The sequence below is a fragment of the Bradyrhizobium sp. KZN70725 genome, assembly GCF_055264925.1.
In genome coordinates, this window is the sequence record NZ_JBUYWT010000003.1 from 115,343 (window position 1) to 169,951 (window position 54,609).

Here is a 54,609-nt window from a genome sequence, read left to right on the forward strand (position 1 = left end):
TATCTCGAATAGAGACCATTAGTTCGCTGTCCGATTGGACATCATGGCGGAATTCGTTCGGGAACTCGATCACCATCGTTGATGTGACGGCGGACGACTCAAAAGCTCAAGTTTGGATTGCGCCTGCCAAGCCAGACGCTGACATTGCTCCTCGCCGCAGTCTCGGAAGGATGGACTGCGGAAGTGTTGGACGTCGCGCTGCCCGTTGAGCAGCAGCGAACGTTCGAATAACTTAAGCTCGAACCCTGCGACGTTTACAAAGTGGCTGAGTAGCGAGCGCGGCTTGTTTCCGGAGGGCCACTCTGGATAGCGAAGGCTTTCCTCGCCAAGTTGTAGGTTGCCTAGGCAGGCTTACGCCGCTCGTTCTCAGCCCTATTCGCAGCCTTGAGCCGGCCTTCGATGTAGTCGCAAATGTCGCCGATCTCAGCCCGCAACTCGGCTTCCGAAATACCCTGCCCTTCGGCAGCCTCGACAAGGCGCCGGGTGAGTTCGGCCACGTCCTGCGACGTGCCAACCGTGCGATACTGCTCGACAGCGTGAACGCTGTTCTCGATCCAGAAATCGATAAACTCGCGAGCGTTGCTCACCGTGCCCCCTACGCCGACAGAAGGGCCAGCGTTAGCGCCAGCGAGTAAATGGAGCAAGGCCGCATCAGTTAGCGGAGCCTTACGTCCGACCCTATGGGCGCTTTCGGAAGCAGAAGGACGTTGGTGTTAGCGCGCGCTTTGAAGACTTCCACGCGCTCCGCAAGACCTTTGTGGAGTTAATGGAGGGACTGGAGGTCCCGGAGAGCACCGTCAAGCTCATCATCGGCCACGACCGGGGAGAAGATATCACATACGGGGTGTATTCGACGGGCCAGCGCCTGGACCTCCGCAAGGTCATCAACAAGGTGGACTACGGCCCTGAAGTGATGAAAGCGATAGCCGCGTCTCCAGGCTCTAGCGACGATTGAAGGGGCATTCCGGATGGACGCACATGCTCCGGGGTGCGGTCACGTCCAAAACCATCCTCAGCCGGGCCGAACGCGGCCAACGGATCGAAACCTTTCGCGAGATCAATCAACCGTACTGCGTCCGGCCATAGCGATACGCCTCGTTTGCTTCCTCGCTCCCAAGCGGCAATAACGCCAGCGATACGGATGCGAGAGCCACCCCGGATGACAAGACCCGGCTTAAGTGCATTGCCCTTGGCGTCGATTAGTTCCGGCTTCTTCTTCGGAGACTTGAACATGAAGGCAATCTCGCCTTCCTTCGTCTTCATCCACGGCGCATGGACGTTCTTCTTGCGTGGAAAATTGTCGTCAGCGACCTTCTGGCCTTCTGGATTTCCGCTCGGAAGCGCTCTGTATAGTCCTCGTCAGTCGTCGCTTCGGTCTTATACTTGCCACCAGCGTACTCGCCCTTGGTGTCCGGCTCCGTCAGCTTGGGATAGCGCGCCGTCATCACTTCGGTCACGAATGGGACGTACTTGAACTTCTTGTCAGCCATGGCGCGAATCCTCCTTGCGTCAAGACTGGCACGTTCACGCCCTCAGACCTAATGTGTGTTTTTACATTATTATTGTAGGCATGTTCACTGCCACCGCTAAGTTGAATTGGGGCTTCAGCAATGGACGATTTGCTCGGCACGACCCTGTCCGGGGAGTTCTGGACGACACACGACCAAGCATCAAGATTTCCTGGCTCGCTCATTATTGATGAGAGCGGATCAGCGACTTTGAACATCGAGGGCGACTATTCCGTCTTAATGGCGCTCGATACGCGCCAACGCTTCCAAATGCACGGCGAAGCTGACGGCAACGAAATCACGCTGTTCGACTGCTTCACCAGTAGAGTCCCATTACTGCACCCGGATAAGAAAGCGAGCATCGCCGTCAACATCGTCGCAGTGGGAGCGCACATTGACAATGCCGAAGCCGCATTCGCGTCAGGACTGTCGTTCACCACACCTGAAGTCATACGCTAGAGCGGCCTACGAGGGATAACCTCTAAAAGCTCAAACAACGAGGAGACTTTCACCTATCGACGCAAGCACATCAAGGAAGTTGCGATCGACGGAGCGACTTTTCAGATTGCTCCCGGCATGCGGTACGAAGCGCACTCTATGGGGCAACTGCACCTGACTGAACGCAACGGTATTCGCGTTGTCTTCACTGACCCTCAGTCATTGTTATCAGCAGATCGGTGGGTCACGAAAGCCTGCCGTCTCATATCTTTGGCCTTGCGATGTTCCGTTACATGCCGCACCTTTACGCTTGAGCGGGGAACAAGCGGATCATTCGTCAGAGTGGTAGTGCCGTGGTCGGCCAACAAGACGGTCGAGGCCAAGCTGAAGCCTCCGCTCTTCACTAGACCGAAACAGCGCAAGGTCTATGAGAAGGTGCTTCGGTCTTGGTTTTCGCATTATGACAAGTTAGAGCCAGTAATTTCGCTTCGCGTTGCTCTGCTGTCGCAGCCCCAGAGATACTTAGAGCTTGAATTTCTCACTTACGTGCAGGCGCTAGAGGCACTTCATCGAAGAATGCATCCCGCGCGCAAACTGGTGAAAGAGGAGCAGTTCGCGGCTTTGCTTATCGACCTTGCTGACGCCATCCCTGCGCGCTGGAAGGCAAAGCCGGACCTCGAAAGAAAATTAGCATACCTGAATGAAATCTCGCTAGCCGATCGGCTCCGTGACGTGTTTGCGCATCATAAGAAGCTAGTGAGCAAGCTATTTAAGGATGGAGAGAAAGACATCGCTCTTATAAGAGACATACGCAACTATCTGACGCACTACGAGGGGAAGCGAAAAGAGAAGAAAATCAATGCCTACACGTCCACCGCACAATTCTGGTACTTCACGTCGAAAGTACTTCTGTTGCTCGAGATAGAGATACTTCACGCTATAGGCTTCAGATCAGGCGAGATCAGCCGGCTTATGCATGATGACCCCACGTACCGCGATCTTTGCGCGGCGGATCATTCACGCTAGATCGGACGAATTGACTGACATGAGACGCCCTAGCGCATAAAGGATTCCAGCCCGTCCGGCTCCCTTGGGGTTGGCTGATTGATTGGGAGCGCACATTGCCGATGCAACACATGAAACAGCAGCCGTAGCGCCGTATGCGTCGCCTCCCACTCGTATTGGGTCATCGAAACGTCTCGGCTCCCGAACGTGCCCAGCAGCGGCTCTACCTGCTCCAATAACGGATGCGGTTGATTCGCCTTGGTGTAAGTGCAGGCCTTCTCCAAGCGCAGCTTTGCGTTGTCGAGATAATAGCCAACGCTCCACGCGCTATTCGCTCTATCGTCTCCGAAGGTTATAGTGTTCGTGACGACTACGCGCTGGAGAAAATCGGTCGCGCTTTCATGGACCGCCCCAAAATCACGAGACTGGTCGGCCAAGAATACGGCACGCCACAACGAAAACGCCGCACCGACGAGATCGTCAAACATAGTTAGCTTAAATGGACTGGAACCTGCTGGAGTAAACACTGCTCCGTACTCATAGAGCGCCAATAGCGTGCGCTGTATCTCCGCCCGCTGCTCAATCGCCCAGGCAACATGTTTCACATCAATTGTTGACTTGTCTGAATTCATAGGATGTTCCGCGATTATGTGTGCAGTTAAATAAAGCCCAGCTTACCCCTGCCAACGGCCGTTGCGGCCTTTACAGGATTCTCAAGCACTAGCCGAATGTACTCGTGGATAGCCGCGCACACTTTCTCTACGTCTTCTTCTGTGTGAGGAAGCGGCACGCCCCGTATTGTCGCAGGGCCATCACCAACAGACACCGCAATCGCGTCGCCTATCATTTCGAACTCCACGACAACGCGAGGCCAGAACTTTCCGAGATCGACCGCGTGAGGAATTCCAACAGCGACACCCATCTGAATCGCAGCGAGCGTTAAGATTCCAGCGCTGTATGTGCTGAATTTTGCATCGAAATAGTCGCCACCATCCGTCCTGTAGTCACCTACTGGAGGCACACCGATTACCTCCGCTCCCTCTCCTAAGAAGGCGGGCAACCGCTCTATCACGGCATCTCCAAACGCATGGACGACCCGGAAGTTCTTGATGGTCAGCTCATTGTACCGAACCATTGCATCCTGCAATTCTTGCATGCGCGCGCTCAAGGCCATTCAACCCTATCCCTTCTAGTATTCACCACGCGCGCGCGCTGAAACGACGTGCGCGCTATTGACCTCACCGGTCACCGATATTTGGCAACCATCAGCGCTTGTCCTCGACAATTTCGACGCCATAGTCCTTCTCAGCCCGCTCAAGCAATTTAGAGAGCCTGGGGCTAAATGCTTTGGTCGCATCGGAAGCCTTCCAGTTGGCGCTCTCCGTCGCCGCACCACCCTCTGTCTTTGTCAATCTTATTGCTGCGGGTTGATGCCCAGCCGCGCTCGGTTTCGCATATAATGTAAGGGCGGATTTACCCATGAACTGACCAAGCACGAGATGGCGCAAATACTCCTGCTCCTGATCTTCAGTTAAGGGTAAATCTTCGATCTGAAAAACTGCCTGACCGATCTCGCGACCGCGCAATGTGAGTGACATATGCGCACGAAGTTCCTTCAGGAACTGGCCGTCATCTCTACCTACCTCGAAGTCCCCAAGGTCATAGCTCCCTTCATGAACAGTTTCGTGGATCAAGCCCAAGTCGGCTAGTACAGCCCTGTTAATTCCTTGAGGGTCGGTTTCACCACCGGGCAAATGAGGTACGAAACCGAACCTAATGTAGACGGCTATGAACTTCTTGAAGCTATCGCCTATGGTCCTGTCGAACAGAGCAAGCGTTTGCAGGGCAGCAGCGGAGAGTTGCCCCTGCATGGCAGCGGACGCCATGGCCCTCGCCCACAATGCCTGCACATCTTTGTCTGAAATCTTCTGCGCAAGGTCGGCAAATCTAAAAAGCCAATCCTCGTCAATCTCGCGCGCGTTGACGTTACCAGGGTCACGCTCGGTGTACTCCAGAGCGCGCGCCTCGATAGCCTCCAAGTTCAACTGCTCCCGCGCGAACTCTACACGTATGCGCTCCGCACGTCGCTGTAGCGCGGCCTCGTGCTCAAGGTTAGCTACCTGCTCTTCACGACGCGCGGCGGATACAGCCGATGCAGCTTTGATCTTTGCGTCAGTTTCAATCGCAAGGCGCGCGGCTTCTTTCTTGGCCACCCACCCGCTAACTGCCGCGCTCCCAAGCACGCCGAAGCCTCGCAGAAGCGCCCTCCCGGCTTCGCTACCAACCTCAGCGACGGCCTCTTCAGTCGCCTGTCCTGGCAGAGCCAGCCCACGACCAGCCTTCTCAGATGTACTCACGTATTTGCCCTCCCTCTCGCTAACGCAAATAGTGTCCCACACGAATCATACAACTCCCTTGACGTGTGCACATATTCAGCGGCAAATTCATCAGCTACCTCCGTGTTTCTACGGACAAGCAAGGTCGCTCTGGGCTTGGCATCGAAGCACAGCGTGAGGCCGTGACCAGCTACCTCAACGGCGGCCGGTGGACCCTGGTGGCCGAGTACGTGGAGACCGAAAGCGGAAGGAAGTCCGACAGGCCCAAGCTCGCCGCTGCGCTCTCCCACGCCAAGGCCATCGGAGCCAAGATGGTCTTCGCCAAGCTGGACCGCCTGACGCGCAACGTGGAGACGTCTGCAGAAATCATCGATTTATTCTTGAAGCTCGCTCCCGCCGCTTCGATTGTCGGCGGCATTTTAGCCGCGCGGGTGCAGCTTAGGAACAACCGTCAGATCAGCGCGGAGACCATAGCCAAGAACCACTATCGAGAGATGTTGGAAGCCTTTCTCAAGAACACGGACATTCTTACGCTGGGCTCGAATCCAACATCATTCGCCGAATTGAAAACAAATGTTCCCCTCTATCGACGCTATCGGATGCTCTTCACCGTGATGAGCTTTGCAATGCAAGAGCTTTATCTTGCCGTGGATCTAAAGCACGAAAAGAATTGGGAACAAATGATCCGCGTATTCGTCTCGCTGTTCAAATGCTTCATTCTATCGCCAGCAGACTTCTCGCCCTACCTACAACAGACGCTCAATCCGACGTTTCTCGCCTTCATGATGGATACGGCTCAGAACTACGAGCACCCCGTCGCAAAGATGAACGTCTCGCAATTCGTCAAGGATGCATCCCAATCGGCGTGAGTGCTTGCGTGCAAACCATGCCCTGAGGCATTGGCGCGCCGGAGTTCACGGCCCCGTATTGGTACGGATACGCTCAGCAACAAACTGAGAGCAGTCTATCTGACGATGTTGGAACTGATCCTAAAAGACAGAGGCAGACGTGGCTGGGATTGGCAGGTCTGCGACCAATCCGACAGGACCTTGCTCGCAGGACGAGAGAAGACCCGGCAGGCCGCGAAATACATGGGCGACCGAGCCCTGTTTCAACTGCTTGCTACCAATCCAAAGGACATTGATCTCCACAAGCCGACTTAGGGCGATGCCCAGGGCCGCTCTCAGCTTCAGCAACGCCCAGGACCGTACATGCACGTCACGGTAACGTTCACGTTCTGCGGCTGATTGGCGCTGATGCTCTGCATTGACCGGCTCATGCCCTCAAGAGCCTCAGAGACCCTAGCCCTCTTCTGCTGCTCTTCGATGTTGGCCTGCTGGCGATAGTAGAGGAGGTTTTTGCGGCACTGTGTGTAGGCGTCAGCGCCCTTGCCATTCGATAGCTCCTTACAGGATGCGTCGTCTTGCGCTTCCATCTTGGCCGCCCTGACACCAGCGTCTTCTTGCGTCATGCAGCCAGCCAGCATCAGAGCCAGCACGATATCCGCGCGCAGTGCGCTGCCTCTTTGCGGTCCTGGGCTTGGGAGCCTCTTGCCGTTCCTGAGCATAGGCTTGGTGGACCTCGAAGAACGGCACCCCGAAGCGCTCAGCCAGCTTCTCCAAGGAACCTCCCACCTGGGTAGCTAGAACCTCTAAATCCTGGCTCAGTTTCCCAGCAGACTGCATCAGCCCCAGGAGAGCAGCTAGGTCCGCCAGCTTCTGAGCGTCCTGGGTGTGGGTATGGTTGGTGGGTATGGTTTGAGATTCCTTGCTCATCGCGAAGTCCCTGATATGGTTGAATATCTTGGGCTTCAGTAGCAGTGGCGGAGAGAGTGGGATTCGCACCCACGATAAGTCGTTTCAATCGTAGAAGGAATCGACTAGGTATTCAGCGACTGGCTCTGTTGCTACTGCTTGCTAGCGGCAATCCCAGGAGCCGTTAAATGAAGGGAATAGCGACTGTTTCCAGTGACGGGTCTTTCCCTACATCAACCGAACCTACGGCTTGTCATTCATTCCTCAGCTCGCGAGCCATCAGCAAGCGCCTTTAACCTTGACAAGAGGTGTTGAACGGTTGTGAACCGCAGATCCTGCGGAAGCAGGATGATGGGGTGGAATGGAAGATGGGGCGTTTTGGGAGCTGCCATCGTCCCGAAGGCCGAAGGTCCGGGATAGACGCAATAAATACTGCCGGGCGCTTCCAGAGCCTCCATCAAAAGCGGTTCGTCCCATTTATACGCCACAGCCACCCAACCGTCATTCCCCGCGCTTTGATTCCTTTCTTGCTGGATCGTCCATGATTTCAATGCTCAGACCGGTCATGGGTCGGGGTGCAACATGCGCTACAAGGACGATACCGAGCGCAGCGAGTCGTCCGGTCACCAGAAGCGCCCTCGCAAGAACCGTGGCGTGCCGCCGCCCGCGACTTTCGATATCGATGCGCTGCCGGGTAGCTCAAATTTGACGGCATTGGAGGCGGCCGCGGTCATCCGGCGCACGCCCGGCGCTCTTGAGCAGTGGCGACGCAATCCAAACCACCCGCTGAAATGGCGCTACGTCGACGGCCGCCCGCTCTATCGAGTCGACGAGGTGCGCAACTATTTGGCCGGAAGCGACAAAACCGCTAAGTCATCTCAGCCGCATAGTGTTCCCGGAGACGGCCGAGCAACTCGGCCTTGATCGGATCGAGTGGGTTCGTTCTCTGCAGGCGCACGACCTTGCCACTCCGTATCGCGCCGACCAACTCCGCGATGTAATCATGAGCCGCTTCGAATGCCATCTTACGGATGATCCACTGTTCGTCGTGATTGTAGACCTGATCGATTCCGCCAGGCCTTTGCCCGACACACAGCCGCTGGATCTCATTATCGTAGCCGCAGCGGGACATGATGGTGCGCAGACTGCGCCTCAAATCATGCATGGTAAACTTTGCGACACCCGCTTCCTTGACCAGCCGATTGACCATCTTGGTGAAGCCCGACATCTGGCCACCCGTCTTCGGTGACGGGAAGACATAATCGGACGTCGCGCGCTGGAAATGTTTCGCAGCAGCGAGCACCTCATCAACGAGATGAGTACGCGGTACATCGTGGTATAGGCCCATCTTGGTCCATGCCGCATCGAAGGTGATGCGGTCCTCCATGACGTGCTTCGACCACTCGATCATGGTTGGCTCGCTCCGGCGCGGACCACCGAGCAAGCACGTCCTTGCGAGAAGCCCGAAGGTCCCTAGCTTGGCGGATGCCTGCCAGACCTTGATGATTTCTTCGTCAGTCAAGGCGCGGCCCTTCGTTCGGCGTCCGACCCTTTGCGCACGGGTTTCCTTGGGCTCGCGATAACCGGCAAGCACATTGTGGTCGACATAACCCTCGCTAACGCACCATTCGAGGAACGTGTGGGTGTGCTTGCGCAGGTCCTTGGCTGCGCCACGCTTCCCGGCCTTGGTAACCTTGTCGACCGCTGCCATGATTTGCCGTCGCGTCAGGTCTCCGACGCCACTATCGGCGTGCTCCTTGAGCCCGCGCCGCAACGCCGACATTGCCGGCTTCCAGTTGACGACCTGGCGTCCGGTCAACGACGTCTCGTAGGGACCATCTTCAACGATGAGGTCAGCCAGCATGGTGCGCAGCTTTTCGGCGGCTTGTTGCCGCCTCGCCTCGCGTTTCGCATCGTTCGGGTCCACGCCCTTGAACACCTCACCAGCGGCGATAGTGGCGGCCTTGCGAGCGGCCTTCTCATTATACTTGGGCCAGGGGCCGAGGGTCTTGCGCTGGGTTCCTCTCACTCCCGGCTTGGAGAAGAGATAAACCCACGTCCGACCGCCAGTGCCACGCATGCGCAAAGCGAGGCCGGGCAGCTTGTCGTCGTGGAGATAATGCTGCGCCTTGCCGGGCGGCAACGTGGCGTTGCGGATCACTGCGTCGGTGAGTGTCAGTTGGTTGGTCGACTCCGGCATGCTCCTGCGCTCCCTGTCGCGGTGTGCCCCACAGACGCCCGGATCATCCAAGCGACGGGAAAGTGGTCATTGACTTTCCTTCGCTTTTCCCATCTCGGGGCACACCCAGCGTGGAAGGACGGCCCCTTAAAGAACACGAGGGCACAGACCTTCCCCGATTTGTGTGCCCCAAGGGAAAATCTGCGGCGGGCACAACGGGGGCACACAAAATGCAGTATGGCCGCCTATGGCCCATTGGGGTCAAAACGAACATAAGCTGATGTAATAGAATGAATTATTTCGACAACACTATGGCTGCGTGCGGTCTGCCTGGATCTATGGATTGTGGTTCACACGGGAGAGGTCCAAGGTTCGATCCCTTGTGCGTCCACCATCCTGCCTCCTGAACTCTGCCAGATGCGAACGATTGTCGACATTCTGCTGTCCTCCGGGACCGCCTCACAAAAATGTCGAAAACAACCCCATGCAAAGTAGCCGAGGCGAGCCGGATCAACGGGTTACGCCATTTCCGAATTTTGATTAACTCGTCGCGCAAAACACCGGCAGGCCAGCGGCGCCGATCTCGGCGATGCGGCCCGGCATTCCGGCTCACTGCCGGCGGCGCTGCGGTGCGGATGACGGCTTGGCGTTGCGCCGGCTGAGCTCGCCGAGCAGGTCGCGAACGGCGCCGTCGAGTTCGTCGGGTGGTGGGATGGCGTGATCGGCGTGCTGCGTGCCGGCCCGCCGATACCAGCCGGAGGCGGAGCTGTCGTCATTCGCGGCGCGAACCTGCGGCGCACGAACGTGAGCGCGCGAGGCGGATCCCCGCCGCCGGCGCGAGATCAGCTCGCGTGCGCCGTACCCCGAGATGAAACCGATCCCGGCGACGAGAGCGACAATCAGAAGCTCAAGCATCGTGTTGCCCCCAATCACCGTGCCGCAATGCAATATGCGCGACAATGCGGCGGCGGCTTGACCGGGCCGGTTCCTTTTCACTGTATCGAGCACAACCCTGCCCCTCGGAATCGTACGGGTTTTGTTTGCAGGCCTCCTCGGCTACCTTCCCGGAACTCGCGGGGGCCGGAGTCTGGATGCGCAAGGGCAACGACTACATTTTGAAGCTGCGGCCTTGGTCGTTGTCGACATTCGTCGTCGCCCTGCTTGCGGTGGTGCTGGCCACCGCGACCCAGGAGATGTTCTCGAGCTTCGGCATGCAGTTCTATTTCGCGGGCTTCGTGCCGGCGATCCTGATCGCCGGCCTGATGGGCGGCGCGCCCGCCGGCGCGTTTGCGACCATCATCACGGTACCGATCGTCTGGTGGGCGTTCATGCCGCCCTATTTCGAGTTCGGCTGGCCGACGGCCGGCGACTATGACAGCCTGGCGATGTTCCTGCTGTCGAGCGCGCTCTTGGTCTGTTTCTCGCAGCTCTATCGGGAAGCGCTGGCAATTCTGCGGAAATAGCGGACGACCCAGGCCGTGGCCCGGCCGCCGGCGATAGCGCACCGGTTGCCTTGTCGTCGATCGTTCGCTCTCAGATCCCGAACATCCAGATCGCGACGATGGTGGCCAGCGTTGCCACGCCGCTGATGGTCCAGCCCGCCGCGTAGAAGGTGTCCTCGGGGGCGGTGTCGAGCACCGTATTGGTGGTTTCCGTCATTGACCGCCAGCGCATGGCGTCTCTCCTCGGAACTCCTGCCGGGCCAGATAACGCGGCGCCCGGTTCCCGGTTCCGCGGCGGCCATACCGTTCACGCAGAGCTCACGGATTGCTGATCGGTGCCGCGGAACCCTGCGACATTCTGTCCCGTTGAGGCTCGCCGGAAACCAACTTGGGAGAACATCCGATGCGAACACTGATCCTCGCCGCCACCGCCCTTGCCTTCGTCTCGTCCACCGCGCTCGCGCAGGACAAGGCGGGCGGGAGCCCGGCCCCCGCTGCGCAAAGCGGCGACACCGCGACCAAGGGCGAGGCGGCCAAGGCGCCGAAGAAAGCGAAGAAGACCGCCAAGAAATCGAGCGCCAAGACCGGTGCCAAGACCGGCGCCGCCACGACCGGCAGCGATGCCACCAAGCAATAAACAGAAACAATCGCGCTCGGTGATCTACTTGGCGATCACGTACTTGGCGATCGCGGACTTGGCGATCACGGAAAAGGCCGCCCGAAGGCGGCCTTTTTTACTGTGTCGGTGCGGGTGCTGCTTCGGCCCGTCGCGTCGCAATCAAGTGCGCCGACCACCTCGGGTAGTGGAAGTTGGCGCGTTGGAAGCTGGGGCAGTGGAAGTTTGATCAGGGCAAGCTGGACCAGCGAAAGTCGGACCAACGAATTCAAGTGCGGGAGGGGGAGCGAAAGAGTTGCGGAGCTGATAATCCGCACCGCCATCGGATCGTTCTGAAAATTGACCACCAGCTCCAGGAATTGCTCCACCTCCCGCACCTTCTGTTGTGCCGCGCGTGCAGGGGCGACGCATGATCCAAACGGGCTATCACTGCAAACGCGAGGAAAGATTCACCGATAGACTTAATGCGGAGCGCCATCGTCGCCCCTGTTCGCGAGCCCGCTCTCGCGTAGCCGCTCGGCAAACCAGAGCGAAGTCGCGCTATCGATGGCTCCGCCGGCATAGACCTCGGTAAAGCTCACCCCGCCTTGTCCGACGATCACCAGCACGCCCATCGCATAGGCAAACCAGACATTCGGATCGGTCAGCGCCTGCAGCTTGCGCTGATCGTGCTCGATCGGCTGGTGATTGCTGTCCTTGCGCAGTTCGATGGCCAGGAGATTGTTCGGGATGTCGCGCTGATGCACGACGATATCGGGATAGATCGACTTGCCAAGATGGTCGTCGGTCGAGCTCCCCGAGCCGCGCGGCAGCCGCAGCGTGCGCTCGCCGAGCCGGTCGTAGTTGCAATCGACCTGCCAGCCGGAAAATTGCCGCTCGACATAGACCGCCAGCCGGTGAGTGAGCGTTCGCTCGCCAAGATCGCGCTCCAGCAGGAACATCTCCTGCGCATAGAATTCCTCCACGGCGGCGATCACCTTGTTCAGCTCGGTCTGCATCGACGCCTCCGACTGGACTGGGCCGCCGCCGCGGCCCTTCAGCTACGCCCCTACATCTGCACTTCGATCAGCCGCGGTCCCGGTTCGGCGACGGCTTCCGCGAGCGCCTTGTTGAACTCGTCGGCCGTCGTCACCGCCCTGCCCGGTACCCCCATGCCCCTGGCGAGCGCGACGAAGTCGAGCGTCGGCCGGTCGATCTTCAGCATGTCCTGAGCCCGCTTGCCCGGCTCGCCGGCGCCGACGCCGTCGAACTCGCCGCGCAGGATCTGATAGATGCGGTTGGCGAACACAATGGTCACGACGTTGAGCCCTTCGCGCGCCTGGGTCCACAGCGACTGGATCGTGTACATCGCGCTGCCGTCGCCGACCATGCAGATCACCTTGCGGTCCGGACAGGCGACCGCCGCGCCGGTTGCCACCGGCGTCGAGAAGCCGATCGAGCCGCCCATGTTCTGCAGCCAGTCATGCGGCGCGGCCGCCGCGGTCGGCGGGAAGAAGCCGCGGCCCGTGGTGACGGATTCATCGACCATGATGGCGTGCTCGGGGATCGCGCACGCAATCGCCTGCGCGATCGTGGCGTGGTCGAGCGCACCGGTCGGCTTGACCAGTTCCTGCAATTGCTGCGGCTTGACGTCCTGCGCGGTCGCATGCAGCGCGCCCGCGAGCGCCTCGAGCGCCGCGACCGAATTCTCGCCCCAGGCGGTCATGCGATGCACCTCGCAGCCTTCCGCCTTCAGCATGCTCGGCTTGTTCGGATAGGCGAAGAACGCCACGGGATCGTTGGCCTCGACCAGCACGATGTGACGGAATTTCTTCAGGATCGGCAACGCCTGCTCGATCACATAGGGAATGCGGTTGATCGAGAAGCGGCCGCGGCCGCGCGCCATGCGCGGGTGATAGGTCTGGCCCATCACCGTGCAGCCGGTCTTGCCGGCGATGCGCTCGGCGAGCGCCAGCCCGTGCTCGGTCAGCGCGCTGCCGGTGACGAGCAGCAGCGTATGCGCGGCATCGCCATGCAGGATCTTCGCCGCGGCATCGACCGCCTGCGGCGAATAGCTCGGGCGCTGCGTGTCCACGGGCACCTCGGCGATGCCGTCGGCTTCGTTCCAGGCGGTGTCGGCCGGCAGGATCAGGGTTGCGATCTGCGGCGGCGCGCTCCTGGCGGCGGCGATCGCGGCCGCGCCGTCGGCCGCAACCGACTTGGCATCCGGCGAGGTGCGCACCCAGGACGACATCGGCCGCGCCAGGCCCTCGATGTCGGACGTCAGCGGCGCATTGTAACCGATGTGGTAGGTGGCATGCTGACCGACGATGTTGACGATCCCGGAATGCGCCTTCTTGGCGTTGTGCAGATTGGCAAGGCCGTTGGCGAGGCCGGGCCCGAGATGCAGCAGCGTCGAGGCCGGCGTTCCCTTCATGCGGAAATAACCGTCGGCCGCACCGGTCACCACGCCTTCGAACAGACCGAGCACGCAGCGCATGCCCGGGACCTTGTCCAGCGCCGCGACGAAATGCATCTCCGAGGTGCCGGGATTGGTAAAGCAGACATCCACGCCGCCTGCGACCAATGTCCGCACCAGACTTTCCGCACCATTCATGCTCTCGCTCCCGTTTCGAGATGTTCTTGAGGTCGCTCAGAGTATGATCCGATCCGATTGAATCGGATCATGCTCGTATCCTTTTGTTTGGTCGCATTTTCTTCACGCGAACCGGTGCCCACTTCGCTTGAAAACGCTCCAGCTTTTGTTTGGTCGCGCTTTCTTGACGCGAACCGGTACCCACTTCGCTCGAAAACGCTCCAGATCAACCATTCTTCAGCCGCTTCGTCAAAGGCTTGGCCGGACAATGCAGGTATCGCTTCCGATCTGTTGCCTTTTTAAACCGTGTTGTTCGAAAATGCCTGAGGTCACGGCTTCGTCGCTTGCGAAACGCCGGCAATTGTGGCCTCTCTGGCTACATATGTTCGCGAGGACGACGACCATGCGCCCGATTGCCTTGATGTTTGCCGCGCTCACGATCCTGGCAGGTGCCGGCCAGGCCCACGCCCAGTTCTTCGACTCCCGCGGCTATCAGTCCGAAGCCCCGAGCTTCTTCGGCGGCGGCGGCGCAAGCCCGATCCCGCGCACCACCGTCAACTACCCGACCAACTACGCCCCCGGCACCATCGTGGTGAACACCGCCGAGCGCCGGCTCTATCTGGTGCTGGCGAACGGCCAGGCGCTGCGCTACGGCATCGGCGTCGGCCGCGACGGCTTCCGCTGGAGCGGTGTCCACCGCATCTCCGCAAAGAAGGAATGGCCGTCGTGGACGCCGCCGTCGCAGATGCTGCGCCGCCGCCCCGATCTGCCGCGCCACATGAACGGCGGCATCGAGAATCCGCTCGGCGCGCGCGCGATGTATCTCGGCTCGACGCTCTACCGCATCCACGGCTCGAACGAGCCGGAGACGATCGGCCAGGCCGTCTCGTCGGGCTGCTTCCGCATGACCAACGACGACGTCACCGATCTCTATGGTCGGGTCTCGGTCGGCACCACCGTGGTGGTGAAGAACAACTGATCGCGTCGATTTCAACGGAACCAGGCGCCGCCATTCGGCAAGATCGCTGATCCCGCCGCCTTGATCCCTCCTTGCGCTGCCGCAAACCTTGCGGCAGCGTTGTCACAATGCCCCAGCACCGTCCTTCGATCCTCGTCCTTCTCGCCGCAACGCTCGCCGCTTGCCTCGCAGATGCCGCGGTGCCCGCGGCCGCCACCGAGGTACCGGCGGCGATCGCCGCGCGCCAGCGCAACGAGAAGAAGGTCTTCACCGACGCCGAGATCGTCGAGGGCTTTCTGAAAACCGCGTTCGGCGCCGAATATCATCTCGCCGGGCGGGTCGACCGGATCCGCAAGTACGACAGTCCGGTGCGCGTGTTCGCCGACGGCAGCCGCGCCGACCGCAAGGCCCAGCTCGCCAGGGTCGTCGCCGACATCCGCAGCAAGGTGCAGCATCTCGACATCGCGATGACCGAGAACAACGAAGCGGCCAATGTCGTGGTCAAGCTGGTGCGCGACCGCGAGCTGTACCGCACGATCGCGACTTTCTACGGCCAGGAGCGCGCCAGGGAGATCCGCTCCTCGCTCGACCCGCAATGCCTGTCCGGCTTCCGCAAGAACGAGAACTACGAAATCGAGCATTCCGACGTGATCCTCACCGTCGACAACGGCGATTTCGTCTTCCTCGACTGCGCCTATGAGGAGCTGTTGCAGTCGCTCGGCCCGATCAACGACACCGCCACCGTGCCCTGGACCATGTTCAACGACAACGTCTCGATGGGCTATTTCGACGTCTACGACCAATATCTGCTCAACCTGCTCTACGACCCCCGCATCAAGCCCGGCATGACCGTGCAGGAGGTCAAGGCCGTGCTGCCCGCCGTCCTCGCCGACGTCCGCGCCTGGGTGGCGAAGGTGAACCATCTGGAGTGAGGGTGGCGGCCTCCGTCGATCGGCGCACACGCTCGCGGCATTCACAGCCGTCGTCCCGGCGAAGGCCGGGACCCATACGCCGCAGCGGGTGTTGTGGATGGGACTCGTCGTTCCGACATCGCGCAACAATGAACTTCGGTGGCAATGGGTCCCGGCCTTCGCCGGGACGACGATGAAGTCGGAAAGCAGTCCAGGTCCCCTCATCCTGAGGCGCACTCGCGCATCTCGAAGGATACACGGCCACAGTCAGGCCGTCGTGGTTCGAGACGGCCGCTGCGCGGCCTCCTCAGCATGACGGTGATGGAATGAGCGCGCGATCTCCCCAATCGTCGTCCTGGCGAAAGCCAGGACCACCGCACTTGATGATGAACGAGATCGCGGCCACAGCATCGCGCAACAATTGACATTTGGGGTAATGGGTCCCGGCTTTCGCCAGGACGACGAGGATGGTTCTCGCGCGACGTAACGTAGCGTCATTGCGTAGTCCTCGCCCGGCTTTGACCGGGCGATCCAGTATTCCAGAGACAGTCATTGTTGAACCGCGCGCACGAAGGCATGGTTGCGTGGTGGCGGTCCTGAATTCTCGCATTGGTTGTATTATAATCGCATGACAATGCACGACTCAGGTCGGATGCGCGCCAAAAAAGTGTGCTATAAGCACGTGCGATGATCGAGCTTCCCCGTACCCAGGCCTTGCGTTGCTTCATCACGGTTGCCCGTGAAGGCACGGTATCGCGCGCAGCGGCGATGCTGAAGCTGACCCAGCCCGCGGTCAGCCTGCAGCTGAAGGCACTCGAGGAAAGCACCGGGCTGCAGCTGTTCAACCGCACACCTGCCGGATTCACCCTGACCGAGGCCGGCGCCGCGCTGCTGCCGCTGGCGCACCGGGCAGTGGCGGCCGCGTCCGACTTCAAGGCGATGGCGGACTCGCTGAACGAGGCACAGCGCGGCACGCTGCGCGTCGGCACCATCCTCGACCCCGAATTCACCCGGCTCGGGCCGTTCGTGCGCAGCCTTGCGATGTCCTCGCAGCGCACCGAAGTCTTCCTGCGTCATGGCGTGAGCGACGACGTGCTGGCGCAGATCGGCCGCGGCGAACTCGACGTCGGCTACTATGTCGACGCCACGCCGCAGGACCAGCTCGTCCATCACAGCTTCACCGAACGGACCATCGTCGACGGCCGCTACCAGCTCGCCCCGCTGCTTTGCTACGACTACCGGGTAATCGCACCGATCGCCTGGCGCGACCGGGTGATGGGCAAGGGCTGGGCCGAGCTCGCCGAGCTGCCCTGGCTCGCGACACCGCCGCACTCCGGCCACCGGCGGCTGCTCGACGACATCTTCCGTCCGCTCGGCGCATTGCCGAAGCGGATCGGCTACACCGACCAGGAAGAGGCGATGATCGACTTCGTCGAATCCGGCCTCTGCCTCAGCCTCGCACGCGACAACGTGCTGGCGCCGCGGATGGCGCGGCCGCATCAGTTCGTGGTCGCCGACAAGGTGAAGCTGACCTGCGATCTCTCCTTCGCCAGCCTCGCCGCCCGCCGCCAGGAGCCGGTGATCGCCCACGCCTTCGCAAGCGTGCGCGCGGTATGGAATATCAAGCCGACGATCGCCGGCGCCGGACCGACGCGGACGCGGAAGGTCGCGAAGAACGTGTAAGCGGGCTTCTGTTCCCTACTTCAAAGCAAGGCTGGTGCAATAAGCGGAGACTTCACCGCTTCTCCAACCGTTATTCAGTCCGATCTCCGTGCATTGATTATCGCTCTTGAAGGGCACGCCGGCGGATCGGCAGATCGTCGTGAGGCGATGACCTAGGCCGCGGCGACCAGCGGCCTCGTCATGTCAGCCATCGTGGGCACCAGCGACGGCGCTTCACAGTCCTGCAGAGCGAGCTCGTTGACCAGTTCGCGCAGCCTTGGCGGCAGATCGGCGTAATCGCCGCGCAGGGCATGGCGCAGCCGTTCGCCAATCTCTTCGCAGATGGCGCGCGCGTGCTCGGACGCAATCGGATGAGGCTCAATCATGGACGTGGACCGCCGGCGATGACCGCGCGCCGTCCAACTGCACTTCCGCAACCACGGATCCCGCATGTGCACATGCGATCAAGACGAGGATCCGAACAATACTGGACATGTTCGTACTCCCTTTTCTGATCCTTCAATAACAGCGAGACGTTGCCGCCCGATTAGGGAAACTGGTTCCCGCGGCCTTTAAGGGAGTGGTAAACGCGAAGTTTCAGGACCGAACCGAAGCTGGGTCAGAAATTTGGCCGGGCGCCGTCGACCCAACCGATCGCGGACAATTTGAGGCCTCGGGCCGCAGAGCGCGCGAACCTTGCCCGAGCGCAGTCCGGTGTCCCCAATCAGGGGGACAGACGGATCGGGCGGAATCAATATGATGCGCGACCGGACGGCGGTCGGCTATCATCGGCCGCAGATAAAAAGAACCTGCTGGGAGGATTTGCAATGAAGCTGGCCATGGCCGGACTGTTGACATTTGCGAGCGCGATCCTGATTGCGCCGGGCGCGCGTGCCGACATCAAGGTCGGCGTCGTGGTGTCCGGATCCGGACCGGGCTCGGCGCTCGGCCAGCCGCAGATGCGCACCATCGCCGCGCTGCCGAAGGAGATCGGCGGCGAGAAGGTGACCTATATCGCGCTCGACGACGAGTCCGATCCGACCAAGGGCACGCAGAATGCGCGGCGCCTCGTGATCCAGGACGGCGTCGATATCCTGATCGGCTCCTCGCTCACCCCGGTGACCATGCCGATGCTCGACGTCGCCGTGGAGAGCAAGACGCCGATCATCTCGCTCGCGGCGGCGACCGCGATCGTGCAGCCGATGGACGACCGCCGCCGCTGGGCGTTCAAGGTGGTGCCCAATGACGACCTGATGGCGGCGGCAATCCTGAAATACATCGCCAAGTCCGGCATCAAGACGCTCGGCTATATCGGCGTCTCCGACGGCTATGGCGAAGGCTACTACAAGGAGGTGTCGCGGCTCGCCCCGCAGCTCGGCCTCACCGTGACGACGCATGAGGTCTATGCGCGGGCCGACACCAGCGCGATGGGCCAGGCGCTCAAGGTGATCGCGACCAATCCGGAAGCGGTGTTCATCGCCTCCGCCGGCACGCCCGCCGTACTGCCGCAGGAGGCGCTGCGCAGCCGCGGCTATGCCGGCAAGATCTTCCAGACCCATGGCGTTGCCTCGGAAGAGTTCATCAAGCTCGGCGGCGCCAATGTCGAGGGCGCGATCTTCACCGGCGAAGCCTTCACCATCGCCGACGATCTGCCGGCGACCGATCCGTTCCGCCAGGTGCGCGACGAGTTCGTGTCGTCCTACGAGAAGGCCAACGGCTCGAGGCCGAACATCTTCGGCGCGCATCTGTGGGACGCCGTCACGCTGTTCAAGCGGCCGGCGGCGAATGCGCTCAAGACCGCAAAGCCCGGCACGGCGGAATTCCGCGCCGCGCTGCGCGACGAGCTCGAGCGCGGCAAGGACGTCTACCTGAACAACGGCCTCTCGACCATGAGCCCGACCGATCACAACGGCTATGACGAGCGTTCGGCGTTCCTGATCAAGGTCGAAGGCGGCAAGTTCAGGCTGGTGAAGTAGCGAGGGAGCGTCGGCGGCTGCGCCGTCACACCTTGCCGGCGCCGCTGCAGATGCCCTTTAGCGCCTGCCATTCGGCCGATGACAGCAGCGGCGGACCATCGGGGCGGCTGGCGGCATCGGCCTTGTCCATGCGCGCGAGGCGGTCCTCGGTCAAGGGATGGCTGGAGACGAGCGAGAGCCCCTTGCCGCCCTCCTTGCCGGTGACGCGGAACATCAGTTCGCCCATCGGCTTGGCCGGACGGCCGAGCTTGTGCATGGTCTCGATCGCGAAGCTGTCGGCGTTGGTCTCGGCGTCGCGCGAATAGGACGACGTCACCAGCGAGCGCGAGGCGAAGATCAGCGCGCCGGAGCCGGTGACGTCACCGAACAACAGCCCGATCAGGAACGAGGTGCCGCCGTTGTGGATCAATTCGCGCATGCTGTCGCGGTGCCGGAGATGGCCGAGCTCATGCGCCAGCACGCCGGCGATCTCGTCGGGGTTCTCGGCTTTCTCCAAGAGTCCGTCGAACAGATAGACCTTGCCGCCGGGCAGCGCGAAGGCGTTCGGCACCGACGTCGCCAGCACGCCCGACTGCACCGACGTATCGAAGCCTGCGGACTGCCGCAACTTGCCGACCAGCTTCGCGAACGCCGCCTGGCCGGCCGGGTTGCTGCAGGGCTTGCCGTCGAACAGCACCTTGACCTGCGCCTCCGCGACATCGCCGATGCGACGCTCGAACGAGTCGGGCACCAGTGGCGTCAGCCGCTCGGCGGCCAGCGGCACGCCGAACAGCACCACCAGCACGATCGACACCGCGGCCGCGAGCGACCAGCCGACGATCGCGGCGACGCCCCTGCGGTTCGGCAGCCCTTCCTCGAGCGTATCGCAGCGCGCGACCAGCGCGGCGATCAGCCCGGCGTCGCGGATGTCGAGCCGCGCCAAAGGCGGTGCGGTCAGGCAGCTCAGCCGCAACAGGCCGGACGGGCTGTCGGCGCGGCGGATGTCGTGAAACACCCAGCGCGCGAGCAGTGCGCCGTCTTCGCGGATCTCCAGTGCGTCGGACAGTCTGAGTGCGACGATGCGCCGCCGGTTTGACAGGCCGTCGAAGAAGACGCCGCCGGGAGCCGGCGCCGCGGAATTGGTCTGACCGGAATCGGATTCCATGGAGCTAGAAGCCCCCGACGTCGAGGCCGTCGGCAAAGCCTTCGCCGAGCGCGTTGGCGAGCTCGCCGCGCGCGGTGACGTTGGCGGCCGCGCCGATGTTGTGCACGATGGTCGAGGACAGCACCCGGACCCAGAGATCGCGCATCAGATAAACGCGCAACACCACGTTCAGCGCCAGCGCAAACGCGAGGTAGCCGATGCCGAGCAGCACGATCAGCGGAATGCTCTTGGCGAACGCCTCGGTCCTGAAGAAGTCCGCGATCGAGGAGCCGTCCATGCTGGCGACCAGCAAGGTGCAGAGCGCGAGATAGGCCGCGAACACCATGCCGAGCAGCACGACCCAGCCGATCACCTTCCAGTACAGGCCGATCAGCGCGCCGCGGCGGAGCGTGGATTCCAGCCTCACGTCGCCGAAGCGGATTCCCGACAGCCACCAGCGCCACTCGACCGCCTTGAACGCGGCATAGGCGAACGGGGCGAAGATCGTGCTGTAGAGCGCGAACGGCATCAGGACCCAGAGCCACCAGCCCCGCGCGAAGAACTCCCAGCCGCGGCCGTCGAACGAGCCTTGAAGGTCGCCGTAATAGGAGTGCCGCATCTTGTAGCGTTCGAGCGCCGCCTCGCGCCACGGCAGCGCGAGGCCGAGCGTGATCACGACCAGCACGCCCCAGAGCGAGGCCTTGAGCGCATAGACCCAGCCCGAGCCGCTCATCCAGAAGCGGACGCCGCGCCACACCGTGCGGGTCAGGCGGTAACGCCTCGCGCGATAGATCGCGAACTGGCCGAACAAATAGAAGAAGGCGACCAGCGGCAGCGAGGCGAACGCCTTGAGATGCTCCGCCTCGATGCCGATCAGGAAATAGCCGAGATAGATCGGCACCAGGATCGCGAGCGCGACCAGGAAGCCGATCAGGAGCTCCTTGCCGCGGCCAGTATATTCCGGCGCGTCGCCATCGATCTGGCTGTTCGACCACAGATGACGGCGGATGTCGGTGGTGAGCCAGAACCGGTAGAAGCCGACCGTGACCAGTTCGAGCCCGGCGCCGCGCGCGACCAGGCGGAAGAACTCCTTCCGGTTCCCTGAAAACGCCACCGGCATCGGCGGCGGGGCCGGTTGCGGAGGCGGCTGCGGCGGACCCAGCGGGGTCCAGCTCATGTCGTTCACGGGATGGCTCCTGGCGGGACAATCTCTGGGTATCAAAAGCACAGATTTGTCGTCGCGAGTGTGATCCAGGTTTCACACAAGGTCGAGATCGCCGGCCGATTTTTGGCGGGATGCGGTTGGCCATGCCTTAACGGCAATGCCGGAAAGCGCGCAGTCCTCGATCGACCGCCGGCGTCGAACCCCCGGGCGGCAATGACATACTTAACGATCAGGCGATGGAGGCGAAGCCGCCGCCGCAAAGCGAGGAAACCGCAGCGATGAACAGATGGATCCTGTCAGCATGCCTCCTGACGCTCACGGCAGCTCCGGCCGCTGCCGTCGACGTGCGGCTCGATTCCTATCGCAATCCAAAGAGTGAGAATTTGCGCATCTTCAATCACATGTACCTCGACGGCGTCAGGGGCGGCCTGATGGCGTCCAATGCCTGGCTGAAACGGCATGGCGGCCAATTGTTGTTCTGCATGCCCGACGACCTCGCACTGAGCAGCGAGCAGACCGAAGAGATCATGCTCAAGTCCGCCGACAAGCGGTCGGCGAAAGGTGAGATGGTGATCGCTCTCCTGCTGCTGTGGGGGATGCAGGACACCTACCCCTGCGAAAAGCCCGCCGGCGAGAAGACCGGCAGTCAATAAACGGCGCCGGCACCGTTCGCACGCCGCCGCCCGGCCAAATCAAACGCCGTTTCAAACGGGCGTGGTCGCGGCCGCAGCCCCTCCCCGCCGGAAAAGCCCGGATTCGGCCGCTTTGGCCTGACATCAATGCGGCCAAATGCGCGTCGAGAGCCCTTGCGCAAACCGCGGAATGAGAATGTAATTCGGTAAAACATGCCGCGCCGGCCATGCCCCGGCAGCTCAAACGGTTGAGGAGCCGCTCATGCACGGGACCATCGATCTCGTCGACAACACGAATCTGGACGCCGCACGCGAACGCGCCAATTCGCTTGCGCTTTCGGACTACGATCCCGGCAATCCCGAGCTGTTCAAGACCGATACCTTCTGGCCGTATTTCGACCGGCTGCGCCGCGAGGATCCGGTGCACTACTGCAAGGACTCGATGTTCGGTCCGTACTGGTCGATCACCCGCTACAACGACATCATGGACATCGAGACCAACCACTCGGTGTTCTCCTCGGCCGCCTCGCTCGGCGGCATCACCATCCGCGACGTACCGCCGGATCTGCGCCGCGAAAGCTTCATCGCGATGGACCAGCCGCGCCATTCGGCGCAGCGCAAGACCGTGGCGCCGATGTTCACGCCGACGCACCTCGACGAGCTCGCCACCAACATCCGCAAGCGCTCGACCGAGTGCCTCGACAATCTGCCGCGCGGCGAGGTGTTCGACTGGGTCGACAAGGTCTCGATCGAGCTCACGACCCAGATGCTCGCGGTGCTGTTCGACTTCCCGTGGGAAGACCGCCGCAAGCTGACGCGCTGGTCCGACGTCGCGACCACCCTGCCCGGCGCCGGCGGCCTCGTCGCCACCGAAGACGAGCGGCAGGCTGAGCTGATGGAATGCGCGAGCTATTTCGCAAGGCTGTGGAAGGAGCGCGCGAGCCAGCCGCCGAAGAGCGATCTGCTCTCGATGATGGCGCACAGCGACGCCACGCGGAACATGGACCCGAAGAACTTCCTCGGCAATCTGATCCTGCTGATCGTCGGCGGCAACGACACCACGCGCAACACGCTGTCCGGCAGCATCTATGCGCTGAGCAAGCATCCGGAGCAGTACCGCAAGCTGCGGGAGAACCCGGCGCTGATCGACAGCTTCGTGCCCGAGGTGATCCGCTGGCAGACGCCGCTCGCCCATATGCGGCGCACCGCGCTCGCCGACTACGAGTTCCGCGGACGCCAGATCAAGAAGGGCGACAAGGTGGTGATGTGGTACGTCTCGGGCAACCGCGACGAGGAAGCGATCGAGAAGCCCTACGAGTTCCTGATCGACCGCGCCCGGCCGCGCACCCATATCTCGTTCGGCTTCGGCATCCACCGCTGCGTCGGCCTGCGGCTTGCCGAGTTGCAGCTCAAGATCATCTGGGAGGAGATCCTCAAGCGCTTCGACACCATCGAGGTGGTGGAGGAGCCGCAGCGGGTGTATTCCAGCTTCATCAAGGGCTACGAGACGCTGCCAGTGCGCATCGCCGCCTGACGCGTCGCGAGCCAACCGGGATCAAGGAACATGAACGTCCAGACCGCCATCCGTGCCGACCGGGCCGAGCTGCTGCGCCAGGCCCGCGAGGAAGCGTATTCGACACCGCTCAGGGATTTTCATCCCGGCGCGCCAAAGCTGTTCCAGAACGACACGCTGTGGCCGTGGTTCGAGCGGCTGCGCAAGGAAGAGCCGGTGCACTACTGCACCAATGCGCCGATCGAGCCGTACTGGTCGGTGGTGAAGTACAACGACATCATGCATGTCGACACCACCCACGGCATCTTCTCCTCGGACTCCACGCTCGGCGGCATCTCGATCCGCGACGTGCCGCCCGGCTACGACTATCCGAGCTTCATCGCGATGGACCAGCCGAGGCACGCCCATCAGCGCAAGACCGTGTCGCCGATGTTCACACCCACGCATCTCGACGAGCTGGCAAAGCTGATCCGGCAGCGCTCGGCCAGCGTGCTCGACAATCTGCCGCGCAACGAGACCTTCAACTTCGTCGAGCGCGTCTCGATCGAATTGACCACCCAGATGCTGGCGACGCTGTTCGACTTCCCCTGGGAGGAGCGGCGCAAGCTGACGCGCTGGTCCGACGTCTCCACCGCGCTGCCGAAGAGCGGCATCGTCAACTCGCCGGAGCAGCGGCGGCAGGAGATGGACGAGTGCTACGCCTATTTCTCGAAGCTCTGGAACGAGCGCGTCAACGCCCCGCCGCGAAACGACCTTTTGTCGATGATGGCGCATAGCGACGCCACGCGGCACATGGACCCCGACAATCTGATGGGCAACATCATCCTGCTCATCGTCGGCGGCAACGACACCACGCGCAACACCATGAGCGGCTCGGTGCTGGCGCTGCACGAGCATCCCGACCAGTTCAGGAAGCTGAAGGAGAATCCCGCACTGATCGACACCATGGTGCCGGAGGTGATCCGCTGGCAGACGCCGCTGGCGCATATGCGGCGCACCGCGCTTGTCGACACCGAGATCGGCGGCAAGACGATCAGGAAGGGCGACCGCGTCGTGATGTGGTATGTCTCCGGCAACCGCGACGACGAGGTGATCGATCGTCCGAACGAGTTCATCATCGACCGCCCGCGGCCGCGCATCCACCTGTCGTTCGGCTTCGGCATCCACCGCTGCGTCGGCATGCGGCTCGCCGAGCTGCAGCTTCGGATCGTCTGGGAAGAGATGCTGAAGCGCTTCGACCGCATCGAGGTGGTCGGCGAGCCGAAGCGGGTCTATTCCAGCTTCGTCCGCGGCATCGAGAACCTGCCGGTGCGGATCCCGGGCTGAAGCCAGATTGTCCTTGGCCACAAAGACGATCGGCCCTATGTCTTCCCGGGCGTGGTAGTTGATGCACCGCGTCTTGCAGCTTGGGCCAGTTGACGGAACATGAACCGAAAAGAGCGGCGTGCGGCCGGGAAGCAACGGGACGCGTCCAGCAAAAACGCACCTGCCTTCGGTTCCACGGGTGTCAGCATTGACGGCCTCGCCGCCGAGGCCAGCCGCTTCTACGCGATGCGCCGCTTCAACGAAGCGCAGGAGATCTGCCGGCAGCTTCTCGCGCGCGAGCCTGGCCATGTGCAGAGCCTCAATCTTCTCGGCCTGATGGCGCAGGCTGCCGGCGATCACCGGGCTGCAGCAAAGATGTTCACCAAGGCGATTGCCTCGGACGAGGTCAATGCCGCCTGCCATTACAACGCCGGCAACTCCTACCAGGCACTGAGCAATCGCAGCAAGGCGGCCGCGCATTTCAGCAAGGCGCTGGCGCTCGGCATGGACGCGAAGGCGGTCGGCTTCATCCTGCAGAGCCCGACCGTCACCACCTATGCCGGGCGGATTGCAAGCAAGTGGCCGCTACCGGTCACAAGCGTCGAATTGTTCGGCAGCGAGGGTGTCGCCCCGCTCGCGAACGACCTGTTCCTGCGCTGCGCGATGGAAACCACCACGCTGGCGAGCATGCAGCTTGAGGTGCTGTTCGGATATGCGCGGGCCGAGCTGTTGCGGCTCGCGAGCAAGCCGGATCAGGATGACGTCGACGACGATATCGTAGCCTTTGCCTGCGCGCTCGCGCGGCAGTGCTTCATCAACGAACATGTCTATGCGCAGACCGGGGCGGAAAGCGAAGGCGCGGGCGCGCTGCGCGACCGGTTGCTGCAGGACCTGGCATCAGGCGCTGCGATCATGCCGCTCACGCTCGCCGCTGTCGCCGCTTACTTCCCGCTTCATGCCTTGCCGACGGCGGACGCGCTGCTGCGCCGGGATTGGCCCGCGGCCGTCGCCGGCCTGTTGCGGGTGCAGCTTCGCGAGCCGCGCGAGGAGATCGAAGAGCGCAGCGCTATTGCAGCGCTCACTCCGATCAGGAACGACATATCCGTCGAGGTGATGCGCCAATACGAGGAAAATCCCTATCCGCGCTGGACCGTCAACCCGTTGACGGCCTTCGCGGCCGATCGGGCGCGGGGAAGGACCGTCGCAACCGCGGACCAGCGAGCCGAACGGGATATCCTGATTGCCGGCTGCGGCACCGGCTCGCACGCGATCCAGATCGCGCAGGTCTATCCCAACGCCCGCCTGCTCGCGGTCGACATCAGCAGGACCAGCCTTGCCTATGCGCGCCGCAAGACGCGGGAGCTCGGCTTGCGCAACATCGAGTATGCGCAGGCGGACATCCTGGAATTGGCCTCGATCGATCGCAGCTTCGACAGCATCGAGTCGGTCGGCGTGCTGCATCATCTTGCCGACCCCTTGGCCGGCTGGCGCGTGCTGGTCTCGCTGCTGCGGCCGGGCGGCACGATGCGCATCGGGCTCTACAGCGATCTGGCGCGCCGCGTCATCGTCGAGGCCCGCGATCGCATCGCGGCGCGCAATTATCGCGCCACCGCCGACGACATCAGACGCTGCCGGCAGGACATCTTCCGCGAAGCCGAGAAATGGAAGCCGCTGATCGGCGCCAAGGATTTCTACAGCATGAGCGGCTGCCGCGATCTGCTGTTCAACGTCATGGAACACCGCCTGACGATTCCGGCGATCGCGGCATTCCTGAACGAGCATGGCCTGTCGTTCGAGGGGTTCGAGCCGTTTGACGATCCGGCGGTCCTCGACCGATTCCGCAAGCAGTTTCAGGGCACGGCCGACGAGACCAATCTCGATCAGTGGCACCGCTTCGAGGTCGATCATCCCGAGACTTTCTGGGACATGTACGTGTTCATGGCGGGCAAGAACGCGCGCTGACGGCAAGCTGCTGGAGCGTGAGGAGATGAGGTCGAATAGCGGCCGCGATGGCACCGCGCTCCCTCTCCCCGTTCTTACGGGGAGAGCGTTGGGGTGAGGGGCACTCTCCGCATAAGCGGTGATAGCTGTGTTTGCGGAAACTCCCCCTCACCCGGAACGAATCTAGCGATGCGTTCCGACCTCTCCCCGCACGCGGGGCGAGGTGAGCGGAGTTGGCCGCTCGATTCAGAGTAACCTCTCTAGCGGGCGTGCTGACCCTTGCTGGTCGGCAACGGGCAATTGGTGCAGACCCGGTCGTCGCACATCCGGCAGATCGTGAAGCGATCCATCTCTGATGTATCCTGCCTTGCCAGCAGCTCGCGGATCAGCGTTGCGAGCTGCTTCCGCTCAGCGACCGACAGCACGTCCAGCAGCGACGTCACGGCCGAAATCCGCGACGCCAGCAGTTCGTTGCGGGACGCGGCGCCCGATGCCGTCAGGTGCAAGGCGACTTCGCGGCCGTCCTTGCCGGCCCGGCGTTCGACAAGCCGATCCGAAACCAGCCGATCGACCAGGCGGACCGTTCCGGAGTGCGACAGGCCAAGGATCCGCCTCAGCTTGTCGTTGGTCATGCCCTGGCCATAGCCGATGACGATCAGCGCCGCGGGCGTTTCGCCGCCGCGACCGACGACCTCGCGCGCGCCTTGCTCGATACGATCCATGACAGCGAGCGACAGCGCGCCCAGCAGATTAGCGATTCCGTTTTCCATGCCGGGAACAATATGTGCGCTGCGCACAAAAAACAACTTGACCATATATGTGCGCTGCGCACATATTTGCCCGGGAGCGCAACGACGACACAAATGGAGAGCAGCGATGACGACCCGAAGCACCGCACTGGCAACGCGTGACGCCGCCGGCAGCGAACCCGCCCTGAAATACGTGCAGGCCAACGGCGTGCGATTTGCCTATCTCGAACAAGGCAGCGGACCGCTCGTCATGTTCATGCATGGCTTTCCCGACAACGCCTGGTCGTACCGAAAGCAGCTGCAGGTGTTCGCGGATGCCGGCTATCGCGCGGTCGCGCCGTTCCTGCGCGGCTATGCGCCGACCGAGATTCCGGCCGACGGCATTTTCGATCCAATCGCGCTGGGCCAGGATCTCGAAGCGCTGATCGCGGCGCTGAGCGACGACGAACGAGCATACGTCGTCGGCATGGATTGGGGCGGTACGTCAACCTTCCAGGCACTGGCCACGGCGCCGTCGGCGATCAAGGCCGCGGTGGTCATGAACACCGCGCACCCGATCACAATCCCAAGCCTCCGGAGCGACCCCGATGCCGTTCGATCGGTTTTCCATGTCTATTTCTTCACGGTGCCTGGCGCTCACTCGGCGGTCAACATCGAGGGACTTCCCTTCGTCGACTACCTTTGGAAGCTGTGGTCGCCAACCCTGCAGAACGACGAGCATCTCCGCTCGGTCAAGGAGACGCTCAGCTCTCCCGGCACCATGAAGGCGGCGCTGAAATACTACAATGGCCTGGTCGATGCGGGAGTTGCGGGCCGGCTACCGATCAACGACATGCATACACCGACGCTGACAATCTATGGCGGCAACGATCCGACGGCGCGGTATTCGATCAAGGAAGAGCCGCTCTTCAAGGGACCACATCGGCGCATCGTCCTGCCCGATGTCGGACACTTCCCGCATCTCGAGCGTGAGGCCGAGGTCACCGGTCTGATCATGGACTGGTTCACAACGCATGCTGCCGACTGAACTGACGCCGCCACCTGCGGCCGCGTCGGCCACACCATCTTTCGAATTCTCTGACCAGGAGTGCGCGCAATGGACGCCACGACACAGCAGCACTACGCCGAGGCATTTCACGCTCTGCACAGGACGGGCGATCCGCTCGTCCTGTTCAACGCCTGGGACGTCGCCACCGCCAAAGCGATCGCGAAGGCCTCGCCGGCAGTGGCGACCAGCAGCGGCGCGGTCGCATCCGCACTCGGCTACGCCGACGGCGAAAATGCCCCGCTCGACATCGTGGAAGGCCTGGTCTCGCGGATGTCCGCGTCGGTGCCGGTTCCGGTGTCGATCGATCTGGAGGCGGGATATGGCAACACGCCGGATGCCGCCGCGCATTCGGCGGCAAGGATCCTGAAGGCCGGCGCGATCGGCATCAATATCGAGGACGGGCTTGTTGGCGGAAAGCGGCAGCTCGTCGCTCCGGAGCAGCATGCCGCGAAGATCAGGGCGGTGCGGGACGCCGCGCAAGAACTCGGCGTTCACCTCTTCATCAATGCGCGAACCGATCCGTTTCTGCTGAAGTTCGGCTCGCCGGAGCAATGCCTGAATGAGGCGGCAAGGCGGGCGGAAGCTTATGCCGATGCCGGCGCTGACGGAATTTTCGTGCCGGGGCTCACCGACCTTGCGCTGATCGAGAGGTTCGTTCAACTGACGCCGCTGCCCGTCAACATCATGGTGACGCAAGGCGTGCCCGAAATCGGCGAGCTCGCCCGTGCCGGTGTTCGCAGGGTGAGCCTTGGACCGTGGCCGATGATGGCGGCAATGCGTGTCATCGGACAGGCGGCCGCCGCGGTCGCCACGAGCAAGCAATACGGCGCGTTTCTACAGCCCAACAGTTGAGCCCGTGAGCGCACGCGATGCCACGGTCCGGCCGGACCGCTCAGTCCACGCCGGCCGGACTACCAGGTTCATGAACGAATTAGTCACTCGATCACTTCGTCTGCGCCGCTGACAACTGAAGGAGAGAACTCGTGGCCGAGCAGTTTGGCGGTCTTCAGGTTGATGACGAACTCGACCTTGGTGACCAGCTGGACCGGAAGATCAGCAGGCTTCTCACCCTTCAGAACCCGGCCGGCGTAGACGCCCGCGCGTCGATGCGACTGCACGAAATCTCCGCCATAGCTCATCAAGCCTCCGGCTGTCGGGAAATCCCGGGTTTGCGTGATTGCGGGAACACGATACTTCAGTGCGAGATCGGCCAATCGGCGGCTGCGAAATGCAAAATAGGGATCGGAGGTGAAAACAAGCGCGCTTGTCGACTCTCTCGCTACGGAAGCGAATACGGCTTCGAACTCCTCCTCCTTGCTTGCCCTCGATATCTGCAGATGGACCCCCAAAGTTTCGGCAGCGGCCTGAAGCCTTTGCAGTTGCGAGCTGGCCGTTGGACTTGTCGGGTTGGTCACGACCCCCAGCGTTTTCGCCGCCGGCAGAAGTTCGTGCATCAACTCGAGCCGCTTCGGCGACACGTCGACGCTCAGGCTCGAGATTCCCGTGATGTTGCCTCCCGGCCGCGACAGGCTGTCCACCACACCCAGCTGAACGGGGTCGCCGCCCATCTCGAAAACGATCGTCTTGGTGACGCCGGCAGCTTTGGCGGCAAGCGCGACGGGGGCGCCGCCGGGCGCAACCACCACATCGACGTCGCGCGCGATCAATTCGCCGGCCAGTGCAGGTAACCGGGCATATTGCCCATTGGCCCATCGATATTCGATCGCAACGTCGCGGCCCTCGACAAAGCCGGCTTCACGAAGTCCCTGGTGGAAAGCCTTCAGCCGGCTGCCAAACAACTCCGGCGATTCCGGACAAAGATAGCCGATCACAGGCATCGACGGCTTCTGCGCCCGCGAGGATGTGGTCCAGGCCGCGGCGGCGGCCATCAACAACAGGACCTCACGCCGGCTGCCGCGTCCGTGGGATGTTGCTGCACGAGAGTGAGCGCAACTCATGCTCTATCGACCCGCTGGCGTTCGCCGTCGGCGGAAGTATATCCCACGATCCGAAACCAGTCGCCAATGGACTGCACCGAACCGCTCCGGTCTACATCGGCCAACGCACATCAAAAAGATATTCCGAACACCGGAATGGCGTCATCGAAGCCCTTGATTTGGCGACTCCCGATATCCTCCAGGGAGCGCTTGCCTCTGACGCTTGCGGCGGTCCCTGCGTCCATCAGGATTTCCCGATCTGCGGCAGATGCGCACAGGCGAGCGGCGAGATTCACGACACTGCCGATGGCCGTGTAATCGAGCCGGTCTTCGTAGCCGATCCGCCCAACCGTCGCCGATCCACTGGCAAGCCCTATTCCAAAGCCAACCTGGTAACCCCGCGACCGCCAACCGCCGATCAAGCCTTGCACGCGCTTCTGCATTTCGGTCGCAAGGTCGACAGCTCTCAGCGCCGGCTCCTCGACCGGCACGGGTGCGTTCACCAGCACCATCAGCCCGTCTCCCGAGAAGCTGATGAGTGTTGCTTCGAACCGCGCAATGACCCTGCCCAGAACCTCATAGTATTCGGACAGCACGCTCATGACCTCCTCGGGAGCGACGCCTGCGGAAAACGCGGTGAACCCGCGCAAGTCACAGAACACAACGACGACGTCGGTGCGGCGGCCATCCAGCACGCTGTCGTCGCCGGCACGATCGACGAGATCGGCGACTTGAGGCGCGAGAAACCGCTTGAGCTTCGCGATCCGCTCCTGGTGCTGCTGCGCCAGCGCAAGCTCGCCGGCCATCCTGTTGAAGCTGCTTGCCAGACGCTGAAATTCGTCCCCGGTCTGGATCGAAATGCGGTGCTCGAACGATCCGGCGCCGATCCGCTCCGTCCCCTCCTCGAGCAGCCTGATCGGCTCGGTCATCCGGTGCGCGAATGCATAGGCGAGCAGCCCTGCAAATACGGTGCTGCCTGCGAGAAGCACTGTGGTCCGTCGCAACGCGGCATAGATCGGGGCGTAAGCCTCGGAGAGCGGCTGCGCCACCACGACGGTCCAATCGGGACCCGCCACCGGAGCCGCGCGGGCGGCAACCGGACGTCCCTGTCCGTCGCGGCCCGTTGCAAAGCCCGCTCCCGGGCCGATCGCATCGCGTATGGTGCGAAACGGCTGGGAGGTTGTTTCCTCCAGCCCGCGGAGGACAAGGCTGATGTCGGGATGGGCAATGAGACGGCCCGGCCGGTCCAGCACGAAGGCGAGGCCGGTCTCTCCCACCTTGATCGCCGATACGACATCCCAGATCAGCTTGAGATTGACTTCGGCGATGACTGCGCCGACCGCGGATCGGTTACCCACGAGCGCGATGGTCAAATACGGCTCTGAGCCTCTGTTGTAGCTGACATCGCTGAACCAAACCTGGCGCGCGTGGGCGCCGACCAGCGCAGGTTCAGCCGATCGGTCGATACGACTTTCAATTCGATTGAGGCCGACCCGTGAGACGTAGAGACGCTCCAACCCATTGTTGTCGATGAGTGTCAGGCTGACGACGGCCGGCGCTTGGCGAAACAGACGCAACGCATCGGCTCGGCGCCCCTCATCGGCCTCGTCGGTCCACGGAAGCTGGACCAGCCAGCCAAGCTGGCTTGCGATGTCGGAGATGAAGTTATGAATTTCAGCGGCCGCGGAAGTCGCCTGAACACCAAGCAACTGGTCCAGCCTTGCGCGCTGATCGCGGTAACCGAACCAGGCTTCGATCGACCCGTTGATCACGAGCGGAAGCGCGACGGCCAGGAACAGTGCGAGAAAATACTTTGGGAAGAGGCCGCGAAACCGATCTCGGACAATCATGCCCTGATCCCTGAAAATGCGACGGATATATCGATATGCGAAATGAAGCCTTGAAAATGAAGCCCGGCGCTGCCGCCAACCGGCATCTTCTAGCATAGAGCGTCGTTTTTGGCCGTAATGGGGCTGTTGCTCGACCCGACCAAAAGACGCAGTCGGCCCCGGCCGCCATTTCGCTTGCGTCGGCCCTACGAAACCCTGGCCCTATAAAATTCCGGCATAGCTGGGCGAGCCAGATGCGAAGAGAATAAACCCCTGACCTGGCTTAAAGCCAGCGGTGTGAGGACGCGCTAATGCGTGTCCCGTGTATTGACGCGTTTTTCTTCGCGAACCGGTACCCGGTTCGTTCGAAAACGCTACCGCCGAGGCCATGATGGACCAGATTGCCATTCACCAGGACAGCGCGACCAGCCGGGACTGGCCGGTTGCGATCTACCGCACGCTGAAGAGCTTTGGCGTGACGCAGGTGTCCTACGTTCCCGATGCGGGACATTCCAAGTTGATCAAGCTGTCGCACGCGGATGCCGACATCAAGACCACGGTGCTGACGACAGAGGAAGAGGGCGTGGCGCTTTCGGCCGGCGCCTGGCTCGGCGGCGATCGCGCGGTGCTGTTGATGCAATCGAGCGGCGTCGGCAACTGCGTCAACATGCTGTCGCTGATGGCGAGCTGCCGCTTCCCGCTGCTGACCTTGGTGACCATGCGCGGCGAATGGGCCGAGTTCAATCCCTGGCAGATCCCGATGGGCCGGGCGACGCCGCAGGCGTTCGAGATCATGGGCACCACGGTGCTGCGGCTGGAGAACCCTGATGACGCCGAGGAGGTGATCTCGGCCGCCGCCTCGCTCGCCTATGACGGCGACCAGCAGGTCGCGGTGCTGATCTCGCAGCGGATGATCGGCCGCAAGAAGTGGACCAGGGAGACGCACTGATGTCGGCATCAACAGGCACTCTCGACCGCCGCGCCGCCGTGAAGGCGCTGCTCGCCGACCGCGGCGATTTGCTCGCGATCTCCGGGCTCGGCTCCTCGTCCTACGACGTGTTCGACGCCGGCGAGCATCCCGGCAATTTCTATCTGTGGGGCGCGATGGGCGGCGCGGCGATGGTCGGGCTCGGCCTCGCGCTGGCGCAGCCGAAGCGCCCGGTGCTCGTGATCACCGGCGACGGCGAGCAGCTGATGGGGATCGGCAGCCTGCTGACGATCGCGGCCAAGCAGCCCGGCAATCTCTCGATCGCGGTGCTCGACAACGGCCATTTCGGCGAGACCGGCATGCAGCCGAGTCACTCCGGCCTCGGCGCCCGGCTCGAAGTGATCGCTGATGGCGCGGGCATCGGCAATGTCTGTGAGATCGCCGACATGGCCGGCATCGAGAACTTCCGCACCAGCCTGCGCGATCTCGGCGGCGGCCCGCGGCTGGCGCGCGTTCGCATCGCCGCCGGCGAAGTCGAGCGCGCGCTGCCGCCGCGCGACGGCACCTACCTGAAGAACCGCTTCCGCGGCCATCTCGGCTTCAAGGTGAGCTGATGCGAAGCCGCGCTCAGGCGAGCTGGATATCCCAGAGCCCCTCGGCGCGCAGCGCGGCGACCTCGTCGCGCAACAGCTTCGCGATCAGCGTCATCGCGTTGGAGCCGGGATGCTCGACCGGCGAGGCCAGGGTCAGCTCGCGCCGCGGCGCCGGCCGCGCGATGGCGGCGGTCTCGAGCCGGCCCTCCGCCACCTCGGCGCGCACCGAGGACGGCGGCAGCAAGGTATATCCGAGCCCCTCCTCGACCAGGCTGGTCAGCACGCGAAACGAATCCGCCTCGAGCTTGACGTCGAGATCGATCTTCTTCTTCGCCGCGGCATGTTCGAGCAGCGCACGGAGGCCGTGCGAATGACTTGGCAGCACCAGGCGCTGGCGCATCAGCCAGCCGAAGTCGACTTGCTTCTTCGGCTTCAGCCCGCTGCCGCGCGGGCCGACCGCGACGATGCTGTCGCGGCCGAGGCTCTGCACCGCCAGATGCAGATCGATCGACGGGCCATAGATCACGGCAAGGTCCATCTCGCCGCGATGCAGCCACTCGATCAGATGGCCGCTGTAGCTCTCGACGATGCAGAGGGAGATGCCGGGATAGCGCTCCACCGTGCGCCGCGCCAGCCGCGCCGACAGCACGCAACTCACCGTCGGCACCAGCCCGAGCACGACGCGCCCGGACGGTGCACCGCCGGCGGACTGGATGTCGTCGCGGATCTGGTCGATCTGCCGCACGATACCGCTGGTGCGCACAAGCAGCAGCCGGCCGGCATCGGTCAGCACCATGCCGCGACCGTTGCGCGTGAACAATTCGGTGCGCAGCTCGTGTTCCAGCAGCTTGATCTGCCGGCTCAGCGCCGGCTGCGCGACCCGCAAGGTATCGGATGCCTTGCTCAGGCTCCCGAGTTCCGCGACGCACGCAAAGGTCCTAAGCTGGCGGAAATCCATACTTGCCAATCCTGGAAGGCAGGTTCATACGCTATAACAAAACAGCATAGGGAGTTTACCGGGGCCCCACAACAGCGGGCGTTTTCTTCACGCGAACCGATTTCCACCTCGCTCGAAAACGCTCTGGCGCAACCTCTCGGCAAGACGAAACAATGACCGCACACGAACAACACACCGATGACCATTCCGACATCCGCGACGCGGTGGCAAAACTCTGCGCGCAGTTTCCCGGCGAATACTGGCGCAAGCTCGATCGCCAGATGGCCTATCCGAAGGAGTTCGTCGATGCGCTGACGGAGGCCGGCTATCTCTCGGTCTTGATCCCCGAGGAATATGGCGGCGCGGGCCTGAAGCTGTCGGCGGCGGCGGCGATCCTGGAAGAGATCCAGCGCGCCGGCTGCAATGGTGGCGGCTGCCACGCTCAGATGTACACGATGGGCACCGTGCTGCGGCACGGCAATGACGCGCAAAAGGCGAAGTATCTGCCGAAGGTCGCGACCGGCGAGTTGCGGCTGCAGGCGTTCGGCGTCACCGAGCCGACCAGCGGCACCGATACCTCGTCGCTGAAAACCTTCGCGCGCCGCGAGGGCGACCATTACGTCGTCAACGGCCAGAAGATCTGGACCAGCCGCGCCGAATATTCCGACCTGATGGTCCTGCTGGCGCGCACCACGCCGAAGGAGCAGTCGAAGAAGCGCACCGACGGTCTCTCGGTGTTCATCGTCGATATGCGGGAGGTGAAGGGCAAGGGGCTGGAGATCCGCCCGATCCGCACCATGATGAACCACGCCACGACCGAAGTGTTCTTCACCGACATGAAGGTGCCGGCGGAGAATCTGATCGGCGAGGAAGGCAAGGGTTTTCGCTACATCCTGTCCGGCATGAATGCCGAGCGCATCCTGATCGCCGCCGAATGCGTCGGCGACGCGAAGTGGTTCATCGCCAAGGCCACCAATTACGCCAAGGAGCGCAGCGTGTTCGGCCGGCCGATCGGGCAGAATCAAGGCATCCAGTTCCCGGTCGCAAAGGCCTACGCTTCGATGCGCGCGGCCGAATTGATGGTGAAGGAAGCCACCCGCAAATATGAAGCCGGTCTCGATTGCGGCGCCGAGGCCAACATGGCCAAGATGCTGGCGGCGGATGCCTCCTGGGAAGCGGCCAATGCCTGCGTGCAGACCCATGGCGGCTTCGGCTTTGCCGAGGAATACGACGTCGAGCGCAAGTTCCGCGAGACCCGGCTCTACCAAGTGGCGCCGATCTCGACCAATCTGATCCTGTCCTACGTCGCCGAGCACGTGCTCGGCATGCCCCGCTCCTACTGAGTTGCTTGATCATGCTGCCGCTTGAGGGATTGACCGTCATCGCCGTCGAACAGGCGGTTGCCGCGCCGTTCTGCTCGTCACGCCTCGCCGACGCCGGCGCCCATGTCATCAAGATCGAGCGACCCGAGGGCGACTTCGCCCGCGGCTACGACGCCGCGGCGAAGGGCCAGAGCAGCTACTTCGTCTGGCTGAACCGCGGCAAGGATTCCGCCGTGGTCGACCTTGCCACCAAGCATGGCCGCGCGCAGCTCGAGGAGCTCATTGCGGGCGCCGACGTGCTGCTGCAGAACCTCAAGCCCGGCTCGATGGACAAGCTCGGCTTCGCGCGCGAGCGGCTGCGCAAGGATTACCCGAAGCTGATCATGTGCACGATCACGGGTTATGGCGACACCGGTCCCTATGCCGACCGCAAGGCCTATGACCTGTTGATCCAGGCCGAAAGCGGCCTTGCCTCGATCACCGGCGGCCCGGAAGGCGCCTCGCGCGTCGGCATGTCGATCGTCGACGTCGCAACCGGCGCCACCGCGCATGCCGCGATCCTCGAGGCGCTGATCGGCCGCGGTCGCACCGGAGACGGTGCCGACATCCGGATCTCGATGTTCGACGTGATGGCCGACTGGCTCACCGTGCCGCTGCTCAATGCCGAGGACGGCAAGTCGCCGAAGCGGATCGGCCTCGCCCACCCCTCGATCGCGCCCTATGGCGTGTTCCGCTCGAAGGACGGCAAGGAGATCCTGATCTCGATCCAGAGCGAGCGCGAGTGGAAGACGCTGTGCGCCAAGGTGCTGGGCCAGCCCGGCCTGCCAGACGATCCGCGCTTTGCCAACATGGTCGAGCGCGTGCGCAACCGGGTGCTGACCGACGGAATCGTCAACGACAGCTTCGGTAAATTGACGCGCGAGGAATTGCTGGCGAAGCTCGCCGAGGCCGACATCGCCTTTGCCGAGGTCAACAGCATGGACGACCTCGCGAAACATCCGCATCTGCGCCGCATCGAGGTCGACACGCAGAACGGCAAGGTCAGCTATCCGGCGCCGGCCGCGATCGTGGTCGGCGAGGACAGGCACTACGGCAAGGTGCCCGCGATCGGCGAGCGCACCAGACGTTCCTGAAATCCCTCCTGCCCGGGCAACACAATGAGCGACAAACTCGACCTCGATCATCTCCGCCAATGGATCGGCAAGACCACGGAGGCCTCCGACCTCGTCACCAAATATCTCGTGATGGGGCTGCGCGCGACGCTGTTCCAGGAGATCGGCGAGCCGAAGGCCGGTGACGCCGCGCCGTGGACCACGCATTGGTGCCTGGCGCAGCCGGTGTTTCCGATGTCGCAGCTCGGCCCCGACGGCCACCCGACCCGCGGCGGCTTCCTGCCGCCGGTGCCGCTGCCGCGCCGGATGTGGGCCGGCGGCGAGCTCGAATTCTTCGACAGCTTGCGCATCGGCGATGAGGCCAAACGCACCTCGAAGATCGTCGACGTCACGGTCAAATCGGGCTCGACCGGCACGCTGTGCTTCGTCTCGGTCAATCACGAGGTGACGACCTCGCGCGGGCTTGCGGTGCGCGAGCGGCAGGACATCGTCTATCGCGAGATGACGAGCACACAAGGCGCAGCGCCCGCCAAGGCGCCGCCGCCTCCCCCGGTCGCGCAGCATCGCGAAAGCCACGTCTCCGACCCGGTGCTCTTGTTCCGCTACTCGGCGCTGACTTTCAACGGCCATCGCATTCATTACGACCGCGACTACGTCACCAAGGTCGAGGGCTATCCTGGCCTGATCTTCCACGGCCCGCTGCAGGCTTCCTTCATCGTCGAGTTCGCCGCCAAGCTGCGCGGCGGCAAGCCGCCGAAGAAGCTCGCCTATCGCGGCGTGCAGCCGCTGTTCGAGGGCAGCGAGTTCTCGATCAATGCCAGCGACAAGGACGGCGGCTTGGAGCTGTGGACCGCGAATGCCGAAGGCCAGCCGACCATGAAGGGCACGGCGACCTGGTAACGCGCGAGCACGACGCCTGTCATAATGCGAGGGAATAAAGAGGCGCTTTCATCAGCGCCTCGTATTCCTTATTCTGATCGCTTTCAATCCTGGGTCGCAGATCATGAGTCGCTTCTGGAGTTCGGTCGTCCACAATCTGTCGCCATACGTGCCCGGCGAGCAGCCGAAGATCGACGGCCTCATCAAGCTCAATACCAACGAAAATCCCTACCCGCCGTCGCCACGCGCGGTGGCGGCGATCACGGCGACCACGGATCGCCTGCGGCTCTACCCTGATCCGCGCGCAACCGCGCTGCGCGAGGCGATCGCGAGACGCTACGGCGTCACGGCGGGCGAGGTGTTCGTCGGCAATGGCTCGGACGAGGTGCTGGCCCACGCTTTCCCGGCGCTGCTGAAGCACGACGCGCCGCTGCTGTTTCCCGACATCACCTACAGCTTCTACCCGGTCTATTGCCGCCTCTATGGCGTCAGCTGCGAGCAAGTGCCGCTCGACGCAGCGATGCGCGTGCAGCTTGCCGACTACCGGCGGCCCGGCAGCGCAATCCTGCTGTGCAACCCCAACGCACCGACCGGCACCGCGCTGCCGCGCGCCGCGATCGAGGCGCTGCTCGCCGAGCATCCCGACCGGCTCGTGGTGGTCGACGAGGCCTATGTCGACTTCGGCGCCGAGAGCGCCGTGCCGCTGGTCGCGCGCCGCGACAATCTGCTCGTCATCCAGACGCTCTCCAAATCGCGCGCGCTGGCCGGCTTGCGCGTCGGCTTCGCCATCGGCCAACGCCCGCTGATCGAGGCGCTGGAGCGCGTCAAGGACAGCTTCAACTCCTATCCGCTGGACTGCTTCGCGATCGCCGGCGCGGTCGCCGCCATCGAGGACGAGGCGTGGTTCGAGGAGACGCGGCAACGCATCATCAGGAGCAGAGAGGCGCTGGTCCGCAGCCTCATTGAGCTGGGGTTCGAGGTGCTGCCGTCGCAGGCGAATTTCGTGTTCGCCCGCCATCCCAGCCATCGCGGCGCCGATCTCGCCGCGAGGTTGCGCGAGCGCGGCGTGCTGGTGCGGCATTTTCAAAAGCCGCGGATCGAGGACTTTTTGCGCATCACGGTCGGCACCGACGATGAGTGCGGCCGCCTGATCGGCCTGCTGCGCGGCATGGTCTGATAGCCGTTCACCAACTTGCGATCGACGGCGCCACCCTGCATAGTGACCGCGCGTTGGGATGCACGGTTCTCCGGGAAGGAGCGGTCATGCGATTTGCGATCGGCGACGCAACCGTCGACGTCATCGTCGACGACGACGATTTCGGCCTTCCGCTCGCCGAATTCCTGCCCGGATACGATCGCGGCTTGATCGAAGCGCATCGTGCCACGCTGGAGCCGGTGTTCATCGACCTCGCCCGCGGGCTCGCGAAACACGCGATCCAGAGTTTTGTGGTGCGAACCGGCGGCCGAACGCTGCTGATCGACGCTTGCATCGGCGAGCAGAAGGACATCCCCGAGATTCCGGCCTGGCATCGGCGGCGCGGCAGCGGCTTCCTTGATCGGCTGCGCGCGAGCGGCATCGACCCGGCCGGCATCGACGTCGTATTCTGCACCCATCTGCATGTCGATCACGTCGGCTGGAATACGCGCCAGGACAACGGCCGCTGGCAGCCGACCTTTCCTAACGCGCGGTATCTGTTCGGCCGCCGCGAGCTTGCCGACTGGATGACACAGCATAATGCCGGGCGTGCCCCGCCGATCCACGCCCGCGCCCTGGAGCAGAGCGTCATCCCGATCGTCGAGGCAGGCCGTGTCGATCTGGTCGACGATGGCCATCAGTTGGGACCGGGCCTGCGGCTGGTCCCGCTGCCGGGCCACACCAGCGGCCAGATGGGGCTGATGGTAGACTACGCACAACATCGCGCGATCTTTTGCGGCGATGCCGTGCACAATCCGGTGCAGATCTTCCAGCCCGATCTGTCGACATCATCCTGTGCCAACCCGCAGCTCGCGCGCGAGACGAGGACGAAGATCCTGGAAGAGGCTGCGGACAGCGGCCGCCTCGTCATACCCGCCCACTTCCGCGGCCCGCGCTGTGCTCATGTTCGTCGGGACGGTGGTGGCTACGCACCGGTACTCGACGCGCGGCATGGGTAAGATGCAACACCCGGAGCCACAGCTCACCGGGTGAAAGCCGGGTGCATCATCCGGCCCCTTGGAACCGAATGCCGGCTTGCGCGTTCCCCGCCCTGACGGAGGACGCCATGCTTAGAGACGAACAGGTCGCGGTTCTCTGCGACATCGCCCAATCCATTGCCTTCGCCGACGACGTGCAAGGCGAAGTCGACCGGCTCATCAGGGAGGGATACGTCGCCAAGGACGGCGACCTCTACGAGCTGACGCCGAAGGCCGAGAAGGTTTTGTCCGAGCGCGGCGCCTGCCTCAAGGCGTAACGCCGCTCGCGGCAGCTCCCTAGGCGGCAGGCGTGCACCGCGTCGCTGATATCTTGATGCCGAGCCCTGCGCTCTCCTCGCGAAACTGCGCGATCGACCGCGCATTGCGGTGCGCCTCGAACGCGGCGTCATCCTGATAGACCTCGTAGATCAAGAGCTTGGCGGCATCCTCGCGCGGCACCAGGATCTCAAAATTCAGTGTGCCCGGTTCATCCCTGAGCGACCGGGCGCCATGCGCTGACAGCAGCGACAGCGCGTGATCGCGCTTCTCCGGCGCCACCTCGACGGTGGCGATCAGTGCAAGTTTCGACATGACGAATCCGCCTTCGGTTCTTTTGCACGTTCAGATCAGCTGCGGAGCGGCCGAAACGCGTCGCGAATTTCCCTGCTGAAGATGTCGGGCTGCTCCCATGCGGCGAAGTGGCCGCCGGCTTCAGCCTGATGGAAGTAGATCAGCTTGTGATAGGCCTTCTCCGCCCAGCTCCGCGGCGCCACGAAGCTCTCGCCGGGAAATGCGGTCACCGCGGCGGGGATCGCGACATTGGCAGGCAGATAAAGGTTGGTCTTGTTTTCCCAGTACAGGCGGCCCGAAGAGATCGCCGTGTTGGTCAGCCAGTAGAGCGTGATGTTGTCGAGCACGTCGTCGCGGGTCAGTGCGCCGGCGGAATGCCCGTTGACCTCGCGCCCGAGCACAGCTGATTGCATCGCGGAGGCCGGCTGGGCATAGCCGTCGCCGTGATCGAGCAGCCAGGCGGCGAGGCCGGCCGGCGAATCCGCAAAGGCCGCAAGCGTCTGCGGGCGCGTGCCCATGATCTGCGCGTAGGCCCGCCGTTTCGCGAATTGAAGCTTGATCTGGTCGAAGGCGTGCTGCTCCTCCGCCGACATATTGTCCGGCGCAGGGCCGCCGGTGATGACCGCCTTGAAGACCTCGGGCGGAACGACACCGGGCAGATTGACGTGGATGCCGAGCAGCTCCGGCGCACCAAGCTTGGCCATCTCATTGGAGACCGGCGAACCCCAGTCACCGCCCTGCGCCACGAACTTGCTGTAACCGAGCCGTTTCATCAATTGCACCCAGGCCCGTGCGACGCGCTGGGGATCCCAGCCGACCGTGGTCGGCTTGCCGGAGAAGCCGTAGCCCGGCATCGACGGGATCACGAGATGGAACGCGTCCGACGCACTGCCGCCATGCGCGGTGGGATTGGTCAGCGGGTCGATGATCTTCATCTGCTCGATGACCGAACCCGGCCAGCCATGCGTGACGATCAGCGGCAGCGCATTGTCATGTTTCGAGCGGACGTGAATGAAGTGAATGTTCACCCCGTCGATTTCGGTGATGAACTGCGGCAGGGCGTTGAGCCGCGCCTCCACCTTCCGCCAGTCGTAGTCGGTCTGCCAGTAGCGGACGAGATCGCGCAGCATCGCCTGCGGGACGCCCTGGGAGTCGTCATTGACGGTTTCCTTGTCGGACCATCGGGTTGCGGCCAAACGGCGGCGAAGATCGACAAGGTCTTCCTCGGGAATGTCGACGCGGAACGGGCGGATCGCATCGCTGGTGGCCGCTGCGGCGGGATGCGCGGGGAACAGGCTGGCAGCACCGGCAGCAGCCAGGCCCAACGCCGCGCCCGTCAGCAGCCTGCGCCGGTCCTGGTCGATCGCTTCCTGGGTCGATTGGCTTATCGCAATTGCAACGGGCGTCTTCGATGGCGCGCTCATTTGACAGTCTCCTTGGAATGAGAGGCCGCCGGCAACGCCGCGATCACCTCCTTGGTTGTCAGGATGGAATGGGCGTAGGTCGGGCCATTCAGCTCGTGAGCGGCGTGCATCATGTCGTGCGAGAAGGCGGCGGTGGCATCGCGCACCAGCGTCACGTGGTAGCCGAGCTCCATCGCGAAGCGGGCGGTCGATTCGATGCAGGTGTTGGCCAGCAGCCCGACCACGATCACATGCGTGACGCCCTTCTGCTCCAGCAGGAAATCGAGATTGGTGTTGGCGAACCCGCTCTGCCCCCAATGCTCTTGGGCGATCACGTCGCCAGGCTTGGGCGCAAGGTCCGGATGCCATTCCCCGCCCCATTCACCGCGCGCAAAGCTATGGCGCTGCATGATCAAGCGTTGAGTCGGATTGGGATGATCCCAATCCTCATAATCGCCCGGCTCCCAGCGACGGTGCGGGACGATCACCACCTGGATGCCGGCGGCCCGGACCGCGCCGTCGAGCTGGCGCAGATTGTCGAGCAGCCCGACCTCGTCGGCGATAGGCTTGATGCGCGGAAAGACCATGCCGCCCTCGGAGAGGAAATCATTGTAAGGATCGACGAGGAGCAGCGCGGTCCGCTCGCGTGGATAGGTGATCTGGGACATCGATCGCTCCTTGGCTATCAGGCGGCCGGTTGGATTTGCTTCAATGACGAGCTCCGTTCACTCGGGCAGCGGCTTGCCGGCCTGTTCGCGGACCATGTACTCGGCGTACCAATCGGGCCAGTTCGCATCGTGGCCGCCGGTTCGCTTCTCGTGCTCGCCATGGGCCATAGCCGCGCGGCGCAGCGCGGCAGCAAGATCAGCCGATGAGGAGAAATTCGTACTGTTGCCGTCGAATCGCCCGGGCAGGCGTTGCGTCACCTGCTGCAGCAGCCAGACGTTTCCGTCGGGATCATTGAACGTGGCGAGCGACCCGTAACTCGGCCGCTCCGGGTCCGGCCCCTTGATGCGGCCTTCCGCGCCGCGGTGAAACACCTCGCTGACATCGGCGCCACGCGCGATCAGCTCGGCGCGCGCCGCTTCGATATCATTGACGATCAGGAAGCGCGGCAGCGCGGGTCCCGAGCCGAGATGGATCGACGTCGGCGAACCCGGCGGCGTTAGCTGCACGGCGCGCGAGCCGTCGGGCCTGACGAAGTCGGCATCAAGCCGCCAGCCCAGGTCCTGATAGAAGCGCTTGGCGCGATCGACATCAGAGACGGGGATGACGACGACCTCGAGCTTCAAATCGACTTTGGCCGCTGTCGGCCCCGGTTCGGTGGTCATGGCTCACTCCTTGGCGATGACAGATCGGGCCATCGAAGGCCCATTGCATTTGCGATGATGTCGGGTCATATTACTATGAAAATCATAGTCTCAAGCCTGATGAAGAAAACGTGATGACGAAAATGAAGGACAACACGGCTGACCAAACGCTCTGTCCTGTCGCTCGCGCCGAAACCGTCGTGGGCGACCGCTGGACAGTACTGGTTCTGCGCGAACTGTTCGCGCGCAATCATCGCTTCGAGGAGATTCAGGCGCAGTCCGGCGGCACGCCGCAGATGATCACGGCACGGCTGAAAAAGCTGGAAGCGGACGGCCTGGTGACGCGGCGCGTCTACAACAAACGCCCGTTGCGCCACGAATATCACCTCACCGAGAAGGGCGACGCGTTCTTTCCGGTGCTGATGGCGCTGCGCGCCTGGGGCGAGACCTGGTGCAAGTCACCGCGGGAAGGCCGCGCAATAAACTACACCCATCGCGTCTGCGGCAAGCCGGCCGGGCTCGGTCCGGTCTGCGAGTCCTGCGGCGAGCCGGTTCATCGCGCCGACATGGTGGGCGAGCGAACTCCCAAATACCAAAGAGAGCGAGATGCGCGCTGGGAGGCCTTCAAGGCGACCCGCTGAATTCCCCGACGCCGCCGGCGCAAGCGGACGACGCGAGAGCCTTCGCACCGCCGCAGCGTCTCGATCACACGGGGCCGGATCCGGCCGAGCCTCGCACAACACAGGAGACCACCATGCCATTCGTTCGCATCGACCTGAAGCGCGGCAAGTCCGCCGAATATCGCAAGACGCTGGGCGAGATCGTCTACAAGGCGATGCGCGAGGTGATCAACGTGCCCGAGAATGACAAGTTTCAGGTCATCACCGAGCACGACCGTGGCGACCTGAACTACGCCGACAACTATCTCGGCAATACCTACAGCGACGATCTCATCTTCATCCAGATCACCATGAATGCCGGGCGTACCGTCGAGATGAAGAAGGCGTTCTACAAGCGGATCGTGGACGACTATCAGAGCCAGCTGCAGGGACGGCCGGACGATGTTGTCATCAACCTCGTCGAGGTCGCCAAGGAGAACTGGTCGTTCGGTCACGGCATCGCCCAATACGCAAGCTGAACGCAGAACAGGAATGCGCCGGACGGACGGCCGTCAGCCCTGCGGCTTGCCGTCCGCAGCTTGCGGCCGGCGTCGCCAGCACGCATAGTGCCGCCCGTGCACGAACAACAACAAACAGGGAGGCAACCATGAGGACGATCGCAGCCGCGCTGTGCGCGCTCACGCTGATCGCAACCGGTGCGCAGGCACAGACGCTCAAGGACTTCATGGCTGTTGTCATGAAGAAATGGACCGCGCCGTTCGAGCCGTTCCAGCTCATCGACAATATCTACTACGTGGGCACTGACGGGATCGCGGTCTACATCATCAAGACGTCGCAAGGGCTGATCCTGATGGACACGGCGATGCAGCAGTCGACCGGCATGATCAAGGACAACATCGCCAAGCTCGGCTTCAAGGAGGGCGACATCAAGATCATCCTCAACACCCACGCCCATCTCGACCACACCGGCGGCTTTGCCGAGATCAAGAAGGAGACCGGCGCGCAACTGATCGCCGGCGAGCGCGACAAGCCCCTGCTCGAGGGCGGCTATTATCCGGGCGACGAGAACAACGCCGATCTCGCCTTTACGCCGGTGAAGGTCGACCGCACCGTCAAGGAAGGCGACAAGGTGACGCTCGGCGATGTCACGCTGACAGCGCACACCACCCCCGGCCATTCGCCCGGCTGCACCAGCTGGGAGATCACGGTCAAGGATGGCAGCCAGGCGCGCAACGTGCTGTTCTTCTGCAGCGGAACGGTGGCGCTGAACCGGCTGGTCGGCCGTCCGACCTATCCCGGCATCGTCGACGACTACCGCTCGACCTTCACCAAGGTCAAGGCGATGAAGGTCGACGTGCTGCTCGGGCCGCATCCGGAGGTCTACGCCATGCAGGCCAAGCGGGCGCAGATGAAGGACGGCGCGCCGAACCCGTTCGTCAAGCCGGGCGAAAATGCCACCTACGTGGCCGGGCTGGAGCAGGATTTCGACAAGCAGCTCGCCAAGCAGACCGCTGCGCTGCAGAAGGCCAATTAGGTAGTCACCCCGTCATCCTGAGGAGCGAGTAGCGCACGTCTCGAAGGATGAACGGCCCCGCCGTGGCCGTCGATCCTTCGAGACGCGCGCTACGCGCTCCTCAGGATGACGGGATAGCCGCCTACGCAAATTTGCAGCCGTTGCCGCGGCAACTATGGGCGCAGCGGCTTGACATCGTCAGGCAATCCATCGACAGGTGGATTGCCTTTCCGTTTTTGCCGCCCGCAATGACGGAACGTAACAAGACAGAAATGGGAGCCGCCCGATGTCCTCGCGCAAACCCGCCGCCAGCAAAGGCACGACCGTCACCGTCAAGGACGCCACCTTCGGCCTGCTGCGCGCGTGGGGCATCAAGAAGGTGTTCGGCAATCCCGGCTCGACCGAGCTGCCGTTCCTGAGCGACTGGCCCGACGACATCGACTACGTGCTCGGCCTGCAGGAGGCATCCGTCGTCGGCATGGCCGACGGCTACGCGCTGGCGACGCGCAATGCCGGTTTCGTCAATCTGCATTCGGCGGCCGGCGTCGGCAACGCGCTCGGCAACATCTACAACGCCTATCGCAACCAGACCCCGCTGGTGATCACCGCGGGCCAGCAGGCGCGCTCGATCATGCCGCTGCAGGCCTTCCTCTATGCCGAGCGGGCCTCGGAATTCCCGCGGCCTTACGTGAAATTCGCGGTCGAGCCGGCGCGCGCCGAGGACGTGCCTGCCGCGATCGCGCGCGCCTATTATGTCGCGATGCAGCCGCCCTGCGGGCCGACCTTCGTCTCGGTGCCGATCGACGACTGGGCGCATGCGACGCAGCCGCTCGACGCGCGCCAAGTCAGCCGCGAGATCGGCCCCGACCTGTCGGCGATGCAGGCATTGGCGGCCGCGCTCGGCGAGGCCAAGCGCCCTGCCCTCGTCGTCGGCCCGGCCGTCGATCGGGCCGAGGCAGTCGATCTCATGGTGAAGGTCGCCGAGAAATCAAAAGCCGCGGTCTGGGCCAGCCCGTTCTCGGCGCGCTGCTCGTTCCCCGAACGGCATCCGCAGTTTGCCGGCTTCCTGCATGCCGCGCCGGGCCAGCTCTCCGATGCGCTGCGCGATCACGATCTCGTCGTCGTGGTCGGCGCGCCGGTCTTCACCTTCCATGTCGAGGGCCATGCCGCGATCTTCGACGGTTCGACCACGATCTTCCAGATCACCGACGATCCGGACGCCGCGGCGATGACGCCGACCGGCCACAGCATCGTCGCGACCATGAAGCCCGCGCTGACAGCGCTGCTCGAGATGCTGCTTGAGACGAAACGCACCGCGCCGGCTGGCCGTGTCCTGCCGCCGGCTCCGGCCGCCGGCGACCCGATCCCTGCCGAATACGCGCTGCATGCGCTCTCGGCCGCGATGGGGCCGTATGATGCGCTGGTCGAGGAAATACCGTCGCATCGCCCGCTGATGCAGAAGGCGATGCCGATGCACGGCCAGGACAGCTTCTACACCATGGCGAGCGGCGGCCTCGGCTACAGCCTGCCGGCAGCGGTCGGCATGGCGCTCGGTCGACGTCAGGGACGCACGGTTTGCCTGATCGGCGACGGCTCGGCGATGTATTCGATCCAGGCGCTGTGGACATCGGCGCAGCGCAAGCTGCCGCTGACGGTCGTCGTGCTGAACAATTCCGGCTACGGCGCGATGCGCTCATTCAGCCAGGTGATGCAGGTGCGCAACGTGCCGGGCCTCGATCTGCCCGGCATCGATTTCGTCAAGCTCGCCGAAGGCCTGGGCTGCGACGCCGTGCGGGTGACGAAATCAGCCGAGCTCGCCGGCGCCTACCAGCGCGCGCTGTCGCATCAAGGCACCAGCCTGATCGAGGTGATGGTCGATTCCGCGGTGCCGCTGCTCTACACGCAGAAGAGCTGAGCGGCAATCTCGCCACGTCATTGCGAGCGAAGCGAAGCAATCCATCTTTCGGCAAGTGGAGATATGGATTGCTTCGTCGCTGCCGCTCCTCGCAATGACGGCTGGACATATATTCGCAACCTTATTACGAGGGCATTGGATCGCCGAGCATGGGCGCCGCTGACGGCGTCGGCACCTCGCAGCCGGAGGCGCAGCAGCGTCCGGGCTGCTTCGACACCCGTTGTCCCTGGTCGACGAGGTCGCGGCCGAGCAAATTCTCGACCAGCTCGGCCTTCTCCATCACCGGATAGTTGCGCCAGATCTCGCGCTTCATCGCCTCCGGCGAGCCGCCGCCGTGCAACGAGATCACTGAATACCAGCCGGCTTCGTGCGAGACGGTGAGGTCCTCGATCAGCCGCGCCACCTCGGCGCGCTGCTCGGCCGGGATATCGGGACGTCCGCCCATGACAGCGGCAAGCGAGGCGCGCGTTTCCGGATTGTGATCCTCGTCGGGACCCGGCAGCGCGACGATCAGCCCGCCGGAGACGTAATGCGCGACGCGGTGCATGTCGTAGATCTTGGTCGCCAGCAGCAGCTTGCCGATGTTGGAGAACACCGCATCCGGCATCACCGAGCCCGCCGGATCCTTCGTGCAGTAGACCGAGGAGGCGACGCCGCAGGCATAGAAACTCTCGGTGATGGTGATCAGCTCGACCATCGCCTCGCGGATATGCGCATGCTTCTCGGCATCGAGCCCGTTGGCCTCGATCATCAGCGCGCCGGCGCCGATCAGGAGATCGCCGAAGCCGGCGCGGGCGCCGATGCAGGAATGCCGGTGATGCGTCGCGTAGGAGGTGGTGAGGAAGCCGCCCTCCTCGGTCTCGCCGGCGAGGAACACGCGGTCATGCGGCACGAACACGTCGTCGAACATCACGACGCCGACCGACTGACCGTACTTCGCCGAGAATTTCGCCGCGGCATCGCCGGGCCGGCCGGCCGGACGCGCGACGATGGTGACGCCGGGCGCATCGACCGGCACGGCGCAACAGACGGCAAAATCCTTGTCGACAGGCACATGGGTGCGGCACGGCATGACAAGGAATTCGTGCATGTAAGGCGCGCCGGTCACGATCGCCTTGGTGCCGCGGATCACGATGCCGTCGGGCCGGCGCTCCTTGATATGGACGTAGACGTCCGCATTGGCCTGCAGGCCGGGACGCTTGGAGCGGTCGCCCTTCGCATCGGTCATGGCGATGCCGAGCGTCAGATCCTGGTCCTGAACCTCGTGCAGATAGTTGAGGAAGCGCTGGCTGTAATCGGTGCCGTGGCGATCGTCGGTCAGCCTGGTCGCCTGAAAGAGACCGTTCAGCGCATCATGGGTCAGGTAGCGCTGCGCGCAGCCCGACGTCTTGCACACCAGCCGCACCGCCTCGAGCTTGTCGAGCAGGTCCTGCGAGCTCCGATCGATGTGGAGCATGCGGTTGACGGTCTTGCCCGAGGTACCCTGCCGCGCCGTCATGATCGGCACATGCTCGGGCTGTAGCGCGAAATCATAGGTCACGCCGACGCCTGCCACGCCGGGCGCCAGCAACGGCTCGTCCGCGACGCTCGCAACGGCCGCGCCGTTGATGAACACACGCGGTTTGTAGCGGCGCAGGGATTCCCGGTAGTCCGCAGCCGTCATCAGCATGGCGCTTCTCCCTTGCTCATTTATTCTAACACTGTTAAATTATCTAACGCTGTTAGAATTGAGTCAAGAACGGATTTGCCGGGCCATGCAGATGCGCGAGAGCAGGAAGGAAGCGGTCAGCCGCCACAAGCGGGAACTGATCCTCGACGCGGCGCGCAGCGTGTTCGCGGAGGAAGGCCTCGAGGGCGCGAGCCTGCGGGCGATCGCGACGCGGGCCGGCTACACGCCGGCGGCGCTGTATTTCCATTTCGATTCCAAGGAGGCGATCTACGCCGAGGTGCTGCGGCAATCGCTGGCCTCGCTCGGCGAAGCCGTCAGTGCGGCGGTCGCGACGACGCGCGGCGCCAAGCAGAAGCTGCACGCAGCAGGCATGGGCTTCTTCCGCTATTACGCGGAGAACCCGCGCGACCTCGATCTCGGCTTCTACTTGTTCCGCGGCGGCATGAAGCCGGCCGGGCTCGGCCATGACCGCGATCACGCGCTGAACGCCGCGCTGGAGGCGGCGCTGCATCCGATCGCCGAAGCCGCAGAGGCGCTCGGCGCCTCCAGGTCGAAGGCGAACACGGTGATGGTGGACTGCTTCGCGCATGCGACCGGCCTCCTGCTGCTATTGCACACCGGCCGCATCAGGATGTTCGGCGCCTCGGCACCCGATTTGATGGATGCCTATCTGCGCGACAGGATCGCACAGATCGCAAAGGAGTGAGGCGCCTCAGTTGCGCGGCCGATATCGTAGCTCGGATGAAGCGCAGCGAAATCCGGGATTCACGCGCGCACGTTCGACCCGGATTACGTTTCGCACCATCCGGGCTACAGGTCTCACTTCCCGTGCGCTTCCCGCATCTTGGCCTGGATCTTGGCCATGCCGCCGATCCAGCGGTCGTAATTCTCGGTCTTCTTGCGCATGTAGCCGAGCACCTGCGGATGCGGCAGGATCAGGAAGGTCTCCTGCTCGATGCCCTTGAGTGCATCCTGCGCGACCTGCTCGGCGGAAAGATCGCCGTCGCCGGATTGCGGGCCCTTCGGGATCGAGCGCAGCATGTTGGTGTCGACGCCCTGCGGGCAGAGGATCGAGACCTTGATGTTGTCGGCGCGGTGCGAGATCGCGAGGTTTTCCGCAAAGCCGACCGCGGCGTGCTTGGTGGTCGAATAGGCCGGGCTGCCGACCTGCGACAAGAGGCCCGCGGCCGAGATCGTGTTGAGGAAATAGCCGCCGCCGCGCGTCTTCATGCGCGGCACCAGATGCCGCGCGGCATAGACATGCGCCATCACATGGATCGCCCAGCTCCGCGACCACGGCTCGTCCGAGGTGCCGCCGGCGTTCACCGACAGCGGATCGAAGCCGCCGCCGATGCCGGCATTGGAGCAGAACAGCGCGATCGGGCCGAACATGCGCTCGGTCTCGTCGATCACATGCAGGATGTTCTTCTCCTGCCCGACGTCGCATTTGAAGGCGGCACCACCGACCGTGGCCGCGACCTTCTCGGCCGCGCCATGATCGAGGTCGACGACCACGACCTTCGATGTGCCCGCGGCATGGAACGCCTCGCACAGCGCCTTGCCGATGCCATTGCCACCGCCGGTGACCACCACAACCTTACCTGCCACCTGCATGGCCATCCTCCCGATATCTTGATTTCAGCGCATGATCCGGAGAGCCGGTCTCATGTTCAAACAGAGGGATCATGATATCCCATCTTTTGCCGATGCATGATCTTTTCGCGAGGCCGGCCCGGCCCTGTGCGTAACGCTGGCGGACCGCTCAGCTCGCCAACACGACGTCGAACACGGCCGTGTAGTGGCAGGCGGCCCCGAGCAGCACGAAGCAGTGCCAGATCGCGTTCTGGAAGCGCAGCCGCCGCCAGGAGTGGAAGATCACGCCCAGGCTGTAGAGGATGCCGCCGGCCAGCACGAAGCCGAGCGCCATCGCCGGCAGTGCCTTCACGACGCGGTCGTAGAGCATGATGCCGCTCCAGCCCATCGCGAGATAAAGCCCGATCGAGAGCCGGTCGAAGCGGCCGGGATAGCGCAACTTCAGCCAGATCCCGACGATCGCCACGCACCACACCCCGACCAGCAGCGCGATCGCGAAGGTGCTGTCCTTCAGTTCCACGATGAACGGCGTGTAGGTCGCGGCGATCAGCAGATAGATCGCGGAATGATCGAAGCGCCGCAGCACCCATTTGGCGCGCGACACCGGCCACAGATTATAGGTCGCCGACAGCACCAGCATCGCGAGCAGGCCGGCGACATAGACCGACACCACGGCGATGTCGAACGGGCCGGCATAGACCGCGGTCAGCACGATCAGCGCGGTGGCGGCGACCAGCCCGAAAGCGACGCCGACGAGATGGACGACGCCGTCGGCGATCAGCTCGGCACGGTCGTAGTTCCACAGCGCGGCGCCGGCCGCGTGGATCGAGGTCGAGGCAAGTTGCTTCAGGCGGAAGACCGTCATGCAGGCTTTCCCGTGGGCCGATGGACGATGGGTAGCGCGGGTGGTCTGACGCGTTCAATTCCCCTGCCCCCCGACAACCCCTCGCCTGCAAAGGCGCCGGAAATGTGAAGCTTGATTTTGGCCCGATAATCGCCACCTTGCGGGTGATCGCCCGCCCCTTTTGGTCCCTCCTGCCGGGTTTTCGTTAACCCTCCATGCCCCCCAGCTTTACTGATATCGTCGAGGAAGCCCGTCTCTCGGCGCGGGCGCTGCTCGACTATGGCGAGGGCTTCTTCAACCCGACGGTGCGGCTCGGGGTCACCGGCCTGTCGCGCGCCGGCAAGACCGTGTTCATCACCGCGCTGGTGCACGGCCTGACCCGCGGCGGCCGCTTCCCGGTGTTCGAGGCCTATGCCTCGGGGCGGATCGCGAGCGCCTATCTCGCCCCGCAGCCCGACGATGCGGTGCCGCGCTTCGCCTATGAGAACCATGTCCGGACATTGGTCGAGGAGCGACGCTGGCCGAGCTCGACCACCGACATCTCCGAGCTCCGTCTCGTGATCGAGTATCAGCGGCAAAATGGCGCGGACCGCACGCTGACCCTCGATATCGTCGACTATCCCGGCGAGTGGCTGCTCGACCTGCCGCTGCTCAACAAGAGCTACGAGCAATGGTCGGCGGAGAGCCTTGCGCTGTCGCGCGAGCCGCTGCGCGCAAAACTCGCGACGTCCTGGCACGCGCATCTCGCGACGCTGAAGCCCGAAGCCAAAGAGGACGAGCAGGCCGCGCTCACCGAAGCACGCCTGTTCACCGACTATCTGCGCGCCTGCCGCGACGAGCGCTTCGCGATGAGCCTGTTGCCGCCCGGCCGCTTCCTGATGCCCGGCAATCTCGCCGACACGCCGGCACTCACCTTTGCGCCGCTCGACGTGCCCGCAGGCGGCAGCGCGGGTGACGGCTCGCTATGGGCGATGATGCGGCGGCGCTTTGAAGCCTACAAGGACGTCGTGGTGCGGCCGTTCTTCCGCGACCATTTCGCGCGGCTCGACCGCCAGATCGTGCTGGCCGATGCGCTCGCCGCATTCAATGCCGGCCCCGAGGCGCTGCACGATCTCGAGGCCGCACTCGCCGGCATTCTCGACTGCTTCCGGATCGGCCGCAGCACGATCCTGAGCGCGCTGTTCCGGCCGCGCATCGACCGCATCCTGTTCGCGGCCACCAAGGCCGACCATCTGCACCACCAGAGCCACGACCGGCTGGAGGCCGTGCTGCGGCGGATCGTGGCCAAGGCCGCCGAGCGCGCCGAATATGCCGGCGCCGATATCGACGTCGTCGCGCTCGCCGCGGTGCGCGCCACGCGCGAGGCGCAGGTCCAGCGCGGGCGCGACCGGCTGCCGTCGATCCTCGGCACGCCGGCGCCGGGCGAGGTCGCCAATGGCGAGCGGCTCGACGGCGAGACGGAAGTTGCGACCTTTCCGGGCGACCTGCCCGATAATCCGGAGGAGCTGTTCAACGGCGGTTTCCGCGGCCTCTCAAGCTCGGACACCGAGGCCGTAGACTACCGCTTCCTGCGCTTCCGTCCGCCAAAGCTGGAACGAAACGGCGATGCAGAGCCGGTGCTGCCTCACATCCGCCTTGACCGCGCCCTTCAGTTCCTGATCGGAGACAAACTGCAATGAACGAGAAGACGCCCCCGCGGCGGCCGGCGACGTTCAAGCTCGACGATCCCGGCGTGGTCGTGATGGATCCGGACGACGGCAGCCGCCTCACCCGCGGCACGATCCAGATCGTGCCCGAGGCCGAGCCCGCGCAGCTCCCGGTCCCGGTCGATACGCCGCTGGTGCCGGCGCGCCGCGGCTTCCGCTGGGGCACACTGTTCTGGAGCGCGGTCGCGGGCCTCGTGGTGCTCGGCACCGGGCTTGGCGTCCTCAACCTGGTCGAGGACCTGTTCGCACGCAATGAAGGCCTCGGCGTCCTCGGGCTGGGACTCGCCGTCATCGCCGCGGTTGCGCTCGCCGTCGTGACCACGCGCGAGCTCGTCGGCCTGGCAAGGCTTGCGACGATCGAGAAGCTGCATCTGCGCGCCGCCGAGGTGCTGATCAGCGACGACCGGGCCGCGAGCCGCGCGATCGTTGCCGATTTGCTCAAGCTCGCGCACCAGACCCCGCAGCTCGCTCGCGCCCGCAGCGAGCTGCAGAGCCACACCGACGACATCATCGACGGCGCCGACATGATCCGCCTCGCCGAGCGCGAGCTGATGACACCGCTCGATGAGGAAGCGCGACGGCTGGTGTCGACGGCCGCGCAGCGCGTCTCGGTCGTCACCGCGGTCAGCCCGCGCGCGCTGTTCGACGTGCTGTTCGTGTTCGTGGCGAGCTTGCGGATGATCCGCCAACTGGCGCGGCTCTATGGCGGCCGGCCCGGCGCGCTCGGCATGATCCGACTGCTGCGCCACGTCATCGCGCATCTCGCGATCACCGGCGGCATGGCGGCCAGCGACAGCCTGATCCAGCAGATGCTCGGTCACGGCATCGCGGCAAAACTGTCACAACGCCTCGGCGAAGGCATGCTCAACGGCCTGTTGACCGCCCGGCTCGGCCTCGCCGCGATCGACGTCACCCGCCCGC

The 54,609-nt window shown here is 63.5% G+C and carries 58 protein-coding genes (1 of these 58 running past the window's edge); 31 read left to right on the forward strand and 27 right to left on the reverse strand.

The annotated features are described in order from the left end of the window. Nucleotides 1-341: 341 nt before the first annotated feature. The 3 genes from ACZBJS_RS04085 to ACZBJS_RS04095 all read right to left on the reverse strand — a co-directional run bounded on the left by ACZBJS_RS04085 (nt 342) and on the right by ACZBJS_RS04095 (nt 1,490). On the reverse strand, nt 342-587 hold the full coding sequence (locus tag ACZBJS_RS04085; protein WP_463438438.1) for a hypothetical protein: 246 nt from the start codon (nt 585-587) through the stop codon (nt 342-344). 310 nt (nt 588-897) lie between these two features. Further along, entirely contained in the window at nt 898-1,263 is a 366-nt protein-coding gene (locus ACZBJS_RS04090; protein ID WP_463438439.1) for a hypothetical protein, read from the reverse strand. Continuing rightward, the gene (locus ACZBJS_RS04095) at nt 1,260-1,490 is read right to left on the reverse strand and encodes a hypothetical protein (RefSeq protein ID WP_463438440.1); all 231 of its coding nucleotides are present in this window, start codon (nt 1,488-1,490) and stop codon (nt 1,260-1,262) included. Before ACZBJS_RS04095 ends, ACZBJS_RS04090 begins: the two co-directional genes overlap by 4 nt. 120 nt (nt 1,491-1,610) lie before the next feature. Between ACZBJS_RS04095 and ACZBJS_RS04100 the strand changes: the two genes are divergently transcribed. Then, on the forward strand, nt 1,611-1,967 hold the full coding sequence (locus tag ACZBJS_RS04100; protein ID WP_463438441.1) for an ApeA N-terminal domain 1-containing protein: 357 nt from the start codon (nt 1,611-1,613) through the stop codon (nt 1,965-1,967). A 327-nt stretch (nt 1,968-2,294) separates the two neighbouring features. Next, entirely contained in the window at nt 2,295-2,972 is a 678-nt protein-coding gene (locus ACZBJS_RS04105; RefSeq protein WP_463438442.1) for a HEPN domain-containing protein, read from the forward strand. 29 nt (nt 2,973-3,001) lie between these two features. Here ACZBJS_RS04105 and ACZBJS_RS04110 read toward each other — a convergent pair whose 3' ends face one another. The 3 genes from ACZBJS_RS04110 to ACZBJS_RS04120 all read right to left on the reverse strand — a co-directional run bounded on the left by ACZBJS_RS04110 (nt 3,002) and on the right by ACZBJS_RS04120 (nt 5,164). Beyond that, a complete protein-coding gene (locus tag ACZBJS_RS04110; RefSeq protein WP_463438443.1) occupies nt 3,002-3,583 on the reverse strand; it encodes a hypothetical protein in 582 nt (193 codons plus the stop codon). A 26-nt stretch (nt 3,584-3,609) separates the two neighbouring features. Continuing rightward, nucleotides 3,610-4,107 (reverse strand): hypothetical protein, encoded by a 498-nt coding sequence (locus ACZBJS_RS04115; RefSeq protein WP_463438444.1) that lies wholly within the window; start codon nt 4,105-4,107, stop codon nt 3,610-3,612. Between the two features lie 109 nt (nt 4,108-4,216). Then, complete coding sequence (locus ACZBJS_RS04120; protein WP_463438445.1) at nt 4,217-5,164, reverse strand: DUF2806 domain-containing protein; 948 nt, start codon at nt 5,162-5,164, stop codon at nt 4,217-4,219. A 215-nt stretch (nt 5,165-5,379) separates the two neighbouring features. Between ACZBJS_RS04120 and ACZBJS_RS04125 the strand changes: the two genes are divergently transcribed. Then, on the forward strand, nt 5,380-6,156 hold the full coding sequence (locus ACZBJS_RS04125) for a recombinase family protein (protein ID WP_463438462.1): 777 nt from the start codon (nt 5,380-5,382) through the stop codon (nt 6,154-6,156). A 320-nt stretch (nt 6,157-6,476) separates the two neighbouring features. Here the strand turns inward: ACZBJS_RS04125 and ACZBJS_RS04130 are convergent, their stop codons facing one another. Beyond that, nucleotides 6,477-6,785 (reverse strand): hypothetical protein, encoded by a 309-nt coding sequence (locus ACZBJS_RS04130; protein WP_463438446.1) that lies wholly within the window; start codon nt 6,783-6,785, stop codon nt 6,477-6,479. A gap of 838 nt (nt 6,786-7,623) precedes the next feature. Here ACZBJS_RS04130 and ACZBJS_RS04135 point away from each other — a divergent pair. Continuing rightward, complete coding sequence (locus tag ACZBJS_RS04135; protein ID WP_463438447.1) at nt 7,624-7,965, forward strand: hypothetical protein; 342 nt, start codon at nt 7,624-7,626, stop codon at nt 7,963-7,965. On the opposite strand, the gene ACZBJS_RS04140 is transcribed toward ACZBJS_RS04135, so the two are convergent. Together ACZBJS_RS04140 and ACZBJS_RS04145 are read right to left on the reverse strand one after the other, a co-directional pair. Beyond that, nucleotides 7,910-9,241, reverse strand: coding sequence for a tyrosine-type recombinase/integrase (locus ACZBJS_RS04140; RefSeq protein WP_463438448.1), 1,332 nt, complete (start codon nt 9,239-9,241; stop codon nt 7,910-7,912). The two genes, ACZBJS_RS04135 and ACZBJS_RS04140, sit on opposite strands and share 56 nt — an antisense overlap. A gap of 588 nt (nt 9,242-9,829) precedes the next feature. Continuing rightward, on the reverse strand, nt 9,830-10,135 hold the full coding sequence (locus tag ACZBJS_RS04145; RefSeq protein ID WP_057019307.1) for a hypothetical protein: 306 nt from the start codon (nt 10,133-10,135) through the stop codon (nt 9,830-9,832). Between the two features lie 176 nt (nt 10,136-10,311). On the opposite strand from ACZBJS_RS04145, the gene ACZBJS_RS04150 reads away from it, so the two are divergent. Beyond that, entirely contained in the window at nt 10,312-10,683 is a 372-nt protein-coding gene (locus tag ACZBJS_RS04150; protein ID WP_057019306.1) for a DUF4118 domain-containing protein, read from the forward strand. A gap of 70 nt (nt 10,684-10,753) precedes the next feature. Here ACZBJS_RS04150 and ACZBJS_RS04155 read toward each other — a convergent pair whose 3' ends face one another. Continuing rightward, nucleotides 10,754-10,894 (reverse strand): hypothetical protein, encoded by a 141-nt coding sequence (locus tag ACZBJS_RS04155; RefSeq protein WP_168858519.1) that lies wholly within the window; start codon nt 10,892-10,894, stop codon nt 10,754-10,756. Between the two features lie 171 nt (nt 10,895-11,065). Here ACZBJS_RS04155 and ACZBJS_RS04160 point away from each other — a divergent pair, with 171 nt between their 5' ends. Beyond that, the gene (locus ACZBJS_RS04160) at nt 11,066-11,299 is read left to right on the forward strand and encodes a hypothetical protein (RefSeq protein WP_253607299.1); all 234 of its coding nucleotides are present in this window, start codon (nt 11,066-11,068) and stop codon (nt 11,297-11,299) included. A gap of 65 nt (nt 11,300-11,364) precedes the next feature. Here ACZBJS_RS04160 and ACZBJS_RS04165 read toward each other — a convergent pair whose 3' ends face one another. The 3 genes from ACZBJS_RS04165 to ACZBJS_RS04175 all read right to left on the reverse strand — a co-directional run bounded on the left by ACZBJS_RS04165 (nt 11,365) and on the right by ACZBJS_RS04175 (nt 13,874). After that, nucleotides 11,365-11,646: a hypothetical protein gene (locus ACZBJS_RS04165; RefSeq protein WP_316395326.1), complete on the reverse strand. Its 282-nt coding sequence runs from the start codon at nt 11,644-11,646 to the stop codon at nt 11,365-11,367. Nucleotides 11,647-11,739: 93 nt separating this feature from the next. Beyond that, nucleotides 11,740-12,276 (reverse strand): hypothetical protein, encoded by a 537-nt coding sequence (locus tag ACZBJS_RS04170; protein WP_316395325.1) that lies wholly within the window; start codon nt 12,274-12,276, stop codon nt 11,740-11,742. A 50-nt stretch (nt 12,277-12,326) separates the two neighbouring features. After that, nucleotides 12,327-13,874: an acetolactate synthase large subunit gene (locus tag ACZBJS_RS04175; protein ID WP_316395324.1), complete on the reverse strand. Its 1,548-nt coding sequence runs from the start codon at nt 13,872-13,874 to the stop codon at nt 12,327-12,329. A 382-nt stretch (nt 13,875-14,256) separates the two neighbouring features. On the opposite strand from ACZBJS_RS04175, the gene ACZBJS_RS04180 reads away from it, so the two are divergent. The 3 genes from ACZBJS_RS04180 (at nt 14,257) to ACZBJS_RS04190 (ending at nt 17,405) form a co-directional block, all read left to right on the forward strand. Next, nucleotides 14,257-14,832 (forward strand): L,D-transpeptidase, encoded by a 576-nt coding sequence (locus tag ACZBJS_RS04180; protein WP_038378145.1) that lies wholly within the window; start codon nt 14,257-14,259, stop codon nt 14,830-14,832. Nucleotides 14,833-14,939: 107 nt separating this feature from the next. Further along, nucleotides 14,940-15,743 (forward strand): DUF2927 domain-containing protein, encoded by an 804-nt coding sequence (locus ACZBJS_RS04185; protein ID WP_316395323.1) that lies wholly within the window; start codon nt 14,940-14,942, stop codon nt 15,741-15,743. A gap of 666 nt (nt 15,744-16,409) precedes the next feature. Then, a complete protein-coding gene (locus ACZBJS_RS04190; protein WP_057019300.1) occupies nt 16,410-17,405 on the forward strand; it encodes a LysR family transcriptional regulator in 996 nt (331 codons plus the stop codon). Nucleotides 17,406-17,557: 152 nt separating this feature from the next. On the opposite strand, the gene ACZBJS_RS04195 is transcribed toward ACZBJS_RS04190, so the two are convergent. Continuing rightward, nucleotides 17,558-17,770, reverse strand: coding sequence for a hypothetical protein (locus ACZBJS_RS04195; protein ID WP_253625692.1), 213 nt, complete (start codon nt 17,768-17,770; stop codon nt 17,558-17,560). A 441-nt stretch (nt 17,771-18,211) separates the two neighbouring features. Between ACZBJS_RS04195 and ACZBJS_RS04200 the strand changes: the two genes are divergently transcribed. Then, nucleotides 18,212-19,360, forward strand: a complete 1,149-nt coding sequence (locus ACZBJS_RS04200; protein WP_316395322.1) for an ABC transporter substrate-binding protein — start codon at nt 18,212-18,214, stop codon at nt 19,358-19,360. Nucleotides 19,361-19,385: 25 nt separating this feature from the next. On the opposite strand, the gene ACZBJS_RS04205 is transcribed toward ACZBJS_RS04200, so the two are convergent. Beyond that, nucleotides 19,386-20,504: a M48 family metallopeptidase gene (locus tag ACZBJS_RS04205; protein ID WP_310880176.1), complete on the reverse strand. Its 1,119-nt coding sequence runs from the start codon at nt 20,502-20,504 to the stop codon at nt 19,386-19,388. A gap of 4 nt (nt 20,505-20,508) precedes the next feature. After that, nucleotides 20,509-21,660 carry a DUF898 family protein gene (locus tag ACZBJS_RS04210; protein ID WP_316395346.1) on the reverse strand — a complete coding sequence of 384 codons (1,152 nt, stop codon included), beginning with the start codon at nt 21,658-21,660 and terminating at the stop codon, nt 20,509-20,511. Nucleotides 21,661-21,926: 266 nt separating this feature from the next. Between ACZBJS_RS04210 and ACZBJS_RS04215 the strand changes: the two genes are divergently transcribed. The 4 genes from ACZBJS_RS04215 (at nt 21,927) to ACZBJS_RS04230 (ending at nt 27,060) form a co-directional block, all read left to right on the forward strand. Continuing rightward, nucleotides 21,927-22,301 (forward strand): Rap1a family protein, encoded by a 375-nt coding sequence (locus tag ACZBJS_RS04215; protein ID WP_057019327.1) that lies wholly within the window; start codon nt 21,927-21,929, stop codon nt 22,299-22,301. A gap of 241 nt (nt 22,302-22,542) precedes the next feature. Then, complete coding sequence (locus ACZBJS_RS04220) at nt 22,543-23,814, forward strand: cytochrome P450 (protein ID WP_253589450.1); 1,272 nt, start codon at nt 22,543-22,545, stop codon at nt 23,812-23,814. 30 nt (nt 23,815-23,844) lie between these two features. Then, a complete protein-coding gene (locus tag ACZBJS_RS04225; RefSeq protein ID WP_316395320.1) occupies nt 23,845-25,119 on the forward strand; it encodes a cytochrome P450 in 1,275 nt (424 codons plus the stop codon). 99 nt (nt 25,120-25,218) lie between these two features. Continuing rightward, entirely contained in the window at nt 25,219-27,060 is a 1,842-nt protein-coding gene (locus ACZBJS_RS04230) for a class I SAM-dependent methyltransferase (RefSeq protein ID WP_463438449.1), read from the forward strand. Nucleotides 27,061-27,299: 239 nt separating this feature from the next. Here ACZBJS_RS04230 and ACZBJS_RS04235 read toward each other — a convergent pair whose 3' ends face one another. Next, the gene (locus ACZBJS_RS04235; RefSeq protein WP_057019292.1) at nt 27,300-27,809 is read right to left on the reverse strand and encodes a MarR family winged helix-turn-helix transcriptional regulator; all 510 of its coding nucleotides are present in this window, start codon (nt 27,807-27,809) and stop codon (nt 27,300-27,302) included. Nucleotides 27,810-27,915: 106 nt separating this feature from the next. Here ACZBJS_RS04235 and ACZBJS_RS04240 point away from each other — a divergent pair, with 106 nt between their 5' ends. Then, on the forward strand, nt 27,916-28,815 hold the full coding sequence (locus tag ACZBJS_RS04240; RefSeq protein WP_316395318.1) for an alpha/beta fold hydrolase: 900 nt from the start codon (nt 27,916-27,918) through the stop codon (nt 28,813-28,815). Between the two features lie 69 nt (nt 28,816-28,884). Next, the gene (locus ACZBJS_RS04245; RefSeq protein WP_316395317.1) at nt 28,885-29,688 is read left to right on the forward strand and encodes an isocitrate lyase/PEP mutase family protein; all 804 of its coding nucleotides are present in this window, start codon (nt 28,885-28,887) and stop codon (nt 29,686-29,688) included. A gap of 83 nt (nt 29,689-29,771) precedes the next feature. Here ACZBJS_RS04245 and ACZBJS_RS04250 read toward each other — a convergent pair whose 3' ends face one another. Next, nucleotides 29,772-30,725: an ABC transporter substrate-binding protein gene (locus tag ACZBJS_RS04250; RefSeq protein ID WP_316395316.1), complete on the reverse strand. Its 954-nt coding sequence runs from the start codon at nt 30,723-30,725 to the stop codon at nt 29,772-29,774. Nucleotides 30,726-30,904: 179 nt separating this feature from the next. Further along, complete coding sequence (locus ACZBJS_RS04255; protein ID WP_316395345.1) at nt 30,905-32,623, reverse strand: adenylate/guanylate cyclase domain-containing protein; 1,719 nt, start codon at nt 32,621-32,623, stop codon at nt 30,905-30,907. A gap of 367 nt (nt 32,624-32,990) precedes the next feature. Between ACZBJS_RS04255 and ACZBJS_RS04260 the strand changes: the two genes are divergently transcribed. Together ACZBJS_RS04260 and ACZBJS_RS04265 are read left to right on the forward strand one after the other, a co-directional pair. Further along, complete coding sequence (locus tag ACZBJS_RS04260; protein ID WP_316395315.1) at nt 32,991-33,551, forward strand: thiamine pyrophosphate-binding protein; 561 nt, start codon at nt 32,991-32,993, stop codon at nt 33,549-33,551. Next, a complete protein-coding gene (locus tag ACZBJS_RS04265) occupies nt 33,551-34,144 on the forward strand; it encodes a thiamine pyrophosphate-dependent enzyme (RefSeq protein WP_316395314.1) in 594 nt (197 codons plus the stop codon). The genes ACZBJS_RS04260 and ACZBJS_RS04265 overlap by 1 nt, the downstream gene beginning before the upstream one ends. 13 nt (nt 34,145-34,157) lie before the next feature. On the opposite strand, the gene ACZBJS_RS04270 is transcribed toward ACZBJS_RS04265, so the two are convergent. Then, the gene (locus ACZBJS_RS04270) at nt 34,158-35,081 is read right to left on the reverse strand and encodes a LysR substrate-binding domain-containing protein (protein ID WP_168858534.1); all 924 of its coding nucleotides are present in this window, start codon (nt 35,079-35,081) and stop codon (nt 34,158-34,160) included. 152 nt (nt 35,082-35,233) lie between these two features. Here ACZBJS_RS04270 and ACZBJS_RS04275 point away from each other — a divergent pair, with 152 nt between their 5' ends. The 6 genes from ACZBJS_RS04275 (at nt 35,234) to ACZBJS_RS04300 (ending at nt 40,823) form a co-directional block, all read left to right on the forward strand. Further along, a complete protein-coding gene (locus ACZBJS_RS04275; RefSeq protein WP_057019287.1) occupies nt 35,234-36,403 on the forward strand; it encodes an acyl-CoA dehydrogenase family protein in 1,170 nt (389 codons plus the stop codon). Nucleotides 36,404-36,414: 11 nt separating this feature from the next. After that, nucleotides 36,415-37,515: a CaiB/BaiF CoA transferase family protein gene (locus tag ACZBJS_RS04280; RefSeq protein ID WP_316395313.1), complete on the forward strand. Its 1,101-nt coding sequence runs from the start codon at nt 36,415-36,417 to the stop codon at nt 37,513-37,515. Nucleotides 37,516-37,539: 24 nt separating this feature from the next. Continuing rightward, the gene (locus ACZBJS_RS04285; RefSeq protein WP_316395312.1) at nt 37,540-38,394 is read left to right on the forward strand and encodes an HTD2 family dehydratase; all 855 of its coding nucleotides are present in this window, start codon (nt 37,540-37,542) and stop codon (nt 38,392-38,394) included. A 103-nt stretch (nt 38,395-38,497) separates the two neighbouring features. Continuing rightward, a complete protein-coding gene (gene hisC, locus ACZBJS_RS04290) occupies nt 38,498-39,550 on the forward strand; it encodes a histidinol-phosphate transaminase (protein WP_253638907.1) in 1,053 nt (350 codons plus the stop codon). An 86-nt stretch (nt 39,551-39,636) separates the two neighbouring features. Next, complete coding sequence (locus ACZBJS_RS04295; protein WP_253638906.1) at nt 39,637-40,527, forward strand: MBL fold metallo-hydrolase; 891 nt, start codon at nt 39,637-39,639, stop codon at nt 40,525-40,527. A gap of 107 nt (nt 40,528-40,634) precedes the next feature. Next, the gene (locus tag ACZBJS_RS04300) at nt 40,635-40,823 is read left to right on the forward strand and encodes a Rossmann-fold NAD(P)-binding domain-containing protein (RefSeq protein WP_038386258.1); all 189 of its coding nucleotides are present in this window, start codon (nt 40,635-40,637) and stop codon (nt 40,821-40,823) included. 19 nt (nt 40,824-40,842) lie between these two features. On the opposite strand, the gene ACZBJS_RS04305 is transcribed toward ACZBJS_RS04300, so the two are convergent. Genes ACZBJS_RS04305 through ACZBJS_RS04320 form a run of 4 tightly spaced genes read right to left on the reverse strand, consistent with a single transcriptional unit; the run spans nt 40,843 to nt 43,849 of the window. Continuing rightward, entirely contained in the window at nt 40,843-41,136 is a 294-nt protein-coding gene (locus ACZBJS_RS04305; RefSeq protein ID WP_253638905.1) for a putative quinol monooxygenase, read from the reverse strand. Between the two features lie 35 nt (nt 41,137-41,171). Further along, nucleotides 41,172-42,539 (reverse strand): epoxide hydrolase family protein, encoded by a 1,368-nt coding sequence (locus ACZBJS_RS04310; protein ID WP_463438450.1) that lies wholly within the window; start codon nt 42,537-42,539, stop codon nt 41,172-41,174. Beyond that, on the reverse strand, nt 42,536-43,186 hold the full coding sequence (locus ACZBJS_RS04315; RefSeq protein WP_253638904.1) for a cysteine hydrolase family protein: 651 nt from the start codon (nt 43,184-43,186) through the stop codon (nt 42,536-42,538). Before ACZBJS_RS04315 ends, ACZBJS_RS04310 begins: the two co-directional genes overlap by 4 nt. Before the next feature lie 57 nt (nt 43,187-43,243). Then, complete coding sequence (locus ACZBJS_RS04320; protein WP_076830743.1) at nt 43,244-43,849, reverse strand: VOC family protein; 606 nt, start codon at nt 43,847-43,849, stop codon at nt 43,244-43,246. A 122-nt stretch (nt 43,850-43,971) separates the two neighbouring features. Here ACZBJS_RS04320 and ACZBJS_RS04325 point away from each other — a divergent pair, with 122 nt between their 5' ends. The 4 genes from ACZBJS_RS04325 (at nt 43,972) to mdlC (ending at nt 47,876) form a co-directional block, all read left to right on the forward strand. Continuing rightward, a complete protein-coding gene (locus ACZBJS_RS04325) occupies nt 43,972-44,469 on the forward strand; it encodes a winged helix-turn-helix transcriptional regulator (protein WP_316395344.1) in 498 nt (165 codons plus the stop codon). A 113-nt stretch (nt 44,470-44,582) separates the two neighbouring features. Then, entirely contained in the window at nt 44,583-44,966 is a 384-nt protein-coding gene (locus ACZBJS_RS04330; RefSeq protein WP_016848571.1) for a tautomerase family protein, read from the forward strand. A gap of 128 nt (nt 44,967-45,094) precedes the next feature. Next, nucleotides 45,095-45,982: a BJP family subclass B3 metallo-beta-lactamase gene (blaBJP, locus tag ACZBJS_RS04335; protein ID WP_225648158.1), complete on the forward strand. Its 888-nt coding sequence runs from the start codon at nt 45,095-45,097 to the stop codon at nt 45,980-45,982. A gap of 265 nt (nt 45,983-46,247) precedes the next feature. Next, entirely contained in the window at nt 46,248-47,876 is a 1,629-nt protein-coding gene (mdlC, locus tag ACZBJS_RS04340) for a benzoylformate decarboxylase (protein ID WP_316395309.1), read from the forward strand. A 124-nt stretch (nt 47,877-48,000) separates the two neighbouring features. Here the strand turns inward: mdlC and ACZBJS_RS04345 are convergent, their stop codons facing one another. Continuing rightward, nucleotides 48,001-49,545, reverse strand: a complete 1,545-nt coding sequence (locus ACZBJS_RS04345; RefSeq protein ID WP_316395308.1) for a 4-hydroxyphenylacetate 3-hydroxylase family protein — start codon at nt 49,543-49,545, stop codon at nt 48,001-48,003. Between the two features lie 91 nt (nt 49,546-49,636). On the opposite strand from ACZBJS_RS04345, the gene ACZBJS_RS04350 reads away from it, so the two are divergent. Beyond that, nucleotides 49,637-50,251 carry a TetR/AcrR family transcriptional regulator gene (locus ACZBJS_RS04350; RefSeq protein WP_229190944.1) on the forward strand — a complete coding sequence of 205 codons (615 nt, stop codon included), beginning with the start codon at nt 49,637-49,639 and terminating at the stop codon, nt 50,249-50,251. Between the two features lie 113 nt (nt 50,252-50,364). Here ACZBJS_RS04350 and ACZBJS_RS04355 read toward each other — a convergent pair whose 3' ends face one another. Continuing rightward, nucleotides 50,365-51,159: an SDR family oxidoreductase gene (locus ACZBJS_RS04355; RefSeq protein WP_316395307.1), complete on the reverse strand. Its 795-nt coding sequence runs from the start codon at nt 51,157-51,159 to the stop codon at nt 50,365-50,367. Nucleotides 51,160-51,307: 148 nt separating this feature from the next. Continuing rightward, entirely contained in the window at nt 51,308-52,003 is a 696-nt protein-coding gene (gene trhA, locus ACZBJS_RS04360; protein ID WP_057019273.1) for a PAQR family membrane homeostasis protein TrhA, read from the reverse strand. A gap of 194 nt (nt 52,004-52,197) precedes the next feature. Between trhA and ACZBJS_RS04365 the strand changes: the two genes are divergently transcribed. After that, on the forward strand, nt 52,198-53,661 hold the full coding sequence (locus tag ACZBJS_RS04365; protein WP_316395306.1) for a YcjX family GTP-binding protein: 1,464 nt from the start codon (nt 52,198-52,200) through the stop codon (nt 53,659-53,661). Then, nucleotides 53,658-54,609, forward strand: partial view of a YcjF family protein gene (locus tag ACZBJS_RS04370; RefSeq protein ID WP_316395305.1) — the 5' portion only. Its footprint extends 80 nt past the window's final position; 952 of the gene's 1,032 nt are visible here — the first part of the coding sequence; the start codon lies at nt 53,658-53,660; its stop codon lies beyond the right edge, outside the window. Before ACZBJS_RS04365 ends, ACZBJS_RS04370 begins: the two co-directional genes overlap by 4 nt.

What these genes read in the sequence shown, in the direction of transcription:
- ACZBJS_RS04195 (WP_253625692.1), bottom strand. Translation starts at nt 17,770, where the DNA reads ATGATTGAGCCTCATCCGATTGCGTCCGAGCACGCGCGCGCCATCTGC.
- ACZBJS_RS04310 (WP_463438450.1), bottom strand. Translation starts at nt 42,539, where the DNA reads ATGAGCGCGCCATCGAAGACGCCCGTTGCAATTGCGATAAGCCAATCG.
- ACZBJS_RS04320 (WP_076830743.1), bottom strand. Translation starts at nt 43,849, where the DNA reads ATGACCACCGAACCGGGGCCGACAGCGGCCAAAGTCGATTTGAAGCTC.
- ACZBJS_RS04325 (WP_316395344.1), top strand. Translation starts at nt 43,972, where the DNA reads ATGAAGGACAACACGGCTGACCAAACGCTCTGTCCTGTCGCTCGCGCC.
- ACZBJS_RS04225 (WP_316395320.1), top strand. Translation starts at nt 23,845, where the DNA reads ATGAACGTCCAGACCGCCATCCGTGCCGACCGGGCCGAGCTGCTGCGC.
- ACZBJS_RS04355 (WP_316395307.1), bottom strand. Translation starts at nt 51,159, where the DNA reads ATGCAGGTGGCAGGTAAGGTTGTGGTGGTCACCGGCGGTGGCAATGGC.
- ACZBJS_RS04150 (WP_057019306.1), top strand. Translation starts at nt 10,312, where the DNA reads ATGCGCAAGGGCAACGACTACATTTTGAAGCTGCGGCCTTGGTCGTTG.
- ACZBJS_RS04205 (WP_310880176.1), bottom strand. Translation starts at nt 20,504, where the DNA reads ATGGAATCCGATTCCGGTCAGACCAATTCCGCGGCGCCGGCTCCCGGC.
- ACZBJS_RS04155 (WP_168858519.1), bottom strand. Translation starts at nt 10,894, where the DNA reads ATGCGCTGGCGGTCAATGACGGAAACCACCAATACGGTGCTCGACACC.
- ACZBJS_RS04160 (WP_253607299.1), top strand. Translation starts at nt 11,066, where the DNA reads ATGCGAACACTGATCCTCGCCGCCACCGCCCTTGCCTTCGTCTCGTCC.
- ACZBJS_RS04115 (WP_463438444.1), bottom strand. Translation starts at nt 4,107, where the DNA reads ATGCAAGAATTGCAGGATGCAATGGTTCGGTACAATGAGCTGACCATC.
- ACZBJS_RS04230 (WP_463438449.1), top strand. Translation starts at nt 25,219, where the DNA reads ATGAACCGAAAAGAGCGGCGTGCGGCCGGGAAGCAACGGGACGCGTCC.
- ACZBJS_RS04210 (WP_316395346.1), bottom strand. Translation starts at nt 21,660, where the DNA reads ATGAGCTGGACCCCGCTGGGTCCGCCGCAGCCGCCTCCGCAACCGGCC.
- ACZBJS_RS04300 (WP_038386258.1), top strand. Translation starts at nt 40,635, where the DNA reads ATGCTTAGAGACGAACAGGTCGCGGTTCTCTGCGACATCGCCCAATCC.
- ACZBJS_RS04260 (WP_316395315.1), top strand. Translation starts at nt 32,991, where the DNA reads ATGATGGACCAGATTGCCATTCACCAGGACAGCGCGACCAGCCGGGAC.
- ACZBJS_RS04255 (WP_316395345.1), bottom strand. Translation starts at nt 32,623, where the DNA reads ATGATTGTCCGAGATCGGTTTCGCGGCCTCTTCCCAAAGTATTTTCTC.
- blaBJP (WP_225648158.1), top strand. Translation starts at nt 45,095, where the DNA reads ATGAGGACGATCGCAGCCGCGCTGTGCGCGCTCACGCTGATCGCAACC.
- ACZBJS_RS04110 (WP_463438443.1), bottom strand. Translation starts at nt 3,583, where the DNA reads ATGAATTCAGACAAGTCAACAATTGATGTGAAACATGTTGCCTGGGCG.
- ACZBJS_RS04170 (WP_316395325.1), bottom strand. Translation starts at nt 12,276, where the DNA reads ATGCAGACCGAGCTGAACAAGGTGATCGCCGCCGTGGAGGAATTCTAT.
- ACZBJS_RS04185 (WP_316395323.1), top strand. Translation starts at nt 14,940, where the DNA reads ATGCCCCAGCACCGTCCTTCGATCCTCGTCCTTCTCGCCGCAACGCTC.
- ACZBJS_RS04295 (WP_253638906.1), top strand. Translation starts at nt 39,637, where the DNA reads ATGCGATTTGCGATCGGCGACGCAACCGTCGACGTCATCGTCGACGAC.
- ACZBJS_RS04220 (WP_253589450.1), top strand. Translation starts at nt 22,543, where the DNA reads ATGCACGGGACCATCGATCTCGTCGACAACACGAATCTGGACGCCGCA.
- ACZBJS_RS04315 (WP_253638904.1), bottom strand. Translation starts at nt 43,186, where the DNA reads ATGTCCCAGATCACCTATCCACGCGAGCGGACCGCGCTGCTCCTCGTC.
- ACZBJS_RS04305 (WP_253638905.1), bottom strand. Translation starts at nt 41,136, where the DNA reads ATGTCGAAACTTGCACTGATCGCCACCGTCGAGGTGGCGCCGGAGAAG.
- ACZBJS_RS04215 (WP_057019327.1), top strand. Translation starts at nt 21,927, where the DNA reads ATGAACAGATGGATCCTGTCAGCATGCCTCCTGACGCTCACGGCAGCT.
- hisC (WP_253638907.1), top strand. Translation starts at nt 38,498, where the DNA reads ATGAGTCGCTTCTGGAGTTCGGTCGTCCACAATCTGTCGCCATACGTG.
- ACZBJS_RS04100 (WP_463438441.1), top strand. Translation starts at nt 1,611, where the DNA reads ATGGACGATTTGCTCGGCACGACCCTGTCCGGGGAGTTCTGGACGACA.
- ACZBJS_RS04345 (WP_316395308.1), bottom strand. Translation starts at nt 49,545, where the DNA reads ATGCTGATGACGGCTGCGGACTACCGGGAATCCCTGCGCCGCTACAAA.
- ACZBJS_RS04140 (WP_463438448.1), bottom strand. Translation starts at nt 9,241, where the DNA reads ATGCCGGAGTCGACCAACCAACTGACACTCACCGACGCAGTGATCCGC.
- ACZBJS_RS04135 (WP_463438447.1), top strand. Translation starts at nt 7,624, where the DNA reads ATGCGCTACAAGGACGATACCGAGCGCAGCGAGTCGTCCGGTCACCAG.
- ACZBJS_RS04245 (WP_316395317.1), top strand. Translation starts at nt 28,885, where the DNA reads ATGGACGCCACGACACAGCAGCACTACGCCGAGGCATTTCACGCTCTG.
- ACZBJS_RS04350 (WP_229190944.1), top strand. Translation starts at nt 49,637, where the DNA reads ATGCGCGAGAGCAGGAAGGAAGCGGTCAGCCGCCACAAGCGGGAACTG.
- ACZBJS_RS04240 (WP_316395318.1), top strand. Translation starts at nt 27,916, where the DNA reads ATGACGACCCGAAGCACCGCACTGGCAACGCGTGACGCCGCCGGCAGC.
- ACZBJS_RS04250 (WP_316395316.1), bottom strand. Translation starts at nt 30,725, where the DNA reads ATGGCCGCCGCCGCGGCCTGGACCACATCCTCGCGGGCGCAGAAGCCG.
- ACZBJS_RS04330 (WP_016848571.1), top strand. Translation starts at nt 44,583, where the DNA reads ATGCCATTCGTTCGCATCGACCTGAAGCGCGGCAAGTCCGCCGAATAT.
- ACZBJS_RS04275 (WP_057019287.1), top strand. Translation starts at nt 35,234, where the DNA reads ATGACCGCACACGAACAACACACCGATGACCATTCCGACATCCGCGAC.
- ACZBJS_RS04265 (WP_316395314.1), top strand. Translation starts at nt 33,551, where the DNA reads ATGTCGGCATCAACAGGCACTCTCGACCGCCGCGCCGCCGTGAAGGCG.
- ACZBJS_RS04190 (WP_057019300.1), top strand. Translation starts at nt 16,410, where the DNA reads ATGATCGAGCTTCCCCGTACCCAGGCCTTGCGTTGCTTCATCACGGTT.
- ACZBJS_RS04270 (WP_168858534.1), bottom strand. Translation starts at nt 35,081, where the DNA reads ATGGATTTCCGCCAGCTTAGGACCTTTGCGTGCGTCGCGGAACTCGGG.
- ACZBJS_RS04145 (WP_057019307.1), bottom strand. Translation starts at nt 10,135, where the DNA reads ATGCTTGAGCTTCTGATTGTCGCTCTCGTCGCCGGGATCGGTTTCATC.
- trhA (WP_057019273.1), bottom strand. Translation starts at nt 52,003, where the DNA reads ATGACGGTCTTCCGCCTGAAGCAACTTGCCTCGACCTCGATCCACGCG.
- ACZBJS_RS04095 (WP_463438440.1), bottom strand. Translation starts at nt 1,490, where the DNA reads ATGGCTGACAAGAAGTTCAAGTACGTCCCATTCGTGACCGAAGTGATG.
- ACZBJS_RS04280 (WP_316395313.1), top strand. Translation starts at nt 36,415, where the DNA reads ATGCTGCCGCTTGAGGGATTGACCGTCATCGCCGTCGAACAGGCGGTT.
- ACZBJS_RS04200 (WP_316395322.1), top strand. Translation starts at nt 18,212, where the DNA reads ATGAAGCTGGCCATGGCCGGACTGTTGACATTTGCGAGCGCGATCCTG.
- ACZBJS_RS04285 (WP_316395312.1), top strand. Translation starts at nt 37,540, where the DNA reads ATGAGCGACAAACTCGACCTCGATCATCTCCGCCAATGGATCGGCAAG.
- mdlC (WP_316395309.1), top strand. Translation starts at nt 46,248, where the DNA reads ATGTCCTCGCGCAAACCCGCCGCCAGCAAAGGCACGACCGTCACCGTC.
- ACZBJS_RS04180 (WP_038378145.1), top strand. Translation starts at nt 14,257, where the DNA reads ATGCGCCCGATTGCCTTGATGTTTGCCGCGCTCACGATCCTGGCAGGT.
- ACZBJS_RS04090 (WP_463438439.1), bottom strand. Translation starts at nt 1,263, where the DNA reads ATGAAGACGAAGGAAGGCGAGATTGCCTTCATGTTCAAGTCTCCGAAG.
- ACZBJS_RS04175 (WP_316395324.1), bottom strand. Translation starts at nt 13,874, where the DNA reads ATGAATGGTGCGGAAAGTCTGGTGCGGACATTGGTCGCAGGCGGCGTG.
- ACZBJS_RS04365 (WP_316395306.1), top strand. Translation starts at nt 52,198, where the DNA reads ATGCCCCCCAGCTTTACTGATATCGTCGAGGAAGCCCGTCTCTCGGCG.
- ACZBJS_RS04235 (WP_057019292.1), bottom strand. Translation starts at nt 27,809, where the DNA reads ATGGAAAACGGAATCGCTAATCTGCTGGGCGCGCTGTCGCTCGCTGTC.